Source organism: bacterium (assembly GCA_016716565.1).
Taxonomy (GTDB): domain Bacteria; phylum Bacteroidota; class Ignavibacteria; order Ignavibacteriales; family Ignavibacteriaceae; genus IGN2.
This window is the reverse complement of record JADJWC010000003.1, coordinates 57,672-115,342: the sequence shown is the minus strand read 5'-3', so window position 1 is coordinate 115,342 and position 57,671 is coordinate 57,672. Positions and strand designations below refer to the sequence as shown.

58 protein-coding genes and 2 pseudogenes (2 of these 60 cut by a window edge) are annotated in these 57,671 nt (G+C 36.0%); 27 read left to right on the top strand and 33 right to left on the bottom strand.

The features are described 5' to 3' along the window. The 7 genes from nuoF to IPM14_12615 all read right to left on the bottom strand — a co-directional run. On the bottom strand, positions 1 to 979 hold the 5' portion of the coding sequence (nuoF, locus tag IPM14_12645; protein ID MBK9098944.1) for an NADH-quinone oxidoreductase subunit NuoF. It extends 344 nt beyond the left edge of the window; the window shows 979 of its 1,323 coding nt (coding positions 1–979); the start codon lies at positions 977 to 979; the stop codon falls past the left edge of the window. After that, positions 979 to 1,461 (bottom strand): NAD(P)H-dependent oxidoreductase subunit E, encoded by a 483-nt coding sequence (locus IPM14_12640; protein MBK9098943.1) that lies wholly within the window; start codon positions 1,459 to 1,461, stop codon positions 979 to 981. Before IPM14_12640 ends, nuoF begins: the two co-directional genes overlap by 1 nt. Positions 1,462 to 1,600: 139 nt before the next feature. Continuing rightward, positions 1,601 to 2,851 (bottom strand): NADH dehydrogenase (quinone) subunit D, encoded by a 1,251-nt coding sequence (gene nuoD / locus IPM14_12635; protein ID MBK9098942.1) that lies wholly within the window; start codon positions 2,849 to 2,851, stop codon positions 1,601 to 1,603. 6 nt (positions 2,852 to 2,857) lie between these two features. Beyond that, positions 2,858 to 3,346 carry an NADH-quinone oxidoreductase subunit C gene (locus IPM14_12630; GenBank protein ID MBK9098941.1) on the bottom strand — a complete coding sequence of 163 codons (489 nt, stop codon included), beginning with the start codon at positions 3,344 to 3,346 and terminating at the stop codon, positions 2,858 to 2,860. Between the two features lie 5 nt (positions 3,347 to 3,351). Beyond that, a complete protein-coding gene (gene nuoB, locus IPM14_12625; protein MBK9098940.1) occupies positions 3,352 to 3,894 on the bottom strand; it encodes an NADH-quinone oxidoreductase subunit NuoB in 543 nt (180 codons plus the stop codon). Then, positions 3,885 to 4,253: an NADH-quinone oxidoreductase subunit A gene (gene ndhC, locus IPM14_12620; GenBank protein MBK9098939.1), complete on the bottom strand. Its 369-nt coding sequence runs from the start codon at positions 4,251 to 4,253 to the stop codon at positions 3,885 to 3,887. The genes nuoB and ndhC overlap by 10 nt, the downstream gene beginning before the upstream one ends. 95 nt (positions 4,254 to 4,348) lie before the next feature. After that, on the bottom strand, positions 4,349 to 5,965 hold the full coding sequence (locus IPM14_12615) for a glycosyltransferase family 39 protein (protein MBK9098938.1): 1,617 nt from the start codon (positions 5,963 to 5,965) through the stop codon (positions 4,349 to 4,351). A 207-nt stretch (positions 5,966 to 6,172) separates the two neighbouring features. Between IPM14_12615 and IPM14_12610 the strand changes: the two genes are divergently transcribed. The 3 genes and pseudogenes from IPM14_12610 (at position 6,173) to mdh (ending at position 9,590) form a co-directional block, all read left to right on the top strand. Continuing rightward, on the top strand, positions 6,173 to 8,053 hold the full coding sequence (locus IPM14_12610) for a hypothetical protein (GenBank protein ID MBK9098937.1): 1,881 nt from the start codon (positions 6,173 to 6,175) through the stop codon (positions 8,051 to 8,053). A gap of 51 nt (positions 8,054 to 8,104) precedes the next feature. Beyond that, positions 8,105 to 8,515, top strand: a complete 411-nt coding sequence (locus IPM14_12605; GenBank protein ID MBK9098936.1) for an ATP-binding protein — start codon at positions 8,105 to 8,107, stop codon at positions 8,513 to 8,515. 109 nt (positions 8,516 to 8,624) lie between these two features. Next, positions 8,625 to 9,590 (top strand): annotated as a pseudogene (gene mdh, locus IPM14_12600) (malate dehydrogenase). A gap of 74 nt (positions 9,591 to 9,664) precedes the next feature. Here the strand turns inward: mdh and rpmA are convergent. From rpmA to IPM14_12545, 11 genes are all read right to left on the bottom strand, one after another. Beyond that, positions 9,665 to 9,919: a 50S ribosomal protein L27 gene (gene rpmA, locus IPM14_12595; GenBank protein ID MBK9098935.1), complete on the bottom strand. Its 255-nt coding sequence runs from the start codon at positions 9,917 to 9,919 to the stop codon at positions 9,665 to 9,667. Between the two features lie 14 nt (positions 9,920 to 9,933). After that, on the bottom strand, positions 9,934 to 10,242 hold the full coding sequence (rplU, locus tag IPM14_12590) for a 50S ribosomal protein L21 (GenBank protein MBK9098934.1): 309 nt from the start codon (positions 10,240 to 10,242) through the stop codon (positions 9,934 to 9,936). Positions 10,243 to 10,336: 94 nt separating this feature from the next. After that, on the bottom strand, positions 10,337 to 11,329 hold the full coding sequence (locus IPM14_12585) for a two-component sensor histidine kinase (GenBank protein ID MBK9098933.1): 993 nt from the start codon (positions 11,327 to 11,329) through the stop codon (positions 10,337 to 10,339). 25 nt (positions 11,330 to 11,354) lie between these two features. Next, on the bottom strand, positions 11,355 to 12,044 hold the full coding sequence (locus tag IPM14_12580) for a response regulator transcription factor (protein ID MBK9098932.1): 690 nt from the start codon (positions 12,042 to 12,044) through the stop codon (positions 11,355 to 11,357). Between the two features lies 1 nt (position 12,045). Next, positions 12,046 to 13,053: a Gfo/Idh/MocA family oxidoreductase gene (locus IPM14_12575; GenBank protein MBK9098931.1), complete on the bottom strand. Its 1,008-nt coding sequence runs from the start codon at positions 13,051 to 13,053 to the stop codon at positions 12,046 to 12,048. Continuing rightward, on the bottom strand, positions 13,053 to 14,972 hold the full coding sequence (locus IPM14_12570; protein MBK9098930.1) for a 1-deoxy-D-xylulose-5-phosphate synthase: 1,920 nt from the start codon (positions 14,970 to 14,972) through the stop codon (positions 13,053 to 13,055). Before IPM14_12570 ends, IPM14_12575 begins: the two co-directional genes overlap by 1 nt. A 30-nt stretch (positions 14,973 to 15,002) precedes the next feature. After that, positions 15,003 to 15,230 (bottom strand): exodeoxyribonuclease VII small subunit, encoded by a 228-nt coding sequence (gene xseB, locus IPM14_12565; protein MBK9098929.1) that lies wholly within the window; start codon positions 15,228 to 15,230, stop codon positions 15,003 to 15,005. A gap of 6 nt (positions 15,231 to 15,236) precedes the next feature. Then, on the bottom strand, positions 15,237 to 16,418 hold the full coding sequence (locus IPM14_12560; protein ID MBK9098928.1) for an exodeoxyribonuclease VII large subunit: 1,182 nt from the start codon (positions 16,416 to 16,418) through the stop codon (positions 15,237 to 15,239). Beyond that, positions 16,419 to 17,258 (bottom strand): hypothetical protein, encoded by an 840-nt coding sequence (locus IPM14_12555; GenBank protein ID MBK9098927.1) that lies wholly within the window; start codon positions 17,256 to 17,258, stop codon positions 16,419 to 16,421. 52 nt (positions 17,259 to 17,310) lie between these two features. Further along, the gene (locus IPM14_12550; GenBank protein MBK9098926.1) at positions 17,311 to 19,836 is read right to left on the bottom strand and encodes a TonB-dependent receptor; all 2,526 of its coding nucleotides are present in this window, start codon (positions 19,834 to 19,836) and stop codon (positions 17,311 to 17,313) included. Positions 19,837 to 19,912: 76 nt separating this feature from the next. Next, the gene (locus tag IPM14_12545) at positions 19,913 to 20,737 is read right to left on the bottom strand and encodes a hypothetical protein (protein MBK9098925.1); all 825 of its coding nucleotides are present in this window, start codon (positions 20,735 to 20,737) and stop codon (positions 19,913 to 19,915) included. A 162-nt stretch (positions 20,738 to 20,899) separates the two neighbouring features. On the opposite strand from IPM14_12545, the gene IPM14_12540 reads away from it, so the two are divergent. Beyond that, complete coding sequence (locus IPM14_12540) at positions 20,900 to 21,700, top strand: class I SAM-dependent methyltransferase (protein MBK9098924.1); 801 nt, start codon at positions 20,900 to 20,902, stop codon at positions 21,698 to 21,700. 147 nt (positions 21,701 to 21,847) lie between these two features. Beyond that, positions 21,848 to 22,279 carry a nuclear transport factor 2 family protein gene (locus IPM14_12535; GenBank protein MBK9098923.1) on the top strand — a complete coding sequence of 144 codons (432 nt, stop codon included), beginning with the start codon at positions 21,848 to 21,850 and terminating at the stop codon, positions 22,277 to 22,279. A gap of 47 nt (positions 22,280 to 22,326) precedes the next feature. Here IPM14_12535 and IPM14_12530 read toward each other — a convergent pair. From IPM14_12530 to IPM14_12520, 3 genes and pseudogenes are all read right to left on the bottom strand, one after another. Then, positions 22,327 to 23,475 (bottom strand): annotated as a pseudogene (locus IPM14_12530) (PLP-dependent transferase). 94 nt (positions 23,476 to 23,569) lie between these two features. Continuing rightward, positions 23,570 to 23,950 (bottom strand): four helix bundle protein, encoded by a 381-nt coding sequence (locus IPM14_12525; GenBank protein ID MBK9098922.1) that lies wholly within the window; start codon positions 23,948 to 23,950, stop codon positions 23,570 to 23,572. 47 nt (positions 23,951 to 23,997) lie between these two features. Continuing rightward, positions 23,998 to 25,359 carry a pyridoxal-phosphate dependent enzyme gene (locus IPM14_12520; GenBank protein MBK9098921.1) on the bottom strand — a complete coding sequence of 454 codons (1,362 nt, stop codon included), beginning with the start codon at positions 25,357 to 25,359 and terminating at the stop codon, positions 23,998 to 24,000. A gap of 145 nt (positions 25,360 to 25,504) precedes the next feature. Between IPM14_12520 and IPM14_12515 the strand changes: the two genes are divergently transcribed. The 4 genes from IPM14_12515 to IPM14_12500 all read left to right on the top strand — a co-directional run bounded on the left by IPM14_12515 (position 25,505) and on the right by IPM14_12500 (position 28,896). After that, complete coding sequence (locus IPM14_12515; GenBank protein ID MBK9098920.1) at positions 25,505 to 26,272, top strand: class I SAM-dependent methyltransferase; 768 nt, start codon at positions 25,505 to 25,507, stop codon at positions 26,270 to 26,272. Between the two features lie 66 nt (positions 26,273 to 26,338). Continuing rightward, positions 26,339 to 26,797: a hypothetical protein gene (locus IPM14_12510; protein MBK9098919.1), complete on the top strand. Its 459-nt coding sequence runs from the start codon at positions 26,339 to 26,341 to the stop codon at positions 26,795 to 26,797. A gap of 15 nt (positions 26,798 to 26,812) precedes the next feature. After that, the gene (locus IPM14_12505; GenBank protein MBK9098918.1) at positions 26,813 to 27,376 is read left to right on the top strand and encodes a YdeI/OmpD-associated family protein; all 564 of its coding nucleotides are present in this window, start codon (positions 26,813 to 26,815) and stop codon (positions 27,374 to 27,376) included. Between the two features lie 233 nt (positions 27,377 to 27,609). Continuing rightward, a complete protein-coding gene (locus IPM14_12500) occupies positions 27,610 to 28,896 on the top strand; it encodes a hypothetical protein (GenBank protein ID MBK9098917.1) in 1,287 nt (428 codons plus the stop codon). Positions 28,897 to 28,983: 87 nt separating this feature from the next. On the opposite strand, the gene IPM14_12495 is transcribed toward IPM14_12500, so the two are convergent. Further along, positions 28,984 to 30,441 carry an alpha/beta fold hydrolase gene (locus IPM14_12495; protein ID MBK9098916.1) on the bottom strand — a complete coding sequence of 486 codons (1,458 nt, stop codon included), beginning with the start codon at positions 30,439 to 30,441 and terminating at the stop codon, positions 28,984 to 28,986. Positions 30,442 to 30,576: 135 nt separating this feature from the next. Between IPM14_12495 and IPM14_12490 the strand changes: the two genes are divergently transcribed. From IPM14_12490 to IPM14_12460, 7 genes are all read left to right on the top strand, one after another. Continuing rightward, a complete protein-coding gene (locus tag IPM14_12490) occupies positions 30,577 to 32,388 on the top strand; it encodes an ABC transporter ATP-binding protein (GenBank protein ID MBK9098915.1) in 1,812 nt (603 codons plus the stop codon). A gap of 17 nt (positions 32,389 to 32,405) precedes the next feature. Continuing rightward, positions 32,406 to 32,777, top strand: a complete 372-nt coding sequence (locus IPM14_12485; GenBank protein MBK9098914.1) for a cupin domain-containing protein — start codon at positions 32,406 to 32,408, stop codon at positions 32,775 to 32,777. A 131-nt stretch (positions 32,778 to 32,908) separates the two neighbouring features. Beyond that, a complete protein-coding gene (locus IPM14_12480) occupies positions 32,909 to 33,727 on the top strand; it encodes a helix-turn-helix transcriptional regulator (GenBank protein ID MBK9098913.1) in 819 nt (272 codons plus the stop codon). Positions 33,728 to 33,794: 67 nt separating this feature from the next. After that, the gene (locus IPM14_12475) at positions 33,795 to 34,202 is read left to right on the top strand and encodes a DUF1761 domain-containing protein (GenBank protein ID MBK9098912.1); all 408 of its coding nucleotides are present in this window, start codon (positions 33,795 to 33,797) and stop codon (positions 34,200 to 34,202) included. Between the two features lie 2 nt (positions 34,203 to 34,204). Continuing rightward, positions 34,205 to 34,780, top strand: a complete 576-nt coding sequence (locus tag IPM14_12470) for a DUF4287 domain-containing protein (GenBank protein MBK9098911.1) — start codon at positions 34,205 to 34,207, stop codon at positions 34,778 to 34,780. 8 nt (positions 34,781 to 34,788) lie between these two features. Beyond that, positions 34,789 to 35,739: a PD40 domain-containing protein gene (locus tag IPM14_12465; protein MBK9098910.1), complete on the top strand. Its 951-nt coding sequence runs from the start codon at positions 34,789 to 34,791 to the stop codon at positions 35,737 to 35,739. Between the two features lie 215 nt (positions 35,740 to 35,954). Then, positions 35,955 to 37,523: a DUF2029 domain-containing protein gene (locus IPM14_12460; GenBank protein ID MBK9098909.1), complete on the top strand. Its 1,569-nt coding sequence runs from the start codon at positions 35,955 to 35,957 to the stop codon at positions 37,521 to 37,523. 50 nt (positions 37,524 to 37,573) lie between these two features. Here the strand turns inward: IPM14_12460 and IPM14_12455 are convergent, their stop codons facing one another. The 8 genes from IPM14_12455 to IPM14_12420 all read right to left on the bottom strand — a co-directional run bounded on the left by IPM14_12455 (position 37,574) and on the right by IPM14_12420 (position 46,295). Then, on the bottom strand, positions 37,574 to 38,476 hold the full coding sequence (locus tag IPM14_12455) for a methionyl-tRNA formyltransferase (protein MBK9098908.1): 903 nt from the start codon (positions 38,474 to 38,476) through the stop codon (positions 37,574 to 37,576). Between the two features lie 6 nt (positions 38,477 to 38,482). Then, the gene (def, locus tag IPM14_12450) at positions 38,483 to 39,058 is read right to left on the bottom strand and encodes a peptide deformylase (protein ID MBK9098907.1); all 576 of its coding nucleotides are present in this window, start codon (positions 39,056 to 39,058) and stop codon (positions 38,483 to 38,485) included. A 109-nt stretch (positions 39,059 to 39,167) separates the two neighbouring features. Next, positions 39,168 to 40,133 (bottom strand): aminopeptidase, encoded by a 966-nt coding sequence (locus IPM14_12445; protein MBK9098906.1) that lies wholly within the window; start codon positions 40,131 to 40,133, stop codon positions 39,168 to 39,170. 20 nt (positions 40,134 to 40,153) lie between these two features. Then, a complete protein-coding gene (locus tag IPM14_12440) occupies positions 40,154 to 40,903 on the bottom strand; it encodes a hypothetical protein (GenBank protein MBK9098905.1) in 750 nt (249 codons plus the stop codon). Between the two features lie 106 nt (positions 40,904 to 41,009). Continuing rightward, a complete protein-coding gene (locus tag IPM14_12435; protein ID MBK9098904.1) occupies positions 41,010 to 42,365 on the bottom strand; it encodes an MFS transporter in 1,356 nt (451 codons plus the stop codon). Positions 42,366 to 42,443: 78 nt separating this feature from the next. After that, positions 42,444 to 43,907: an aminoacyl-histidine dipeptidase gene (locus tag IPM14_12430; protein ID MBK9098903.1), complete on the bottom strand. Its 1,464-nt coding sequence runs from the start codon at positions 43,905 to 43,907 to the stop codon at positions 42,444 to 42,446. Positions 43,908 to 43,916: 9 nt separating this feature from the next. Then, the gene (locus IPM14_12425) at positions 43,917 to 44,291 is read right to left on the bottom strand and encodes a PqqD family protein (GenBank protein MBK9098902.1); all 375 of its coding nucleotides are present in this window, start codon (positions 44,289 to 44,291) and stop codon (positions 43,917 to 43,919) included. 51 nt (positions 44,292 to 44,342) lie between these two features. Further along, a complete protein-coding gene (locus IPM14_12420; protein ID MBK9098901.1) occupies positions 44,343 to 46,295 on the bottom strand; it encodes an oligopeptide transporter, OPT family in 1,953 nt (650 codons plus the stop codon). 189 nt (positions 46,296 to 46,484) lie between these two features. Here IPM14_12420 and IPM14_12415 point away from each other — a divergent pair, with 189 nt between their 5' ends. Together IPM14_12415 and IPM14_12410 are read left to right on the top strand one after the other, a co-directional pair. Continuing rightward, positions 46,485 to 46,901: a DUF1801 domain-containing protein gene (locus IPM14_12415; protein MBK9098900.1), complete on the top strand. Its 417-nt coding sequence runs from the start codon at positions 46,485 to 46,487 to the stop codon at positions 46,899 to 46,901. Positions 46,902 to 47,308: 407 nt separating this feature from the next. After that, positions 47,309 to 47,623 carry a hypothetical protein gene (locus IPM14_12410; protein MBK9098899.1) on the top strand — a complete coding sequence of 105 codons (315 nt, stop codon included), beginning with the start codon at positions 47,309 to 47,311 and terminating at the stop codon, positions 47,621 to 47,623. Between the two features lie 50 nt (positions 47,624 to 47,673). Here the strand turns inward: IPM14_12410 and IPM14_12405 are convergent, their stop codons facing one another. Then, a complete protein-coding gene (locus IPM14_12405) occupies positions 47,674 to 48,450 on the bottom strand; it encodes a TIGR02757 family protein (GenBank protein ID MBK9098898.1) in 777 nt (258 codons plus the stop codon). Between the two features lie 90 nt (positions 48,451 to 48,540). Here IPM14_12405 and IPM14_12400 point away from each other — a divergent pair, with 90 nt between their 5' ends. The 5 genes from IPM14_12400 (at position 48,541) to IPM14_12380 (ending at position 52,462) form a co-directional block, all read left to right on the top strand. Next, the gene (locus tag IPM14_12400; protein MBK9098897.1) at positions 48,541 to 49,212 is read left to right on the top strand and encodes an ankyrin repeat domain-containing protein; all 672 of its coding nucleotides are present in this window, start codon (positions 48,541 to 48,543) and stop codon (positions 49,210 to 49,212) included. A 123-nt stretch (positions 49,213 to 49,335) separates the two neighbouring features. Next, positions 49,336 to 49,740: a hypothetical protein gene (locus tag IPM14_12395; GenBank protein MBK9098896.1), complete on the top strand. Its 405-nt coding sequence runs from the start codon at positions 49,336 to 49,338 to the stop codon at positions 49,738 to 49,740. A 33-nt stretch (positions 49,741 to 49,773) separates the two neighbouring features. Continuing rightward, on the top strand, positions 49,774 to 50,358 hold the full coding sequence (locus IPM14_12390) for a DUF1579 domain-containing protein (GenBank protein MBK9098895.1): 585 nt from the start codon (positions 49,774 to 49,776) through the stop codon (positions 50,356 to 50,358). Positions 50,359 to 50,458: 100 nt separating this feature from the next. Further along, positions 50,459 to 51,052, top strand: coding sequence for a GNAT family N-acetyltransferase (locus tag IPM14_12385; GenBank protein MBK9098894.1), 594 nt, complete (start codon positions 50,459 to 50,461; stop codon positions 51,050 to 51,052). 15 nt (positions 51,053 to 51,067) lie between these two features. Next, positions 51,068 to 52,462 (top strand): nucleotide sugar dehydrogenase, encoded by a 1,395-nt coding sequence (locus IPM14_12380; protein ID MBK9098893.1) that lies wholly within the window; start codon positions 51,068 to 51,070, stop codon positions 52,460 to 52,462. Positions 52,463 to 52,481: 19 nt separating this feature from the next. Here the strand turns inward: IPM14_12380 and IPM14_12375 are convergent, their stop codons facing one another. Together IPM14_12375 and IPM14_12370 are read right to left on the bottom strand one after the other, a co-directional pair. Next, complete coding sequence (locus tag IPM14_12375) at positions 52,482 to 53,195, bottom strand: pyridoxine 5'-phosphate synthase (GenBank protein MBK9098892.1); 714 nt, start codon at positions 53,193 to 53,195, stop codon at positions 52,482 to 52,484. Between the two features lie 9 nt (positions 53,196 to 53,204). Further along, positions 53,205 to 53,996, bottom strand: a complete 792-nt coding sequence (locus IPM14_12370) for a CPBP family intramembrane metalloprotease (GenBank protein MBK9098891.1) — start codon at positions 53,994 to 53,996, stop codon at positions 53,205 to 53,207. Between the two features lie 192 nt (positions 53,997 to 54,188). On the opposite strand from IPM14_12370, the gene groES reads away from it, so the two are divergent. From groES to IPM14_12350, 4 genes are all read left to right on the top strand, one after another. Then, positions 54,189 to 54,485, top strand: a complete 297-nt coding sequence (groES, locus tag IPM14_12365) for a co-chaperone GroES (protein MBK9098890.1) — start codon at positions 54,189 to 54,191, stop codon at positions 54,483 to 54,485. 38 nt (positions 54,486 to 54,523) lie between these two features. Next, a complete protein-coding gene (gene groL / locus IPM14_12360; GenBank protein MBK9098889.1) occupies positions 54,524 to 56,155 on the top strand; it encodes a chaperonin GroEL in 1,632 nt (543 codons plus the stop codon). Between the two features lie 148 nt (positions 56,156 to 56,303). After that, entirely contained in the window at positions 56,304 to 57,023 is a 720-nt protein-coding gene (locus IPM14_12355) for an ABC transporter ATP-binding protein (protein ID MBK9098888.1), read from the top strand. Next, positions 57,024 to 57,671, top strand: partial view of a hypothetical protein gene (locus tag IPM14_12350; GenBank protein ID MBK9098887.1) — the start only. 1,047 nt of this gene lie beyond the right edge of the window; 648 of the gene's 1,695 nt are visible here — the first part of the coding sequence; the start codon lies at positions 57,024 to 57,026; its stop codon lies off the right edge, out of view.

Below are 57,671 nucleotides of genomic sequence, written 5' to 3'. Positions count from 1 at the left end.
CGAGGTCTGTATCTTCATCCATCACAATCACTCCGCCAGTACCAATTGCAGAACCAACTTCTTTCAGCGATTCAGCATCCATTTTAACGCCTTCTAATTTATCGCCACGAATTGGAGGCATAGAGGTTCCGCCTGGAATTACACACAAAACTTTTTTATTGTTTGGAACTCCGCCAGCATAATTGTAAATGATTTCAGTAAGTAAAGTTCCGGTTGGAAGTTCATAAACACCGGGTTTGTTAACGTGTCCGCTAACACCGAATAACAGAGTTCCGGGATGTTTCGGATGACCAATTTTAGAGAACCATTCCCATCCATTTTCAATTATCTTCGGAACGTTTGCAATTGTTTCAACATTGTTGATTGTAGTTGGACAGCCCCACAAACCATTTTGTGCGGGGAATGGAGGTTTAACTCTCGGATATCCCCTCTTCCCTTCCAGCGAATTCATCAGAGAAGATTCTTCACCACAAATGTACGCGCCCGCACCTTTGTGAATGTATAAATCGCAGGTGAAGCTCGTTCCAAAAGTTTCTTTCATCTTCTCGCCGAGATAACCTTTTACGTAAGCATCATCAATTGCTTTTTGCAATAACTTTATCCACTTGTGATATTCACCTCTTATATAAACGTAAGCTGTCTTCGCACCGATCGCATAACAAGTAATTATCGCTCCTTCAATCATCTGGTGAGGATTGAATTCAAAAATTTGTCTGTCTTTGAATGAACCTGGTTCACTTTCATCGCCGTTGATGCAAAGATATTTTGGTTTATCTGTGGTCTTCGGCATGAAGCTCCATTTCAGTCCACATAAAAACGCAGCGCCGCCTCTTCCTCTCAATCCGGATTTTTTAACCTGGTCAATTATTTCATCAGGAGTTTGAGTGAATGCTTTCTTTGCAGCAACGTATCCACCGTTGGAAATGTAAACATCAACTAAGTGAAGATCTTTTATATCGGGAAGGAGAATTTTTTCCATTAGTTACTTCCCTTCAAGGATTCGAGAAGTTCCTCAACTTTTTCTTTGGAAAGATTTTCGTAATAGTCTTCATTCACAGCAATCATTGGTGCAGTTCCGCAGCTACCCATACATTCAACTTCCTCAAGAGAATATTTTTGATCTGCAGTGACACCCATATGATCGATCCCTAATTTATTTTTTACTTGATCCCAAATCTCATATCCACCACGCAACATGCAAGAAACATTTGTGCATACCTGTATGTGATGTTTCCCCATCGGTTTCTCATGATACATGGTATAAAATGTAACTACCCCTAAAACTTCTTCAGCAGTCATATCTAAAACATCAGCGACTTCTTTCATCACTTCGAAAGAAATGTAACCAATCTGTTCCTGAGCAATATAAAGAGCAGCCATAACTGCAGGCTTTTTTACAGGATATTTTTTGGTTTCCAGTTCGACTTTCTGAAGATTTTCTGGTGTAAACTTAAATTCCATTCTTGTTAAGCTCCAATTATCAAAAAACAAATAACAAATAAAAATCAAATTCGAAATTCAAATCATCATTGTATTCATAATTGAATATTGTGAATTGAATATTATTTGGAACTTGAAATTTGTTATTTGCGATTTCCACTTACTTATCTGCTTCACCCATGATTGGATCAATGCTTCCGATAATAGCAACAACATCTGATATAAGATGACCAATCACTAATTTGGGCAATGATTGAATATTATTAAAACTGGGCGAACGGATTTTACACTTCCAGGGATGACCTTCACCTTTGCTCACGAGGTAAAATCCAAGTTCTCCTTTCGAACCTTCAATTGCGTGATAAATTTCCCCCACGGGAGGATTGATTCCAAAATTAACGATCATAAAATCGTGAATGAGCTCTTCCATCTTTGTATAGATTTCATCTTTTTGCGGAAGAACCTGTTTCGGCATATCTGCGTGCACCGGACCCTGCGGCATTTTTTCAAGAACCTGCCTGACTATCTTTGCACTCTCTCTGCATTCATCGAGACGTAAGAAATATCTGGCAAGGCAATCGCCTTCAGTATAAGTCGGAATTTTAAAATCGATTTCATCATAACATAAATAAGGGACATTCCTTCTAAGATCAAATTCAACACCGCAAGCCCGAAGGTTTGGACCACAAAATGCAAGACTGATAGCATCTTCTTTCGAAATGGCTCCAACACCATCGACACGTTCAATGAAAATTTTATTTGTGTTCAAAAGCTGTTCAACTTCTGCTAAGTTTGGTTCAAACTGATCGATGAACCATTTTACTTTTGCGAGTGCTTCCGGCTGTGCATCGTTTGCAACTCCACCAATTCTGGTATAGCTGTTTGTAAACCTTGCACCGCAAAGAATATCCCATATATCAAGAATTTTTTCACGTTCGCGCAACGTCCATAAAAATACTGTCAAAGCGCCAACATCCATTGCAAAAGAACCAATCTGAACAAGATGCGAAGCAATTCTGGCAAGCTCTGCGATCATCATTCTGATGTACTGCGCTCTTTTTGGTGCTTCAATACCTGCAAGCTTTTCTACTGCCAGAACCCAAGCGACATTATTTGCCATTGGAGATATGTAATCGAGACGGTCTGTATGCGGAATGTATTCATAGTAACTCATGTTTTCAGCCATCTTCTCGTAACCCCGATGAAGATATCCGAGTTCCGGAACACAGCCAATGATTCTTTCACCATCAAGTCTTAGTAAAAGTCTAAGTACTCCATGAGTTGCAGGATGCTGCGGACCCATATTCAGAATCATTTCATTTTCAAGAGCATCTTCAAGTGTGTAATCTTCTCTTGAAGCGAGAAGCGCTTTCAAAATTTTCGGATCAGTTTCTTTTTCTAATTGTTCCATAAAAATTTATTTCTTTGGTAAAGGAAGTGAGCCGGGAATGCCCATCAAAGGAAAATCTTTTCTTAACGGATGATATTCAAACTCTTCCGGCATATACATTCTTCTTAAATCAGGATGATTAGTGAACTTGATACCGTACATATCATAAGTCTCACGCTCCTGCCAGTTTGCTGATTTCCAGATGGAGGTAACTGTATCAATCGTACAATCAGATTCATCCACATCAGCTTTAAGTCTAAGTCTGAAATTATGCTTCATCGAAAAAATATTATACACCACCGTAAATCTGTTTTTACGGGTAGCCCAATCAATTGCAGTAACATCGGAGCACCAGCTGAATTCAAGATCAGAGTCAGATTTAAGAAATGTGCAAATTTCAACGACAGACTTCTTATCAAACTTAATTGTAAGTTCATCTCTGTAATCTGTAAGCTCAAACTCAACTGAGGGAAATTTTTCTTTTAGCTTTTGAGGAATTAGTTCTTTCAGGTTCATAAAAATCAATTGTTCTGAATTACGTTTAGCTCAGGGACTTTGATACCTTTATCTTCAATGGTAATATTATGGAATTGAGATGCTTTTGTTTTTCCTATTTTATCCTGAATCATCATTAATGCATGAAGAAGATTATCCGGACGAGGCGGGCATCCTGCCAAATAAATATCAACCGGTAAAAACTGGTCAATACCCTGAACAACAGAGTAAGAACGATACATTCCGCCGGAGGAAGTGCAAGCGCCCATTGCTATAACCCATTTTGGATCGGGCATCTGATCATAAATTTTTCTGACAACGTGAGACATTTTATAAGTCACTGTCCCGGCCACAATCATAAGATCACATTGGCGTGGAGTAAAACGCATGACTTCCGAACCAAACCTTGCGATATCATATTTTGGATCGCCGACAGCCATCATTTCAATCGCACAGCAGGAAATTCCCATCGGCATCGGCCAAACTGAATTTTTTCTTGCCCAGGCAATAATTGAATTGAGCTGAGTGGTTAAAAATCCATTTTCTTTTATATAAGCTTCTAATCCCATTTGAATCCACCTTTTTTATATGCGTATAAATAACCTAGTTCAAGGACTATCAGAAATACTAACATAGAAACGAATACAGAAATTCCATACTCACCAAATAATTGCCTGAACTGAACAGCCCAGGGGTAAACAAATATTACTTCAAGATCAAAAATTATGAAGAACATTGCAACCAGATAATATTTTATCGAAATCCTTTGTCGAGTTGTTCCAACAGGCTGCATTCCGCTTTCGTAAGTAGAAGTCTTTTGACTGTTAGGTCTTTGGGGACCAATTAATGTGGATGACCACACTACTACAATCCCAAAAACCAGGGCAACACCTAAAACAAGCAGTATTGGTATGTAATCTAATATCATTTGATAATTGTAAAATAATTGAAGCTAAAATTATCCAAAATACGGGGGATTGTCAAAGTAAACTTTGCACTCTTTAAACTATTTTTTCAAGTAGATTATTTAATCACTTTGTATAACACAGATGGCGGATTATTAAAATAAACAACTACTTCAAGACCCGGATGTTTTATTTTTGGATCAATCAGGAATTGAAATTCGTTTCTCAAACCAGCTTCAGCGATTCCAAAATAAAGATAATCGACGTTATTTTCTTTTAATTTATTAATAAAATCGTCATAAGAATTTGCCATCGGCATTAACCTGAATTCCATATCAAGATAGTAGGCAACATGTGCTTTCCTTGCAGCAACAGTCTTGCCTTTCATTTCAGGTGAAACATTTGCTTGATACCACTCACCTAATGCTAAAAGTTCTGTTGGTCCCGAGTTAATATTTTCACTATTGAAAGAGTAGGAGTTGATGAATGTGATTATTACCAGTGTGAACATCAGAACATATTTTAATGGCTTAGGAATCACTGTTGCTATTTTAAATTTCTCAATAAAAAATGGCTGAACTGCTATTAACAAGTAGGATGGAATTAAAAAGATGGAGAACCTTTCACTATAAAAAACGAGTAGAAGAAGTGCAAAGAAAAATAAATTCACTATGTAATATCCAGTGTCTATTTCCCTCCACCTTTTATGCGGCTTCGAAATTAAAAGCAGAAAGAAGCCAAGTATCACAAATACGCCATTGTGCCATTCTATCAGCCGCTTCATATCTTTTACGAAATGGTCTGAGATATTTCCAATTACAGTTGAAAAAAATAAGCCCGTGTCTTTTGTTATCACTTCAGTTAAAGAATTTATATCGTTTCTTCCGCTGAACCAGAAATCATCCCAGCTCATTTTTCCTTTACCGTAAACCTCATAGGCAATGTTTTTATAATTCTCGTTATAGAAGAATGAACCTTTCTCACTCAGGCAGTAAAATCCCCATGGTGAAAATGTAACCAGAAAAACAATTCCAAAAAGCAATGCAGATTTTATCCGCCTTGTCCAATCGATCTTCCAATAATTCACAAAAAGAATAATAAAAATGAAGCTTGCCAGAAAGATTCCGTTGTATCTTGTTAGATATGATAATCCTCCGATGAATGCTGCAATTATCAAATCTCTGTAGCTCAGCTCTTTTTTTCTGAAAAAGAAATAAAGTGTTGCTGCCACAAGTGCATTGAAGAACATATCTGTTCCTGCACTGTATGAGTATTGGATAAATACAGTATTTACAGCAAGCAAAAGTGTTACAAAAAATGATACAACCGGTGTAAAGATTTTCTTCAGCAATTCGAAAGAGACATAGATAACTACGGACGCAGAAAGCACAGCAATCAAAATTCCTGCACGAAAAAAATCACCGAGAATAAAGCCAACAATTCCAAGCACCATCGGATAAAGTGGTCCTCGGAATGCATCCATCGGGATTTCACCGGCAAGAAACTTTTTTGCACTTGGTACATATCCCCAGAAAAAGTCGGTTTCAATTCCGTAGTCACCAACCTTATGAAACACAAAACTGATTACTCCTACAACAACAAAGTAAATTACAGCTATTATCAGACCGACATTCTTCTGAGAAATAAATTCTTCGAAACTACGGCGAGTTTTTTTCTTATCAGAAGATGATTCTTTATTGGATTTACTTTTCTTTGAAGATTTAGTTTTTGTCATAGGTGGTGGTCAATAGATTCCATAGAAAATAGTTACTGCAAAATATAAGTAAATTTTCTAATAGCTTAATGTTACTTTCCATTATTCAACAGTACCTTTTTGATTTTATCGCTTAACTTTAAGTACTTATTTTTAATCGAATTAAATTTCTAATAATTATTGAGAAGCGTGATAGTCAATCAAATAAAAATTTCACTGCAGATTATTATGGGAACTATTCTGCTTTTCTCACAGATGCTTTATGCCCAGGTTACTGTAGATTCTACCCTTTACTTTATCCCGGTTAGCTCATTAAATAGATTGTTTTCAAATTTTGATAAGCAATTGAACACCTATTATCTGAATACAGGATTTGATCTGTATGGTTCGTTTGGAAGGTTTGAATATAAAGTAAATCAGAATTACCGATCTACACTAATACAAAGCAGTCAGAATAATATCCGTGACGAAGAATATCTTTTTGCACTTGGGAAATACAGATTTAACAACAATTGGAAGCAAGGAATTGCTCTCAGCAGTAATATAGTTTCAGATGACAGACAGCTCGGAATTAATGAAGCAACAATCTATCATGCGATAACCTTAAGTGAGTTATCACTTTTAAGGGGATTAATTTTAACTCCTTATGGTGGATATTCTGATAATAGACAGGTGAATGAAATTGACACCGGACCAATTTATGGTTTTGAGGGAAACCTTGATTATTTCTATCCAACCGATTTTGATATAAACTCAAAATTAAGATTTGAAAATGAAGATATATCTCCAAGAAAAAATTCAATCCGTTATCTTGATTTGCTTGTAACGAGTCCTTTCAATAATGAAGTAACAAATTTTCTTGATGCAAAATACAGTGATAACCGGAAGGATTTTTATATCTCCGCCGATTCAATCACAACCGCTGAGTTTGACATAACAAATAATATCGAAAGCAGAACTGAGACCGTTTTTCTTCTGCAGGACAGAATTGACTACAGCAATTTCCTGAATTTATTTTCACTTCAGCTTGCAGGGCGGATAAACTTCAGAACAATAGATAGACAAACCAGATACAAATCTACCAGCATTCAATCTCCTTCTATTTTTGACACTCAGGTTGAAGAATTGGGAATTGCAATTGAGTCTGGTTTGTTTTACAGAACTGAATCTGCTGATATCGGAATCAGTGCAAATTATTTTGAAAGAGATGAAAAGCACATAACAAAAAACTTCGAGGGAATTAATGAAAGTTTTTTTGAGCAGAGATCGGAGCTCGAAGGAAGAAAAAACAATAATTCGTACAGAACTACCATCTCATTAATTGGGAACTATCGCTTATCTAAAAAAGATCAGATATCATTAAGTCTGTTTCACAGCAAGTTGAAATATGATACTCCGAGCAGTGCGAACGATGATGATCGTGACGAATTACTTTCAATTGGGAGATTAAGATATACAAGATACCTCTCCCCTTTTTTTCAATTCTTTTCAAATCTGGAAGGAACTCTAAGTCACCTAGTTTATTTATTTGCAAGCAGAAGTGCGAATAACAATACTAATCACGTTTTAAGATTTTCGGCCGGAGGCTATTACAAAGGTGAAAGGTTCACTTCGATGAACAACTTTGAAGTCTCAGCAAATTATACGGTTTATGATTTTCAAGATATAACATCAAACCTGAGAAGCATTTCTTTCCGACAATTTACTGCAACAGATTCCACAAGCTATCGGTTTGCCAAAAATTTTTCTTTCCTCGTTACCGGTTATGTAAAATTAACCAGCCAGGCGGAACTTGACTGGGATAATTTTGCTGAAAGACCTTTAAGATATTTACAGGAAATCTTCTTTGATCCTAAAATAGGTTTGGTCTCAAACAATTCACTTTTCGCAATAGGATTCAGATATTTTTCTCTTAATACCTACAGATACAATGAAGCTGAGCGTATCCCAGATTCAGATTTTCTTAGCATTGGCCCTCTTTTTGAAATTATGATCGGGACAAAAATGTTGTACTTAAAATTAAATACCTGGTACGAGTTCATTTCAGATAATACAAATGTGAATAGAGAACGATTCAATTTTCTTCTATCCATGAATTGGAATTTTTAACTATTCAAGGTAAATTTTCACCCAACTTAATTACTAAAATTATAAACCGTTTTGCCCGAACCATATTACCAATTAGAAATAGAAAGCGATCCGAACAACCTCATAACAGTTGAAGAGTTTGTAAATTATTTTGCGAAGGATCTTGGCTTGTCTGATGAACAGCTCTCGGTATTGCTGCTTGCAGTGACTGAAGCAACTACAAATGCTATAATTCACGCAAATAAATGTGATATTAACAAGCTCGTAAAAATTTATGCTCACATCGAAAATTCTAAACTAATCGTAAAAGTAAAAGATGAAGGCAAAGGTTTCGATCCTTCAAAACTTCCTAATCCAACTGAGCCAGAAAATCTCTTAAAAGATTCCGGACGCGGCGTATTCCTAATGAAGGTTTATATGAGTGAAGTAAAGTATAATATCACGCCTTCAGGAATGGAAACAATTCTGATTCTGAACTTATAAGCATTCACCAAATCTTTTTTCTAATCTCTCTACCAATTATCACCTATTATCTTTTTTGTTTATTTTAACTTTTGTTAATATCAACTTTATTAATTCAGGGAGTAAAAAAATGGGCAGAAAAAAAATCTCAATAATCGGAGGAGGCCAAATAGGTGGTGTTCTCGCTCAATTAATTGCGTTACGGCAACTTGGTGATGTCGTTTTATACGATATTGTTGAGGATATGCCTCAGGGAAAAACACTTGACATTGTTGAAGCATCAAGGATAGATGGCTTTGACATCTCTCTTAAAGGAACCAATGATTATAAAGATATTGATGGTTCCGATATCGTAATTGTTACTGCAGGTTTACCCCGCAAACCAGGCATGAGCAGAGATGATCTTTTGGTAACGAATGCTAAAATTATGCAAACAGTTGCGGAGAATGTTAAAAAGCATGCACCGAATTCTATAGCAATTATTATCTCAAATCCTCTCGATGCAATGGTTACACTTTATAAAAAGATAACAGGGTTTCCAGCAAGTAAAGTCATTGGACAGGCTGGAGTACTCGATTCTTCAAGATTCTCAACTTTCATTGCATGGGAACTCGGAGTATCAGTTAAAGATGTTAATGCAATGGTCCTTGGCGGTCACGGTGACACAATGGTTCCAATTGTGCGTTACGCAAACGTGAATGGAATTCCGGTGATGGAACTTCTCGAGAAAAAATATAAAGATAAAGCCAAAGCATCCGAAATTATGAATGCAATGGTAGAAAGAACAAAAATGGCTGGCGGTGAAGTTGTAAAACTTTTAAAAACAGGTTAAGCATTTTACTCACCAGCATCTGCTTCAATTGCAATGGCTGAAGCTATTATTTACGATGAAAAGCGTGTGCTTCCTGTTTGTGCTTATTTAAACGGTGAGTTTGGAGTAAAAGGATATTATGTTGGTGTTCCCGCAGTTCTTGGTAGTGCGGGAGTTGAAAAGATTATTGAATTTGATCTTAACTCTGATGAAAAAGCATTGCTTGATAATTCAGTTAATGCCGTTAAAGGACTTGTTGCTGATATGGAAAGATTAGGTTTCTAAATAAGAACATTAAAAAATCTTTAAAACTAAAAACCCTCCGATTGGAGGGTTTTTAATTAGATTTAAAAATTAATTTATGAAGCGTAAACACTGACAAACTTTCGGTTGCCTCTTTTAACTTCAAACTTAACAACACCATCTGCAACTGCAAACAAAGTATCGTCATTGCCTTTCTTTACATTAACTCCGGGATGGAATTTTGTTCCACGCTGTCTTACCAAAATATTTCCGGCAAGAACTTTCTCACCGCCAAATCTTTTAACACCAAGATACTGCGGATTACTATCTCTTCCGTTTCTTGTTGAACCTTGCCCTTTTTTATGTGCCATGACTTAATTCCCTTCTACGAAATCTTTAAAACTTCAATTTTTGTGTACTGCTGTCTGTGACCAGCTTTTTTCTTATAACTCTTTCTAATCTTTTTCTTGAAAACAATAATTTTATCATCTTTTATATGTTCCAAAACCCTGGCTGTTACTTTCGCCCCTTTAACTTCCGGTGTTCCGATCTTAACACCTTTAGAATCTCCTCCCATAAGGACAGAGCTAAAAGTCACTTCTGAATCAACCTTCTCTTTTAATCTTGGAACATAATATTTATTGTTTTCAAGAACCTTTATCTGGTCACCCAGAATATTTACAATTGCAAACATTATAAGCCTTTAATCTTTAAAATTTTTGAGGCACAAATCTATGTAAAGATGGCTTCTATGTCAATCCCTGAGTTAAACAATTTGCTTAAATAACTCATTTTTTGAGCAAAAACGAGAACTCACTCCCCTGACCAACCATACTTGTCACGGTAACTTTGGAATTATGAGCTTCAATGATATGTTTGACAATCGCTAATCCAAGTCCGGTTCCTCCTTCAGCACGAGAACGAGCTTTGTCGATACGGAAAAATCTTTCAAATATTCTGTCCAGATAATTTTCGGGAATGCCGATTCCTGTATCTCTCACAATTACTTTTGCGTGTTTTATTTCCTCTTCAACAAGAACTTCAATTTTTCCTTTTTCAGTGTATTTGACTGCATTAAGAATCAAATTGACTAAAACCTGTTTCAGTTTTTCCTTGTCACCGAATACCTCCAGATCATCTTTTGCCGGATAGAAAATCAGTGATAAGTTTTTCGATTCCGCTGCCTGTTTATTCTCTTGAACAACCTGGCTGATGAGATCGTTAATCTTGAAGTATCTAAAGCTCATTCTCATCTCACCGGATTCAATCATTGAAATGTCAATCAAATCATTTAATAAATTGCTCAACGAAATTGTATTCTGGTTCGCTTTCTGGAGAAAGTGCATATTCACATTTTTATCATTTATAGCACCGTTCAATAAAGTCTCAATGTAACCCTGTATTGCGAATATTGGAGTTCTCAATTCGTGGGAAACATTCGCAAGAAATTGCGATCTCATTTTCTGCAACCGCTGAAGATATTCTATATCGCTTTTTTCCTTCTTAAACATTTTCTTGATTGCTTTTTGTAATGACAAAAGGTTTGAGCCAAGCAGTATCTCATCTTCACTATTGTATTTATTCTTCCTGATATTATTGATGATGGTTTTTATTTCATCAAGTTCTTTGTTGCGACGTCTTCCAATGAGGTAAAGTGCCGAAACATCAATAACGATAATTGAAATAATTGATGCCGGAAGTAATGATATATCCCATGTGAGTAAAAATATAACTGCAATAAAAAGTACGTTAAAGAATAAAAACTCTCTGTAGTAAACCAGGGAGGATGATAGGTAAGAAAAGAATTTACTGGTCGAGTTTGAATCTGTATCCAACACCTTTTATTGTCTCAATTATTTCAGAATGTTTGCCAAGTTTTTCACGGACTTTTCTAATGTGGACATCAATCGTGCGATCTACAACAAATACATCATTACCCCAGATTTCTTTCAACAAAGTTTCCCTGTTCATTACTTTACCGGGATTACTTGCAAGGAAGTATAATAGCTGAAATTCTTTCCTTGGAAAAAATTTCTTCTTGTTATCAACTTTAATTATAAATTGTTCTACGTCAATTATTAGAGGACCGATTTTCAACTCTGCAATTGGTTTTGCTTTTTTGTCATCAGTAGCTGACTTTCTCAAATTTGCTTTGATACGTGATATTAATTTTTTCGGTGAGATTGGTTTCTGTATATAATCACTTGCACCGAGATCCAGCCCTTTAATTTCATCGGTTTCACCCGATTTAGCTGTAAGAAAAATTATGGGAATTTGCTGATACTCTTTGTGATCTTTAATTTGCTTTTGAAGTTCAAAACCATCCATTTCCGGCATCATAATGTCGAGTACTATTAAATCAGGTTTCTGAGTGATTTTTTTAAGCGCATCTCTACCGTTAGTACTCGTTAAAACTTCAAATTCTTCCTGCTCAAGATTATATTTCAAAAATTCAAGTATATCCGGCTCATCATCAACAAGTAAAATTCTGGTCATATTAGAATGCTATTTTAATTTCTTTATCCTTTTCGGCGGATTGATACATCGATTCAGCAATAGTCAGCATTTGAATTGCTTCATCACCGGATGAAAAGATAGGATTAAGTCCTCGAATTGCACCGATAAAACTTTTTAATTCATTCAGGTAAGATTTTTTAAATGCCTCAGTCGGTGAATCATTGTAAGTTGAGCCGAGATCAATATGCTCATCGTCATAAACTTTTATAAGTTTGAAAGGATTTGCACCTATCGATCCTTTTGTGCCGTAGACGTTCGCATAAAAAATATCTTTCTCCTCAGATAGGCTCCAGCTCGCTTCAATACTGATTGTTACCGACTTTTCGCATCTTATAAAGCTGATTGATGTATCCTCAAGTTTGCCTGAACGATGGTAGTAATTTTTTGTTGAGACTGATAATGCTTTCGGATAATCTGCTAACCACAGGGCTAAATCAATCAGATTAACACCAAGGTCAAGAATCACTCCTCCGCCGGCCTCTTCCCTTTTGTTAAACCATTTTTCGGAACTGCTCTGCTTTCTTATCCATCCACACTTAATATAAAAAGGATTTCCGATATCACCTGCATCAATAAGACTCCTTATTAACATACAATCTGGTCTATAACGCAAATTCATTCCAACCATAAGTTTTCTGTTATTCTTAATCGCACAATCAACGATTGCTTTACCCTCTTCACTGTTTCGGGCAAGTGGTTTTTCAACAAGAACATCTTTACCAGCATTCAGACAATCAATTGCCATCTGTTTGTGAAGATGAGTGGGTGTTGAAATAATAACTGCATCAACTTCATTGTTTTTGAGCAGATCGGTATAGTTAGTATATCTTTTCTTAATGTTATATTTATCTGCAACAGAATGCAATCGGTTTTTATTTATCTCCGCTACAGAAGTTACCTCTGCGTTTTTGATTTTCATCAGGTTAGGAAGATGAACCATTTGTGCAACACTTCCAAGTCCAACGACAGCAACTTTCGTTTTTTCCATTAGTAAGATACTTTCTCGGTTGACTTGGTATTTTTCAGGAATGATGTGATCTGTGATACGATGCCCATTGGGTCAATCGAAATTTGCTTATGAAGTTCAGCTTGTGTTCCGTGATCGATGAATTTATCGGGAATGCCAATGCGAAGAAAATCATTCTTATAATTTTTATCAATGAAATATTCTGAAACTGCAGAACCAAAACCACCGGGCAGATTATTCTCTTCGATAGTAACAATCTTTTCATGCTTAACGGCAACCTCGTCAAGCATTTGCTCATCAAGTGGCTTTATAAATCTCATATTAATTAGTTCAGCATTAATACCATTTTCTTTAAGTAATGCAGCGGCTTTTTGAGTATAGTTAACCATCGAACCAACAGCAAGTATTGCGATATCATCTCCATCTGTCAGCTTTTCCGCTTTGCCGATTTCAATCTTTCTAAAACCTGGTTCCAGATTTACCCCGAGGGCAGAACCTCTCGGATATCGAACAGCAACCGGACCTTCACAATGTTCAATGGCAGTGTAAACCATATTCCGTAATTCGGCTTCATCTTTCGGAGCCATTATCACCATTCCGGGAATTATTCTTAAGTAAGCTAGATCGAATGTTCCATGATGGGTTGGACCATCTGCGCCAACCAATCCTGCTCTGTCAAGAACAAAAACAACGTGTAATTTTTGAAGAGCTACATCGTGAATTATCTGATCGATCGCTCTCTGCAGAAATGTTGAATAAATAGCAATAACAGGAATTATTCCCTGCGTAGAAAGTCCCGCAGCAAATGTTACGGCATGTTCTTCTGCTATACCAACATCATAATAGTTTGATGGAATTTTTTCTTTCAGAATATCAAGTCCGGTTCCATCAGGCATAGCAGCAGTGATTCCAACTACCTTTGGATTCTTCTCGATGATTTCAACAAGAGAATTACCGAAAATTTTTGTGTAAGCAACAGGCTCATTTGCTTTTTTATGAGCTTGACCTGTCAATTTATCGAAAGGAGTTGATGCATGAAGTCTTTGAATGTGACTTTCAGCCGGTTTATATCCTTTGCCCTTTTGTGTTATTGCGTGGATCAGAATTGGACCTTTTAAATCTTTTACCTGCTCGAATATTTTAATAGTCTGGTGAAGATTGTGACCATTGACAGGACCAAAATATCTAAAGCCCAATGCTTCGAAAAGCATACCCGGAGTTATAACTGCTTTAATTCCATGCTCAAGTCTGACAGCAATTTTTCTCATTCTGTCTCCGAACTGATCAAGTTTACCTGTCAGATCCCAGATTTGTCCTTTGAATTTATTGTAGTCGGGATGAGATATCATTTCCGTAAAATAATTTGATATCTGCCAAACATTTGGAGCAATGGACATATTGTTATCATTCAACACAACGATGAGATCAGTTTTCAATACACCTGAATTATTCATTGCTTCGTATGCCATACCACCTGTCATTGCACCATCACCAATAACTGCAACAACTTTTTTATCGACTTTAGTGTGTTCTTTTGCTGTCGCCATTCCCAATGCAGCAGATATTGAAGTAGAAGCATGTCCCGCACCGAATGCATCGTACTCGCTCTCGGAGCGTTTTAAAAATCCGCTGATGCCTCCCAACTGACGAATTTTATTTAAGGCTTCTTTTCTTCCTGTTAGAATTTTATGCGGGTATGCCTGGTGACCGGTATCCCAGACAACAAGATCGTGCGGAGTATTGAATACTTTATGTATAGCTACTGTCAGTTCAACCGTACCGAGTCCGCCGCCGAAATGTCCACCGATTTCAGAAATAGTATCAACCATATATTCGCGAATATCAGTGCACAGCTGCTTCAATTGCGGTAATGAAAGCTGACGGATATCTGAGGGATAATTTACTTTTGAAAGAACCGGATATTTTTGTTCATCATTCATTTAAAGGATAATCCTCCTTGCTATACCAAATTAATCTTCTTCTGCTTCAGTTATTTTGCCAAGCTCACTTTTAAGCTCGGTAATTTTTAGCTCAGCTTCTTTTAATGTTTTCAAACATGATTTTGAAAGTTTCACTCCTTCTTCAAAAAGAGAAATTGCTTCTTCCAATTCTACATTATCTTCTTCAAGAATACGGCTTATTTCTTCAAGTCGTGAGAAATCCTGTTCAAAATTACTTTTTGCTTTTTTCTTTGTCATAAAGATTTAACGGGTCGTTATTTCCCCATCATAAAATTTCAAGTGAGCTTTATTTTCTTTATTAAAAACTGAAGCCCTTGTAACAAATTTAGAGTTCTGCTTCACTAAAACAAAACCCCGCTTCAAAACCCTCTGAACATCGTATGATTCAAGTGATTTGGCAAGCAAGGAAATTCTGTTATCGTAAATCATTAAATGCTTCCGGATGTTATGATTTATTTTTGAAACTGCAGAATCAACCTGCTGATTTTTTCGAGCGAGCATGTCCATTGGAAGTTTAAAACCATACGATCCTGAGAAAGCGGCAACATCTTCCTTTTTGTCATCGATAATTTGATCAATAGTTTGTAATGATGTTGATAAAAACTGTAAAACAAAATTCTGAATCTCACTCACATCAGGAGTTGCTAATTCCATTGCAACAGAAGGTGTTGGTGCACGAAGATCAGCAACATAATCAGCGATGGTAAAATCAACTTCGTGTCCCACACCGGAAATTATCGGGATTCTTGATTTGAAAATAGCCCTTGCTACAATTTCTTCATTGAAAGCCCATAAATCTTCAATCGAGCCTCCTCCTCGGGCAATAATTATAACATCAATATCCGGTTTTTGGTTCAATCGTTTAATGCTGTTAACAATAGATTCGGCAGCTCCGCTGCCCTGAACTCTTGCTGGAGCAATTACAATTTCAACAAGAGGAAATCTTCTTTCAGCAACGCTTATCAAATCTTTGAATGCAGCACCATCAATTGCAGTTACAATGCCAATTTTCTTCGGGAATGTTGGGATTGGTTTTTTAAATTTTTCATCAAATAATCCTTCTGCTTCAAGTTTCTTTTTTAATTTTTCGAAAGCTTCCTGCAATTCACCAAGACCTGCTGGTTTCATTGAACGAATATCAAGCTGATAACTTCCTCTTGGAGGATAAACTGTAAGACGACCGCTCACAATTATTTTCATTCCATCCTGCGGCGTGAAGAAGACATATTGATTAAATCCTTTCCACATCGTGCAATTGATTACTGCATCTGCATCTTTTAAACTGAAATACCAATGACCAGAAATATGCGCTTTGAAGTTTGAGATTTCACCGATCACAGAAACCTGCTCAAAATTTTCTTCAAGAGTTCTCCGAATCTCTTTTGTTAATTCTGATACAGTTAATATTTGAATTTGGTTGACCAATTATTCACCTGGATTAAATTGATTTTCAATATTTGTTTTTGCATCAAGCTCATTATAATCAAGCTCTGAGCCAAGAACACTGTGAGGTATTAAAAATATTACAAACATCAGGATTGAAGCGAATACATTCCATCGTTTTGGATTTTTGAATTTATAAATTGCAATAAGTGCAAACAGCCATCCGATAAAACCAACAAGAATTTTATTATCAGTTAGATCGTGTCCAAAAGGAAATCCTGTCCAGAATTCACCGAACGCATATTTCTGAACAATCGGTCCAAAAATGAATCCGCCAATAATTACAAAAATAAAAGTGAAGATGGTTAATGGTTTAAACTTTTTTCCTTCATTAAAATATTCAAGTCCGGTTCTTGTGGAAAGCAGCATCGCCCCAAAAATAAAAATGATGTGAGGAATTAAAAATCCAGCAGGAACATCACCTTTAAACCTGATAATGACTTCTCCTTTTTCAGGAATTACAATTGATTCTTTATTCTTCTGCAAGATGACGTGATATATTAATTTTCCTGCAGGTGGTTGATGCGGAAGATAGCCCACTAATTTTCCATTCTGTCTGATCATTTCAACTTTCGTCCAGTCATCGTTCGTTTTATATCTTTTCCAGACAAGAAATCCGTTAATATTTTCTTCTTTGATCCCAATATCAATTTGATGATCGCCTTCACCTCCATGACTTCTGTCCAGCTTATAATTAACAATTTCATTCCCGATTTCCGCTTCACCGGTAATTGGATATGTAGGACCCGTCATTCTTTGATAAACTGCAGTCAGAACAGTAAGAACAAATGCGATCAGCCAGAGTAAGATGGATTTTTTCATTGAGGATGAATGAGAGTATAATTATGATTTTTTTCTATATGAAAAATAAGAATTAAAACCTTACACTGAAACCAAGTGTTGGAATAATTGGTAACATAGTTGTGGTTTCTCTACCGAGTGTGAGATTTTCTTCAACAAAGTAATCATAACCGATCACATTTGAACGGTTATAAAGGTTAACAACATCGAGATAGATAGTCCAGTCAAGATCCCACCAACTTGCAAATGCATTGATTCGAAAATCCAAACGATGATATTCGGGTTTTCGGGAGTTTAGCTTTCTGTCGGCAAAATCAACATCAAAAATAACAGGATTCTCGCCTTCGTTATTAATTTCTCTTGTTGCGATGATAGGTGTTTCAGGCGTTCCATCAAGATCCTGATCAACAACAATGATTCTTGGCTTTACACCAGCAGGCTGACTAATGGGAAAACCAGAACCGTATTGCCATCTTACTCCAAGCTCCAGCCAGCTATTAAGCTGATAATTTAGTACGACATTAACGGTATGTCTTTGATCAAAATTAAATGGGTATTTGATACCACTTTCATACCTGTTTGCAAAGGCCAATGCATACGAAACCCAGCCTGAAAATCTGCTCTCATAAAAAGTATTTTTCTTAGAAAGGAAAAACTCAAAACCATAAGCTTCACCAAAGGAAGAGTTTACCGGAATCTGCGTCAACGAATCTCCGCTAAATGTTGCAGGTAAAGTCCAGCCGGAAGCAAACCTTGGATCTTTTCCGGGAATTGGTTCTGTATAAAATCTGTCTCCCTGAAGTTTTTTAGGTCTGTAAAGATTATCAAAATCTTTGTAATAGCCTTCAACTCTTGCACTCCACTCACCGCTCAGCCATCTTTCAATTCCGAGCACATAGTGCGTTGCTCTTTCTGCAACAAGGCTTTCAGTGTATTTGTCCGAAAGGTCATAAAGTGTTCCCTGGTCAAAGAATTTTTCGTATCCGGGTGATTGATAATATAATCCCCAAACAGCACGAAGAGTCGTCAACTCATTAAAAGCATAGGACATTGAAATTCTCGGAGCTAAATATGTTTTTTCAAGAATGTTATAATAATCTAATCTTAGACTTGGCTGAAAAGTCAGCTTCTCTGAAAGTCTGAAATTATCCTGAACATATGCTCTGTAACGATTGTAATACTGCACATCTTTAATATCGTCAAGTGCAGATCTGAACTGTGGATTTGAATTTAATACTGCTTCAAGCTGTTCATCGAGATCAAAAGTAAAATTAACTGTGGTCTTCATAAAATCTGCACCAACACCTGCTTCAATGATATGATCTTTCAGAATATAAGTGAATTTATCATCGATTGAATATTTCTCATAGATAAAATCGCCGCCGAAAGAAAATCTTAACAGATACGGAGCTAAAGTATCAGGAATTGTACTTTCAAATGCGTTTCGATTAAGAGAAGGATCAAGAATTTGTGAATCGAAATCTGTTGTTCCATTGTTTTTGTACCAAGAGACTACGACTTTGTTTAATGTATTTTGATTTGGAGCGAAATGCCATGCAGCAGAAACAAGATCATTATTTGTTATGTTATATACACCTACACTATCGGGAGTTTCTCTTTCTTCTCCGCTCATTACATTAACCGCATCCCGCGACAAAATTCCATTGAATAAAAACTTATGACCATTGTAAGGACCAATAACAAGTTTTCCCTGCAAATCGTAAAAGTTGGGAAAGCTGGTATTATCGTCAACTAGTCCCGCACTTTTTACAAACGGCTCAATTATAAGATCGTAATAAGTTCGCCTTGTATTGAAAAGCCAGCTGCCTCTCAAGTTGAAAGGATTTCTTCCTTCCAGCACAAGATTAGCATCAACGATTGAGATGTTCACATTACCTGCAAGTGATTTTGTCGTGGTTCCCTCTTTGTTTGTTACATCAAGTACTGCAGAAAGTCTGTCGCCATATTTTGCAGGGAATCCTCCGGAAATCAGATTTACATTATCAACTGCATCCGGATTGAACATACTAACTACTCCATAAAGTCTGTATGGATTGAATACTTCCACATCATCAAGAATTATAAGATTCTGATCAGGACCACTTCCTCTGACAATTAACTGAGATGAAAAATCATTTGGGGCAAGAACACCCGGAAGTGATTGAAGTGTTCTGAAAACATCTTCTGCTGCACCGGGTAAAGTTTTTGCGTCTCGCGGATTTAAATCGATCAAGCTTGTTCTTGTATCTCTTTGATCCTGGACTTGAAAATCCGTGACTTCAACGCTCTGTAATTCAATTGCTTTTGCGGATAATTCAACGTTTAATTCTGTTATTTTGTTTGACCCTATTTCAACATCAAATGTTTTGGAATCAAAGCCAATAACACTATAGCGTACTTCATATGTACCGACAGGGATTCCTGTAATCTCATATGAACCGTCAAGTTTGGTTGCTGTTCCAAAATTTGTATCGATAATAATAATATTCACAAACGGAATAGCCGATGAGCCATCAGTAACTTTTCCTTTGAGTTTTCCTGTCTGTGCGACAGTAAATCCACTAGAAAGAATTAAGAGTATGTAAATAAATGTTTTCAATGTGTGATAATTAATGATTCTGATATCAATTAACTATAACAAAAATCGGTGTGAAATAATTCCAGAATAAAAGTTATCAATCAGGGTAGAAAGAGAAGAAAGCAGAATAAAGACCGATATAAAATTCCTGAAAGTTGGTACCTGAATTGTGTAAAGCAAAGTTATACCTGTAACGAGCATAAAACGTGAAAGTCTCCTCGATGGTAAACAAACCAAGTGAAATCTCAGGACTTATTCCCTGGTTAATATTGAAGTTCGAGTAAAATGATATTCCCGGTGAAATGTATTCAATTGTGGAGACTTCAAACAAACGTTTGTAACCGGTGCGAAGATAACTTGGATCTTCAGCATTAAAGACATAAGTGTATTCCAATGATAAATATCCTGCGGGATAGTTTAGGCTTTTTGATCTGAAAGATAGTACAGGTATTTCTTTTGTTAGACTGAAATAACTTGATTCCCCATCATAAACATATCCCGGATACGGTAAAAGGAAAATTGCGGAACCGAATAAGCAAAGTGTAAAAAGGTCCGAGCCTTCTTTTATCTGAGGTTCATAAGGAAGATCGAAATCAAATTTCTCACTTTGATAAATTCTACTGTCTTCTGTTTCAGAAATAATAATAAAATTTATTAACTGATCCTCAAATGACAGATTACTGATATCAATATCCGCTTTATGCATATCAGTTAATTCATTTGAAACGACAAACTCGTATTCATCTTCCAAAATCACTTTTGATTTACACACATCGCTAGTATAAAATGACAATTTGAATGTATACGGCAATTCTCTTGTGCAGTACGCATCGATTAAATAAACTTCTATGGAATCAGTTTGACAGAAATGTTTCGCTGAAAAAATTAAGATTGTCAGGAACAGTATTACTTTAATATTCATTCTTTGATAAAAGTGAAATTATTTCTAGTTCAAATTTATGAAAAATGACCTTCATTATAGTGTAATTAAGACTGACTTGTTGGTATCTACGAACAATGAATGATGTTTATATTATTTTTGTATTCGATAATCAATTGGGAAATTATTCAATCGTACAGAGGGATGAACAAAACCAATATTACAACTCTGCTCAGAAAGCTTCGGCTGATGCATCAAAGTGATTACTTGAATTTCATTTTTCAGAAATTTAAGAACCGTAAAATCAATCAAACATTTAAAGAAAAAAATCCGGATGTGGTCCTTCCTCCTGACTATATGATTTATGAATCATTCCAGATGAATTATGATAATTACTACAATGATAGTCTCGACACAGCAAAATGGCTGATAGATTATTTTGAAAAGCATATCGAGCTGAAAAATGTTAAAATACTTGAATGGGGATGCGGACCTGCAAGAATTATTCGTCATCTTCCAAATCTGCTAGATAAAAGTTGTGAAATTTATGGCTCAGACTATAACTCAAATACAATTGAGTGGTGCAAAAAATATATTCCGGGAATTCATTTTTTGAGAAATAAACTAGAGCCGCTTTTAGAATTTCAAAGCAATTTTTTTGAAGTGATTTATGCAACTTCTGTCTTCACACATTTATCGGAAGAAATGCACCATGCTTGGATGAATGAATTAAAAAGAGTCTGCAAACCAAACGGAATAATTTTCCTGACTACGCACGGAGAAAATTGTAAACCCAAACTGACAAGTGAAGAGCTAAAAATATTTGAAGCCGGAAAACTGGTCGTGAGAGGAAATGTAAAAGAAGGTCACAGAACATTCGCTGCTTACCAGCCGCCGGTATTTATGAAATCACTTTTCAAAGATTTTGAAATACTCGAGCACGAAACTCGCGAACCAGAAGGAAATTATATCCCGCAGGATATCTGGATTGTGAGAAAGAAATAAGTTCAAAAATTTATTTGAGGGCTTATTCAACATCTTTTATGAGATCTACTTCAATAGCTTTCCCGCAGTAATTTTGCGAGATATTTTATTGTTATTATTACGGGAATTAATTAGTTGTATTCAATTTTCATTACAAACTTTATATTTATGAAAAAAATCGCCATAGTTATATTATTTACTTCTCTGGTATTATTAAGTAACAGCCAAGATCTTCTTCCAGAAAAAACTATTGTCGCAGCCTTTGACGCTATTGCACGGTTGGATATTGATAGACTAAAGAGTTACTGCACAGACGATATCATAATAATCGAAAACGGACCAATTTGGAATATGGATTCACTTATACAAAGACTCTTACCTCGAAGATCAGACACGAGCTTTAAAAGAATTAACAAGATTGATTTTCTACAAACGGAAGTAGAGGGTAATACCGCTTGGACGTACTATATAAACCAAGCTTCCGGAATTTCAAATAACAAACTATTCAAGGTGAAATGGATTGAAAGCGCAGTTCTAATCAGCCAGAACGGAAATTGGAAAATAAAGTTGCTTCATTCAACCGTTCTCGAGCGAAAATGAAAACTGCATAAGATACAGTCTTTCTAAAGCTGCATTGCATTGGTCTACTACAATTCGTGGACGTTACCCAGTGCCTTTTCAACATCAGCAATCAAATCTTCTACATCTTCAATTCCAACTGAAAAGCGTACGAGTGCATCTGTAAATCCGTACCTTTCTCTATCTTCTTTCGGAACTGCTGCGTGTGTCATTGAAGCAGGATGACAAATTAAACTTTCAACTCCGCCGAGACTTTCAGCTAATGTAAAAATCTTAACATTGTTTAAAACTTTCTTCGCTTTTTCGATAGTACCAAAATCTGCTGAAACCATTCCTCCGAATCCTCGCATTTGTTTTTTTGCAAGTTCGTGCTGAGGATGATCTTTTAATCCGGGATAAATTACTTTTTTTGCTGCACCGGATTTCGAAAGAAATTCGGCAAAAGCTTTTGCATTCTCTTCATGCTGTTTCATTCGCACTGCAAGTGTTTTTGTTGAACGAAGAACCAGCCAGCAATCAAAAGGAGATGGAACTCCGCCAGCAGCATTTTGAATGTATCTCAGTCTCTAGTGATATTTTTCATTACTTGTTACGAGAATTCCACCAACCATATCACTGTGCCCATTCAAATATTTTGTTGTTGAATGCATAACTATGTCGATTCCCAATTCCAACGGATTCTGAAAGTATGGGCTCATAAATGTATTATCACAGACAGTGATAAGGTTGTTCTTTCTTGCAATTTCAGAAACAGCTCTTAAGTCAGTCAAAATTAACATAGGATTGGTAGGGGTTTCAACGAAAATCATCTTCGTGTTTTTTCTTATTGCACTTTCGATGTTGTTTGTATCACTTGTGTCAACCCAGGAATATTCTAATCCGTAGTTAGTTAGATTGAGTTCATAAAGTCTGTAAGTTCCACCATAAACATTGCTCGATACAATTATATGATCACCAGCTTTAACAAGACTCATCAATGCGTGAGTTGCAGCAAGTCCGGATGCAAAAGCAATTCCATATTTTCCTTTTTCGAGTGTTGCAATATTTTTTTCTAATGCTTTCCTGGTAAGGTTGTGTGTTCTTCCATATTCATAACCCCTACTTTTTCCAAGCTCGTGCTGAGCATAAGTCGATGTTAAATAAAGCGGTGTAATTACAGCACCGGTTGTTGGATCAGGAATTTGTCCCGCATGAATTGCGTCTGTCGAGAAACCCATAATTTTAATCTTTCAGTTTATTACGTAATATTTTTCAAGTCGAATAATGAATATCAAACAAGGAATCTAGAATTTCGAAGTATTCCAAAATCAATCACTTTTTTGAATTGTTCTTCTTTGCAGTTTCAATACTTTTTACAAAGATTAAAATAAGCTCGTTACATTCTACTATTCCTTTTTCAACTAAGTCCATCTTTCTGGTCAATGACACTCTTTTAATAATTTTCAACGCAACTAAAGTTTCTCTCAACTCTTTAAGAAGAACTTTCAATTTATGGATGAAATCATTTCTTGATTCAGCACTCTGCGCTTCTCCATAGTGTAATGCAGGAGATGTTCCAGATCTCAATAATTGTCCTTCGATATGATTTCCTGCTCTTGTGTTATTCAGGCTTTCTGAAATTTCGATTATCATTACAGCAAAATCAATTAACCGTGCTTCAAGATCAAATTTCCTGTTTTTATTTTCATTCATCATTCCACATTCCTTGATCAATATTCGATATTCAAAAAAGGGGCTGTTCAGGTGTTTAAATTGATTAAATCATATCTCGTAATAATATCAGTCACCAATCCAAAATCACTTACTAAAACTGCTGGATGTTCTTTGAACAATTTTTTTAATTCAGCGAGTTCTGTTTTAGCTTCAAGAACCGGGAAACTTTCTTCCATTACATCTTTAATCAAAGAATTATACAACATCGGATCCTCAACAAGCTTTGAAAGCAATCGCCCTTCCCTGATTGCACCGATTGATTGTTTTCCTTTCATAACAGGAATATGCGTGTAACCTGTTTTAGTTATCAGCTCTAGAACATCTTTTACTTTATCGTCTTCTTTAATTGATACTATCTCTTCGATACCAAGAGATTTTTTTCTATCTGAAATATCACGTAAAGTTCTGACTTCTGTATCCAGCATCCTGTTCAGCTTCAGCCAATCTTCGTTATGAACCTTTGAAAGATATCTTTCCCCAGTATCACAAACTATGAAAACCACAACATCATCTTTCGATAGTCCTTTTGAAATTTCCAGTGCGACATGAACAATCGTTCCTGTACTTCCTCCACAAAAAATTCCTTCTTCTTTAGTCAATTTTCTTGCCGCGGTGAATGATTCTTTATCGCTTATGTTAAATATTCTATCGATGTACTGGAAGTGAACATTCTCAGGTAGGCAATCCTGACCAATTCCTTCAACCAAATAAGGAGTTCCTTTAATAATTTCTCCGGTCTCTTTATAATGCTTGAATATAGAGCCAAGCGGATCGGCACCGATTACTTGTATGTTCGGATTTTTTTCTTTCAGAAATCTTCCCGTTCCACTTATCGTTCCGCCAGTTCCGATGCTTGAAACAAAATGAGTGATTTTGCCATCCGTCTGCTGCCAGATTTCAGGTCCGGTGGTTTTGTAATGAATTTGAGGATTTGATGGATTGGAATACTGATAAGCAAAAAATGAATTCGGAATTTCTGTTGAAAGTCGTTTTGCAACGTTCACGTAATATTCCGGGTCATCAGGATCCACAAGATTCGAAACGACAATCACTTCCGCGCCGAGTGCTTTCAGATAATTTATTTTTTCTGCACTCACTTTTGATGTAACAACGAAAATACATCTGTAACCTTTTACTGCTGCCGTAATTGCCAGACCAATTCCTGTGTTACCGCTTGTTGCTTCGATAATTGTTCCACCAGGCTGCAAGACACCTCTTTGCTCAGCATCAATAATCATATTGTAACCGATGCGGTCTTTTACACTTCCGCCCGGATTTGCTGATTCAAGCTTTGCAAAAATTTGCGGCTTCAATCCCCTGTTGATTTTGTTGAGCCTGATAAGCGGTGTGTTGCCTATTTGCTCAATGATGCTGTTTTTGTATTCCAATGGTTATAATTACTTTTTGTTTGTAAAAAATTGTTCAATAATAAGGATTTGAAAGGAATGATGAAAGAAATTTTTAAAGACAATATTAGTGAAAAGTCATTCAATGTTTTTTTACTTTATATCTAAATTATCAGGATTTAAGAATATGAACTCCAAACAATGGTACGAAGAACTCTTTGAAAATTACGGAAGGACTTACGACAAAGAGTCTTTCACGCAAGGAACAATCGGTGAATGCGATTTCCTCGAACAGGAACTGAATTTTAACAAATCTTTGAAAATTCTTGATGTCGGATGCGGAACAGGCAGACACTCAATTGAATTATCGAAAAGAGGTTACTCAGTAACCGGAATTGATCTTTCAGACTCACAGCTAGCAGTTGCCCGAGAGAAAGCGGCAAAGGAAAATCTTAAAATTAATTTTCAAAAACAGGACGCAAGGAATTTACCCTTCAATAAAGAGTTTGATGCTGCTATAATGCTCTGTGAAGGCGGCTTTGCATTAATGGAAACGGACGAAATGAATTTTGAAATATTAAAGAGCGTGACAAAATCTCTTAGAGAAAAATCAAAGTTTATTTTTACAACTTTAAATGGCTTGTTTCCTCTTTATCATTCTGTGGAAAAGTTTTGTGCGGCAAATTCCATTGGTGATAATGCAACTTATCGAAGCAACACTTTCGATCTGATGACATTCCGTGAACATAACATAACCAGAATAGTTGACGATGATGGAAACAAGAAAACTCTTGAATGCAATGAAAGATTTTATGTGCCGAGCGAAATAACCTGGCTGCTCAAATCTCTTGGTTATAAACAAATCGATGTTTTCGGTGCAAAGCTAGGTGCGTTTTCCCGTAACGATAAATTAACAACCGAAGATTTTGAAATGCTTATTATTGCAGAAAAATAATTATTTTTTTGCCGGATTATCCAATTTCTTCTAAACTAAGTAATTCAATAATTAGTGGAGAGCTTTATGAAATTTATTTTAGCACTACTTTTGTTTTTGTTTGTCAAATATTCTTCATTCACACAAACAATTAATACCAACTACGATTCCACCCTTGCACAAAAATTTGATGCAGATGACTACGGCATGAAAAGTTATGTATTTGCAATACTTAAAACCGGTTCAAACACAACAACCGATAAGGCAGTAATAGACAGCTGCTTCAGAGGACATCTAGCTAACATCCGCAGACTTGTAAAAGAAGGAAAAATGATCGTAGCCGGACCTCTTGGAAAAAATGAAAATTCCTATCGTGGAATTTTTATTTTTGACGTGAAGACAATTGAAGAAGCAGAAGAGCTTGTGCAGACTGACCCTGCAATCAACTCCGGACTGCTCGATGTGGATTTGTACAATTGGTATGGATCAGCTGCCCTGCCCGTTTACCTGGAAACTTCGGACAAGATTTGGAAATTAAATCCATAATTAAAATATAAAAGGATGGAGATTTCAAGAACATTATCAGTTAAAACCCGTAGCGAGTGGCGTAACTGGCTTAAGAAAAATTATAAAAAAGAAAAAGAAATCTGGTTGATTTTTCCTAACAAAGCGTCGGGCAAACCAAAAATATCTTATGAAGATGCTGTTGAAGAAGCTTTGTGTTTCGGATGGATTGATAGTACGGCAAAGAAATTCGAGAAAGATAGTCACGTTCAAAGATTCACACCAAGGAATCCAAAAAGCAGTTATTCACAATTAAATAAAGAGCGTTTAAAAAGATTACTCAAGAAGAAAAAAGTTATCGCTGAAGTCCGTAAAGCACTTGGTGATCTGGAAAATGAAAAGTTTATTTTCCCGATGGATATCATTGATGAGATCATGAAGAACAAAGAAGCCTGGAATAACTATCTGAAATTTTCAGATGCATATAAACGAATAAGAATCGCTTTTATTGATGGTGCAAGAAAGAGACCTGAAGTTTTCAAACAGAGACTAAATTACTTCATTAAAATGACTGAAAAGAATAAACAGTACGGAATTCAGGGAATAGAAAAGTATTTGTGAGTCAGAATTAATTTATCCGTTTGGTATTGTTTACTTAATTACATATTTTTTTCATCAGACCAATAAAACAATTTATTAAGTTCTGTTCTTTTAGTCCTCATAATGGAAATAGACATTCCTCTCAGCTAAATAATAGATTGTTATCTTTATCGCGAACAGACAAAGTTGGATTAAAAATTTAAGTAAAAATTAATTTGTTCTAAAAGTTACTAACTATGGGAGGTTGAAAGCGTATGGCTAATATCGATTTTAGCAAGCTTCGAAAACTGGAAGAAGGAAAAGGCAAAAGCATTCTTTTCATTACTTCCATTCTGGTTACCGGTGTAATTATAATCTGTTTTTATGCTCTTGCACGCGGTTCTGAAAATTTCCTATCAATTTTAAGTCTCTCCGCAATAATAGCTTTGACTAGTGCAATAGTTGGTGCATTCATTGGATTTATATTTGGCATTCCCCGCACACCCGCAATAAAAGATTCTGAAAACATTGGAGCAAATACTAACCTCGAAGAAATTTCGGACTGGATTACTAAAATTATAGTTGGCGTAAGTCTTGTACAATTAAACCAGTTGAGCGGCGGAATTGTTGAAATAGGCAATACACTTTCCCGTGGAATGGGTAATCATCCCAGTTCATTTGTTTTTTCAGTATCAACTATGATATTTTACTTTGTAGGAGGATTCTTCCTCGGATATTTATGGAGCAGAATTTACTTACCAAAAATTTTGCTTACTTCAATGGAGGAAGGATATCGCCGCAAGATAAAAGAAAAAGAAGATGAATTGATGGAAACACAAACACTATTAAATGATCAGAATACAAAGACAAATATCAGAAAAGAAGTTGAAGCGTTATTGCTGCAATCAGATCCAAAAAACTATAAAGATTTTAAGAGTGAAAATTTCTCAAAAAGTAATCTTCAAACGTTGATCGATAACATAATCAAAATTTTTGATAAGAAAGATGTTAATCTACTTTTTGGACAAATCATTATCGCCCTCTACAACATTCGTGACTATGACTTAATTAACGAACTGGCCGATCAATACAAAAATGATATTGATATCAGCTATGGAACCTGGACAGATATTGCACTGGCAAACATGAACCTATACAATACAAACAGGAACAAAGAATTTTACAAACGAATGAATGAAGCAATTGCCAATACACGTAAAATATTATCAGACTACGGAGTAACTTATGCAATCGAATTATATTTTGAACTTATAGATTTATCATACGCTAACAGTGTGAATGATGAAAAACTTAAATCGAGAGTAGAAGATAATATCCATTCAATTTTGGATGAATTGAAGATGAAAGCAGATGTTGCTGCATTCGAAGCGATAAACTATATGAATAAGAATGAAGGAATTCCGAAGTGGATGGATTATAACAGGATGCTGAGAGAAAGCTTTAAAGAAGATTATTTAGAAATTGAAAACAAGAGTAAAAAATATCAGGAGTCCAACCCTAACCAGACAAAATATTACCAAAATAAAGCCAGTACTGAATAAGCCTGAGCAAATTTATTAAGGGGAAGGATGGTATTAATCCATCCTTCTGAATATAATTTTATAAAAACGAGAATAGACAATTCTCTTTTAGTCAACTTTTTTCATCTCTTGATTAATCCAATCGGCGATAATTTTCATTGCATCTTCAGAAAAAGTTTCTTCGATGTTTCCATATTCAATCGGAGCACCGGTTTTACTTTTCTGAAAAAGGTGATTCAATCCTGGCATCTCCACAATTTTATAATTTTTATTGCCACCTTCCTTCAAAGCTTGTTCAATTGCAGAAAGATTTTCTTTCGAAGGTACTTGTAAATCTTTTTCACCATTAATTGCTAGAACAGGACATTTTACTTCTTTCAATGTTGGATAAGGATCATAATTAATAAAATATCTGAACCATGGTCCAAGCATGATTTTAATCTGACCATCAATAAACATTTCTTTGTCTCCTGCATCCTCTTTTTCCTTTTCAGACAACAGATCATATGCCGCGGTCAGTATTGATGTCAAACTTGCTTTCAGTTCTTCATCACTTTTTTCTGAGAGAATTTCGTTGTAAATCTTTCGGTAGACTTTCAGGTCTCTCTGAATGAATTCTTCACTCTCGCCGTTAGCTTTCATTATTAATTCAGTTTGAAGCATTAGAATTGAATCGCCGCGTAGACCTGGTCCAGCCATGAGAACAATAAAGTCAACATCTTCTGATTGAACTGCAGCCATTGGTGCGATTAGCCCTCCTTCACTATGACCAGCAATTCCGATTTTATCTATTTCATTTTTTGTTTTTAGAAAAGCCACTGCAGCTAAAGCATCTTGAGCAAAATCTTCACTCGTTGCGCTCCTGAAATCACCGGTTGATTCACCAATGCCTCTGTCATCGTATCTTAAAACTGCTATTCCACGACGAGTTAAATAATCAGCAAGAACTAAAAAAGGTTTGTGTCCGAGTAGTTCTTCATCACGATTCTGTGGTCCTGAACCACTCACAAGAATTACAGCAGTGAATGGTCCAACTCCTTCCGGCTGAGTTAATGTTCCGGCAAGTGTATTACCTGTTTCTGGATTGATAAATTTCACTTCTTCACTATTATAAGGAAAAGGTTCTTTAGGTTCTTGCGGCCGTTTTGGCTGTTCGACTTTTTCTGATTTTTTTAATTCAAGAGGTAAAGACATTCCTGCCTGGTTCCATACTCCCGAAATCATCATACTATCAGAAATATATTTCCCTTCATAGTATCCATTAATTAGTCGAATAATAAATTTTATCGAATCATCTTTTACGATGACCTCATTAACAGCTATACCATAAGCACCCTGATCAGGACTATCTAACGTTGCGGTCAAATTTCCAGATACATTTTTCGAAACATTAAAAATAACTTTCAATTTTGCTGATGAGATTTTGAGTATACCGCCCCAGCTTCCTTCCGGCTCAAATTGTTCCTGCTGAACAAATTCTTTTTTACTAGTTGAATTATCGAATGTAAAACTTAAGTTAAGAGAAGTGATAATAAGAACTATTAATACAATAATAGAAGTTTTCATAAAATTCCTTTTAAAATAAATTTTCACAATAAATTTAAAGGAAAGTAACTATATCTGTGTTAGTTATTGTGACAGGCGGTCTGTGATTTTAGCCTCTCGGAATAGAAAAATTAATTCATATCTTTGCAGCCATTAATGAGGTTATTGCTTTCATATCTTAAAAATTACTGGAGACTGGTATTGTTCGCATTATTACTTGCAGCAATAAACCAGATCTTTTCCATGCTTGATCCGTGGATATTCAGGATTGTAATCGATGAGTACGCCACGAAGTATGATCATTATACCACCGAACAGTTTATCAAAGGAGTTGTTTTACTTCTGGCTGCCGCAGTTGGAGTTGCTTTCGTTTCAAGGGTAGCAAAGAATTTTCAGGATTACTATGTAAACGTTATCACACAAAAGCTTGGCGCTAAAATATATACGGATGGAATCCGCCATTCGCTTCTTCTTCCCTTCTCTGAATTTGAGGATCAACGTAGCGGGACAACACTTGGTATTCTGCAAAAAGTCAGAACTGATACCGAAAAGTTAATTTCTGCTTCAGTAAATATTTTGTTTACCACACTTGTTGGAGTAGTGTTCGTTACTATTTATGCAATAAGTGTATCCTGGGTTATTGCACCGATATTTTTCTCCTCGATACCGATAATTGGACTAGTCAGTTCAATCCTTGGAAAAAAAATAAAAAAAATACAAAAGGTGATTGTAACTGAAACCACTTCACTTGCAGGCTCAACAACTGAATCATTAAGAAATATTGAGCTTGTAAAAAGTCTTGGACTCGGTCAGCAGGAAATCAACAGACTGAATTCAAGCACAGATAAAATTCTTGCACTTGAGTTAAAAAAAGTACGCTACATCCGGACACTAAGTTTTCTACAGGGAACAACTGTAAACTTTATTCGGACCACGATTCTTTTTGTAATGCTCTACCTGATTTTCACCCAGCACATTACTGTCGGAGAATTTTTCTCGTTGTTCATTTATTCTTTCTTTATTTTCGGTCCGCTTCAGAGCCTTGGAGATATAATAAACATTTATCGCGAAGCAGAGGTATCGTTAAATAATTTTTCTGATTTAATTTCAAAACCGATCGAAAGTAAACCTGCCAAACCAGTAAAGCTTGGAATGGTAAATTCATTATCTTTTGAGAATGTGGCATTCAAGCATCAATCAGCAAACCGTCATGCATTAAACGGAATTTCATTTAAAGTAGGAGAAGGTGAAACTGTTGCGTTTGTGGGTCCTTCCGGAGCTGGAAAGACAACATTAGTCAAATTGCTGGTAGGACTTTATTCTCCTCAGCAGGGAAAAATTTTGTTCAACAACATCCCATCTGACCAGATTGATTTTGATGAGTTGAGAGAAAAAATCGGATTTGTAACTCAGGATACTCAACTGTTCTCAGGAACAATAAAAGAAAATTTGTTATTCGTTAATCCTGATGCGACGGATGAAGAATGCCTTGAAGTGTTGAACAAGTCAGCAGCTCAATCTCTTTTGGAAAGAGCTGAGAACGGACTCGATACTAAAATCGGGGAAAGTGGAATAAAAGTAAGCGGCGGAGAAAAGCAAAGACTTTCGATCGCAAGAGCTCTTCTTCGCAAGCCCAGTCTGCTCGTTTTTGATGAAGCAACTTCTGCACTCGACTCGCTGACAGAAGAAGAAATAAGTAAAACAATTCGAAATGTTTCTTTGAGAAAAGATCTGATTACGATAATGATCGCTCACAGGCTTTCGACGGTTATGCATGCAGACCGTATTTATGTTTTGGAACGCGGAAACATTGTGGAATCAGGAAAACATGAACAACTTCTCGAACTAAAAGGACTGTATTACGCAATGTGGAGACAACAGATTGGTGAACGAGAGTTAGTTTCTAATGAAGTAACTAAGCCGGAAGCATATCCTCCTTTAATTGAAAAGAAAGTTTCCGAAAACTAAAAATTCTGAGGCATGAAATGTCAAACCAATATCCATACACTACAAAACTTGATATCAAATACAAACACTTTGAGCTGATTGACATTCCTCAAATAGCGAAAGAAACAAAAGATAAATGGTTCAACCAGACTTTAACAGAAGTGAATGGAAGCGTTGTAAGAGTTGGAATTGTTGAAGGTGAATATCATTGGCACAAGCATGAAAACGATGATGAATTCTTTTTTGTTCTTGAGGGAAAATTATTTGTTGATCTTGAAGACAGAACGATTGATTTAAATCCGGGACAGGGTGTAACTGTAACTAAAAATGTAACTCACCGTACACGTGCTCCACAAAAAACTGTAATACTGATGGTTGAGAATAAAGGAATTGTTCCTACAGGCGATTAACTCATCCCAATTTTTACCGGAGTCTGATTTGCACATTATTATTTTTTTCTCTTGAAATTTGCTTTTAATACTTGCTGTTTGTTAATATTTATTCGCAATTAATTTTTTTTAACAATAACAATTTCAACTGCATGGTTTTTCAAATTCACACTCCGGTTTACCCATTAAACCTTTTCATTGAGAATTTTATTTATTACAGAGATTTTAACCCGATTCATTCACTAGACAGATTTCTACCGGATGGAAATATCAATATCGTTTTTGATCTGACCGATTACCCAAAATATATCTATGACAATGATACATTAAAGGAAATACAGGCTTGCAGGAATGTTTGGTTTTCCGGAATAAGGAATAACTACATCACAATCCCTTCCGGTAAAGACAGCGAAATGTTTATTGTCAATTTAAAGAAAGGCAGAGCATTCCCTTTTGTTCAGATGCCGTTAAACGAATTGACAGACAGCGTAGTTGACGCTGAACTCGTTCTGACAAATGAAATATTGAACCTGCGAGAAAATATTTTAGCGGCAAATGATATTTCACAAAAATTTGCCATTGTTGAAAAACATTTGATGAAACTTTACAAAAGCAAGCTCGATGTTATTCCCGTCATTGATTTTGCAGTTAACAGGATTTTGAATTCTCCCGATCAGAAAACAATAAAAAATATTTGTGATAATATCGGTTACTCACAAAAACATTTCATTAAAATATTCAAAGAGAAAGTTGGTCTGACTCCCAAATCATTTTTAAAAGTAATTCGTTTTCAGAAAGCCGTATTAGAGATCGAATCAAGAAAAAACATTAACTGGCAGGACATTGCTTTCGAAAGCGGCTATTATGATCAGGCACATTTCATTCATGACTTCAAAAACTTTTCAGGATTTACACCAAACGATTACCTGCTTAACAAAAACGATCAGCTTAATTACGTTCCAATCGGTTAGGTAAAATTTTTACAATACTCATTTTTCAGCATCAATTATTTTTGCAGGAAAATCTGAAGGAGTCTCTATGGAAAATATTTATATAAATCATTTTGCAGTTATCATTTGTGCAATAGCTAATCTTGCGATCGGAGCAATTTGGTATTCACCGGCATTATTCTACAATGCATGGAAATCTGAGAACAAATTTTCAGATGAAGATTTGAAGAAAGTTAATCCTGCAAAAACATACTCACTGACATTTATATTTTCACTGATAATCAGCTACAACCTTGCTTTCTTTCTTGGTGATGCAAAAACCGATATGGTATGGGGTGCAACTGCAGGTTTTCTTGCAGGGTTCGGATTTTCAGCATTAATTTTTACGATCATTGCACTCTTTGAAATGCGATCGTGGAAATACATTTTTATAAACGGCGGATTTATCGTTGTCTATTTTACTTTAATAGGATTTATACTCGGAGCGTGGAGGTAATCATGGCAAAGACATCAGGTGAATATGAACTGGAATTCATTCAAACTGCAAAAGAGAAAACAGGAAAAACTATTGAGCAGTGGTTAACCTTAGTAAAGCCAAAAGGTTTTACGAAGCAAATGGAAATTCTTAACTGGCTGAAGAAGGAACATAAACTAAACCATATGCAGGCAGCATTTGTAGCTGGAATCTACCTGAATAATGGAAAACCGGTCTATCAGAATGAAGATAATCTGCTTGAAAATCAATTTGCAAAAGCTGATGGAATGAGGAATTTATTCGATTTTGTTTCAACATCCATATTGAAAGAATTTCCTGATGCAAAATTGATTGCAAAAAAAACTTATGTATCATTCACTGCGACACGAGAGTTTGCCGCAATAAATATTAAACCTGCTGAACTCCGGCTTGGATTTGATTTGGGCGATCAAAAATTTAATAACGAAATACAAAAATCAAAACTAACCGGTCCAATGCCAAGAATTTCTCATATGGTTATCATAACTCAAAAAGAACAGTTAAAAAAAAATATTTTGGAATATTTGAAACAATCGTATAACAGATCTCACAAAAAATGAAAGTGCGTATGAAAATATTTTTTGCAGTCGTTATTGGACTTGTAATATTATCCTGTCAAAAGAAAGAAGAAACAAAAAAGGAATACCTTATAGCATACAATGTATTCGCACCGGACAGTATTCATCCTAATAATTACGAAGTCATGATCATGAAGATGGATGGCAGCGAAAAGAAAAATCTTACAAATCATAAAGATGTTGCCTGGACATATTACGCATACAATGACAGATTATTTTTTATAAGCGATAGGGATACTGCTTACAGAAATTATTTTTTATACGAAATGAATCCAGATGGAGAAAATATCCGCAAAGTCTCAAACCTTCAGCTTGAAGACAGCTGGATGGGCGGAAGAAATGGTGGCAAAGAACTTATTGTTGCTGGAAGAATTGGAAAGTCAGTCAGATGCCAGTTATTCATCGTTAACACAAAAACCGGTAGCTACAATCAAATTACAAATGACACTTCAGCAATATATCGCGATCCTTGTTTTTCACCGGATGGAAAGCAAATTGTTTTCGCCTATCAGAAAAATAAACGCGACAGATCAGCTCACGAAGAATTATATATAATGAATGATGATGGTTCTGAGTTAAAACAACTCACAACTTATCCTGCTGAAAATCCTTCTGTAAAAGATTTTGGTTACAAAGCCGGTCCACCGCGATGGCACCCCACGGAAAATTATATCACATATATTTCCAAACAGGATGGAAAGCATAATATTTTTGCAGTAACTCCCGATGGCAGCAAACAATGGAAACTTACTGACAGTAAAGAAAATGAAGGTTGGCACGACTGGAGTCCAGACGGTAAGTGGTTAGTTTATGACAGTGCGAATGTTGATGAATCTCAATATCACATAATGCTGATGAACTGGGAAACAAAAGTAGTTAAACAATTAACTGATACAACTTATCAGTATAACCAAGCACCGGTTTTTGTTGAGATTAATTGATTTCGTGATCTAATCCGATTAAAATATCCTTGGTAATATTCACCACGTTTATTTGTTAATTGTAAAATAATTTCAAATATTAACCCGAGGCTACATTTCAAATTTCTTCTTTACTGATTTACAGTATTAGACAGCACATCAGTAATCCTGATTTTAATTTAGGTAATCAAAGCCTTCAAAGATTTAGTTGAAAGAACTTTATTGAGGAATGCAATATGAAAGAGAATCAGCAAGCCGTTAACAGTTCACATCTGCAAAATGCTGCCTCGTATTTAGGAATTGAGCGTTTGATTATTTCTGTGATATTCAATTTAGTTATTGGCCTTGCTGTTTTTGTCGGTTTAAATGCAACAGGTCTGCCAATGATTGTTGTACTACTTATTGCAGGTCTGTTTGTTTTATCTGGCATGTTGTTGCTGACAAAGCGATTGCCAGCTGAGTTAATCGGATTAAGGAAGCGAAAACCTTTACTGTGTACATCGTGGCTTTTAATATCCCTCACTAGTATTGTGTTTATTACAAGACTTTCATTTTTTATGATTGACCCATCTCAAATTCAGTACTCACTATTTCCCGGAGATAAATGGATGGTTGAGCACTGTTGCCTTACAGCTTACAGTGAAGGTGAGCGTATTGCATCAACAGATGAAAAAAATATTTACTTACCCGAATTGTATTTTGGAGAAGGGTTTATTAAAGATAAAAGTTTTAGACAAAAACTCGATGGATTTAACGTAGATCAATATCACTACCCTCCACCTTTCCTTTTACTTCCATTTATGGCGAAAGCTGTTGTAGGAGGAGATTTCTTAGACTTACGTATGCTCTGGTTTTCCCTTAGTGTTTTATCACTACTGGCTGCTATTGGTTTTATTATTTATCGCCTTGAAGCAGAAGGACGTATGCGAATGATTGGAATGACTCCACTCATCTTGTGTTCTTTACCAGTACTTGCTGGACTTCAGATGTCCAACGTACAGATTATTATTATCGCTATATCCATTATTGCGATGACTTTCTTCCCCATCAATAAACCAATTGGTGGTATGTTATTAGCAATGAGTTCAGTTGCAAAAATTTTCCCGGGAATTTTATTTGTTTATTTAATTGTGAGTAAAAAATTTCGTGAAGCAGGCTGGGTTGTCGGATTTGTAATTCTTCTAACGGTAATAACTTTTTTTGTTTTTGGTTTTAATTCATTCAAAGCATTTATTGAGTACGAGATTCCACGAATTTCAAGTGGAGAAGCATTCAGCAATGGACCTTTTTCAAGAGCTTTTGCTGTTGCTAGAAATCTGTCACCATTCGGTCTTCCTCTTAAACTAGGCTGGTTAGGCGTACCAGGAATGACATTAGAGATTGGAAGAATTGTTTCATCAATCCATCTTTTGATGGTTTTAATTTTAGCAATCTGGTCGGGAAGACAAAAACCTCGATCTAATACTGAAGCAATTTCAGTTTGGATTTCACTGATAGCACTTGGCAGCTTGGTCAGTCCTTTTGCACCTGCAAATTATGTCCTTGTATCTCTTGTCATACTGGTTTGTCTTAATCGTGAAGTTTTCAGTGTCTGGATGGTTATTTTAATCTTGCTGCTAATCGGCGCACCATTCTTTATCTCACGTGAGGCTCCATTTTTAATTCAGACATTGTCATTTTTGCCATCTCAAATATTTGCAATCTTTATACCTGCATTAATACTTTATCGGGCTGGATTAAGAACTACAGGTGAGCAGAAAGTAAGATTAAAATCTTCCATTGCACCTGAAGTATCGACAGAATAATAATTTAAAAATAGGGTGGTATGAAAATAATAAAGTGTTAAAAAATTATTCTAAAAACTAAACCCTCTCAAAAATTCTTCAGCGCTCATTCTCTTTCTTCCTTCCTGCTGGAGTTCGAGTATTTTCAATGCATTTTTTTTGCAGCCGATTATCAATTCTTTTTTGGATTGTTCAATTTGAAATGGTTTGAGATCGTTTCTTTCAACAACTTCAGTTTTGTAAACCTTTATAACTTTTTCGTCATAAATAAAAAAAGCTGCAGGATAAGGAGATAATCCTCTTACTAGATTATGAATTTCTTGTGCAGATTTGTTCCAATTAAGCAAACAAATTTCTTTTGTAATTTTCGGAGCCGGAGAAGCAACGGAATCGTCCTGAACTTTCAATTCATACTTTCCGCTTTCGATAAGGTTAACTGTCTCAAGAACCATATTTGCACCAAGCTCACTCATTCTATCGTGCAAAGTTCCGAAGTCATCGTCCGGATAAATCTTTATTTTTTCCTGTAAATAAATATTTCCCGTATCTACTTTCTCGGCAAGTTTGAATGTAGTTAATCCTGTTTCAGTTTCGCCATCTATTAAAGCCCACTGGATTGGTGCTGCACCTCGATATTTAGGAAGATACGAACCATGCAGATTGAATGAACCAAACTTCGGAATTTCAAAAATTTCTTTCGGTAAAATTCTGAATGCAACAACAACAAAAAGATCCGGCTGAAGTGATTTCATTTGATTAATGAATTCTTCATTTCCTTTTAACTTTTCTGGTTGATAAACAGGAATGTTATTATTAACTGCAAATTGTTTAATAGGAGTGAATGAAACTTTCTGTCCTCTTCCTCTAATTTTGTCAGGTTGAGTAATTACTGCTAAAATTTTGTGTTTGCTTTCAAGTAGAGTTTTGAGTGATGGTAGTGAAAATTCCGGAGTGCCCATGAATATGATATTCATATCAACTTACTTTATCAGATAGTCTGTGGATTCACTAATCGGGTAATCAAAATCCAGCTTCCTTTTTTTTATTCGTTCAAGATGTTTTTTGTAACGTTTCTTTAAATCGTCATTAAAATAATCAATAAACAAAACTCCCTGGAGATGATCATACTCGTGCTGGATTACTCGTGCAAATAGTTCGTCAGCTTCGATAGTGTGTTCTTTCATATTTACATCATAAAAAGAAACGAAAACACTTTTTGGTCGCATTAATTCTTCGCGAATTTCCGGAATACTTAAACATCCTTCTTCGATTGAATTGGTTTCTTCAGATTTCGATACTATCCGAGGATTAATCATCGCAATGGGTTTGTATTTTTCATAACCCTCCACGGGAGAAACATCAACAACAAAAATTTGTTTGTTCAAACCAATCTGGTTTGCCGCGAGTCCAACACCATTGGCATTCCTCATCGTTTCGAACATATCGGCTATGATACCAATTGTTTTATCATCGATATCGGTTACTAATGCTGTTTTCTTTCTTAATATTTTATCACCGCAAAGCGTGATTGGAAGTAAGGACATTTTTCGTTTCATTTTAATTAAAATATTCACCTTAAAATTAAAGATTGAATTGTGAATAAGAAAGGAATGAATAAAAAACCCCGAATATATTCGGGGCAAATAATCAATGATTTGTTTTTAATCAGACTAACAATTTCCCATCTTTCATCAACAGCTTTCCATCCATCCAAACTGTTGGTTTTTTCACAACTCCATCAAGATGAATCGGAACATTTACGCTTCCACCCATCGAAACATTATTTCCAAGCGCAATGTGAATCGTTCCCATAACTTTTTCGTCTTCCAGCAGAATGCCGCTTAGTTTTGCCGAGTCGTTTGTACCGATTCCAAACTCAGCGATATTTCTTGCATCTTTTCCAACAGCATCTAGCATTTTAGTTAGTTTTTTTGCAATTGCTCCTCCTGTTATCTTTGTTGCATAACCATGTTCGACTTCGATTCTGATATTCGTTTTTTTGATCAATCCTAATCCAGCAAAGGAACCATCTGTAACGAAAACACCATTTGAAGTTCCTTCAACTGGCGCTAAAAAAGCTTCGCCTGTTGGAAGATTTCCGCTTTCACCTTTTGCATGAAACAATCCTTTGCTTGCATATCCTTTTCTTCCCTTGATGCTGAAAGAAATATCTGTTCCGGCAGGTGCTGTAACCCGGATTTCACTCCCCGTTTCCAAAAGTTGAGTTAGTTTGACAGTTCTTTTTGAAATGGATTTATAATCCGCATTCATTCCGCGGATCATTACATCTTTAGTGATTCCCGGAAATGTTGCAATGCGCACTCCCTTTGCAGATGCTGCTCTTCTTGCGTCTGTATGTGTTAATGACTTTGCAGTCGGACAAAAAACCACATCAAACTTTTGCATCATTTCAGCAACTTCAGGAGATGGTTCTTCTCCATTTATTTTTCCTGACTTCATTTCAACGAGTAATGCAAAGTAACCCAACCTGATTGCATTTTCATAAAGCGATAGACCTATCTCTCTTTTAAGTTCATCAGTTATAACAAGAATCTTTTCATTCTTTTTTGCGCCCATACAATCACGTATTACAATCTGGGATGCAGTATCGAGTTTAGTAAGTTTTTTCATATTAACCCCATTTGAATTATTTAAAGAAGCGGAAAACCAATATTGAGTTGAATCACAGCAGAGAAACCGCCTGATTCGATGAATTTATTTTTATAATTTAAATCCAGGAAAGAGTCGCCGTTTTCGTTATACAAATTATCAATTACAATATGGTTATAACCCGCAAGTCCTTCAACGCTAATATAATCTTTGATTATTGCAACAATGATTCCTGTTCCCACTGAATAGCCTATAACACCGGAATCGCTTTTATATTTTTTTACATCTGATTCGCCTGGAAGATCGGTAGTTTGTGTAAGAGTAGCATTGTTAAAATTAAGTGAACCATCGAGAATTTTCCAGCTTACTACTTTTGTAAATTCCCAGCCAACATCAAAACCCAATGACCAGCTTTTTAAAGTCAAGTCCATTGTGTGATTGTCGGTATTGGTACTGCCTCCAACAGTTGCTTTATTTTTTTCACTCAGATACTGATAAAATCCTTTCGCAGTAACTATGATTTTGTTCTCAAAAGTTGCGCGGAAAAAATTTAGCCCTAATCTGTAGCCATCTGCAGAAGAAAATTCATCAAGGGGTGAATGAACGAACTCGAGAGAATTCCAGTATTCGATGTAATCATTTAATCCTGCAGGATTGTAATTTTGATAAGAATATCCTCCATAGCCTCCAACAAAACCAAGGCAACCAAACCCAAATGTTTGTGCATTGATGATGTGAAATGAATTGAATAACAGCAGCAGAAAAAATATTTTCTTAAAATAATTAAGCATAGCTAAGTAATAAAACCTTTAATTCAACTTACAGAATAGTGACCAATTATTACAGTCATTAAGCAAAAAATATTCGGCATTTAAAATTACCTTCAAACAGATAATACTATTTCTTCTCTCCCAAACCTGTTTTTGAAGTGATAGTTTCCAAACCATGCGCACCCGGACCTGTTTCTGTTTTCCACAACATAAATGAAAAGAACAAACCCAGTGATGCAAGTGCTGTGAATACCCACATTCCCGGAGCGTATCCATCGGGATTTTCTGGTCCGGCAGAGAATGCGTCATTAAGAAAACCAATAAGCCAGGGAATTACCGCCATTCCTACCTGCTGGCAAAGCGTCATTAACGAATATCCTGAACCTAATCTTTTCTGTTCAACTATATATGCAACAGAAGGCCACATAACTGCCGGTATCATCGAAAATGAAATTCCAAGAAGTACCATTACTATCAGCAAAGTGAGTGGAATATTGCCGCTGCCAATGAGTGGAACAGTTACTGAAATTAATTCACCTGGCGGCATGTATGTGACTACCAAAAAAAGCGGGAACAAAATTATTGTACCAACAATCATAAATAGGGATCTTTTTCCAACTCGATCAACCCAAAGACCAAAAAGTGGTGTAGCAATCATAGCAGAAAGTGGCAACAGACTATTCAATATTCCAGCAGCATCTCTTTCTAATCCGTGTGCTTGTTGAAAATAATAAATTGCAAATGCGCGGAACGGAAAAACCGTTGAATAGAAAACAACACATAGTGCAACAATATACCAGTATGATTTGCTGAATGAATACAATCCTTTCATTTCGAACTTATCTGTTTCGCCCGCAGAACCTAAATTATATCTTCTTTCGGCAGAACTTTCCATTGCCCAATAGAGAATCGCACCAGCAACCGATATTCCTGCTATTGCGGTCGCCAACCAAAGCGGGTCCTGCCAATTTTCATAAAACGGACGAGCCCATCCGGGAGATAAATCAGCTGACCAGGAACCAAGTCTGGCAATTGTAAGATTCAAACCAAAGGCAAGACTTAATGTTTTTCCTTTGAACCATTTTGCGAGTGCTGTAGTAACTGCAACTATCAATGGCTCCGCGCCAATACCAAGGATAAATCTTCCAGCCATCATAATATAAAATTCACTCGTAGCAGCAGTAATTAAAGCAGCAAGTAAGCAGATAAGTGCAAAAACCAGGATTGATTTCTTCGTTCCAAATTTGTCAATAATGAATCCACCGATCAATAAAACTATTATTGCAGCTATACTATACACAGTATACAGAAGACCGAGCTGCTGATCAGTGAAATTCAGTTGAGATGAAAGCAAATCAAATACAGGTGCGATGCTGTCATAGATATAATAATTGCCGAACATCGCAAGACTTACGAAAACTAAAACTGACCAGCGGTAAATCGGAGTTGGCTCTTTTATCTGATTGGCTGAGATTGATTCCATTTTAAACTCATTTTGAAGAGGAGATGATTTGAAAAAAATCAGGAGCAAACCGGATTGCTCACTCCTGATTTTGACGAATTAATTTTTTGACGGAATATTTTTCAATACATTCACAAGCTGGTTGTAAAACTCAGGCACAGTTGAGATTTGCAGTTTCTCATCCGGTGAGTGAACGCCGAACATTGTTGGTCCGAATGAAATCATATCCATCTCAGGATATTTCTCTCCAATGATTCCGCATTCGAGTCCAGCATGTATTGCAGTCACGTGTGGTTCTTTGCCGTACATTTGATTAAAAGTAGACTTGAATACTTTTAAAATATCTGAATTAATATCAGGTTTCCATCCGGGATAACCATCGCCATAAGAAATTTCAGCTCCAGCAAGTACAAAGATTGAAGTAACCATATTTGTTATGTCAACATTTTCCGATGCAACAGAACTTCTCTGACTGGTCACAAAATTAATGTGCTTACCAACAGTTTCAACAACTGCAAGATTGTTTGAAGTTTCAACCAGACCAGGAATATCATTCGACATTTTCACAACACCGTGTGGTATAGCGTAAATAGCATTAACCAATCGTTTTTGAGTTTTGTCATCCATAAATTTTTCAGGCATAGCATGTTTTTCTGCATCAACATGTAAATCAGCATCAACTGCTGCAAATTCTGCTTTAACTTTATCATTGAACTTTGAAACAAATTTCTTTAACGATTTTTCATCTTTCTTTGGAACTGCAACAACAGCAAATGCCTCTCTTGGAATTGCATTGTGTTTGTTTCCACCGTTGATTGATGCAAGTTTCAAAGTGTTCTCAGCAGAATATTCAAAGATCAATCTATTTAAAATTTTAACGGCGTTTCCTCTCCCGACGTGTATTTCAAGACCGGAGTGTCCGCCCTTTAATCCAGCTACTTTCAATTCAAACGAAGAATAATTCTTCGGCGCTTTTTCCCATTTTGCTTTAATTTTAGCTGCAGTATTTTTTCCGCCAGAACAACCGATGAATATTGTTCCCAATTCTTCGGAATCCATATTGATAAGAATGTCAGCTTTCATCCAGCCTTTCTTTAAGCTCGATGCACCTGTTAATCCTGTTTCTTCATCAAGAGTGAATAAAGCTTCAAGCGGACCATGCTGAATATCTTTTGATTCGAGAACTGCTAATGCTGCGGCAACTCCAATTCCGTTATCAGCACCGAGCGTTGTGCCTTTTGCTTTTACCCAATCACCATCAATGTATGGCTGAATTGGATCGTTATCAAAATCGTGCTCAACACCTCTGTTCGATTCACAAACCATATCAATGTGTCCCTGAAGCGCAACTGTCATTAAATTTTCTTTACCAGGTGTTGCAGGTTTTCGGATGAGAATATTTCCGAACTTATCTTTTTCAGTCTGAAGACCGAGTCGATTTCCAACTGAAAGTACATATTCAGCAATCTTCTCTTCTTTTTTTGAAGGACGAGGATATTTACAAATCTCTTCAAAGTGGTGCCATACTAATTTTGGTTCAAGATGACCCAATACATTTCCCATGGTTTTCTCCTATCTGTTTATTTCGTTAAAGGATATTAATTTTTGTTCATAAAGTTGAAATATAAATTTAGAAACTCTTTCTTCCGGCTGGATAAGCTCTTCACCAAATTTCTCCGAAACAATTTTAATTATTTCCTGCACATTCTTTTTACCATCCAAATTCATCCAGACTGCTGAGCCAAATTTCTCTAATTTAATTCTAAAATCAGCTGATTTAATTCTCGGAACAATTAACTTTTTTGCAAATTCATTTTTAAATTTTGGAACGATTACTGTTACCTGCTTTTCTTTATCTACTTCCTCTGAAAAGAGTTTAAACGGAGTTAGATCAAGAGTGTTACTGTTCTTTAAGATTTTTTTTCGTTCTTTGAAAGATAGCTCCATACTAAAAATACAAGGAGCGCTCCTTCCGGAACGCTCCATTTTATAAAATAATTACATCGAAATCTGCGGTGGTGCAGGATCATCCGGCTTGCCGGCATTCTTCAATGGAATGTTGACAAGCAGCCATCCGATAAATGCAAATACAATCAAGCTGATAATGAATGATGGCTCTGCAAATATTGCAAAGAGCGATACTTCCCAGAATGCAAAACCAGCAAAAAGTAATCCTATCAAAGCTTCACCTGCAATTAAACCTGCGGCGAGTAATATTCCTGTATTCTCAACCCGAGATTTCTGCGCATCATTGAATTTTCTTTTCTCATTATACTTTTCAACGATTCCTTTTATCATACCACCTGTGAAAATTGCGAATGTCGTTCCTAGAGGAAGATACATTCCAACACTCACCAGCATCGGACTTTTTACATTCATCATTATGAATCCAACACCCATCAGCATTCCAACAAAGATAAGAATCCAATCCATCTGGCCAGCTACAATTCCTTTTGAAAGAATTGCCATTAAACTTGCCTGAGGTGCAGGTAAAGCATCTCCACCAAATCCAGTTCCTCCCGACTTAATATCACCTTCGTGCAAAATTAAAAGCGGGATAAACATAACTGCTGCAGAAACAACAACACCGATGATATCTCCAACCTGCATTTTCCAGGGAGTTCCTCCGAGGATATGTCCAGCTTTTAAATCCTGAAGCATTTCGCCTGCAACTGCGGCGGCAACACAAACAACTGCAGCTACCCCAAGCACAGCGGCAACTCCAGGTTCACCTTTCATTCCGAGAGCAACCATCAGAATTGCAGCAACAACAAGTGTCGATAATGTTAATCCACTGATAGGATTATTACTCGAACCAATAATTCCAACCAGATATCCAGAAACAGCTGCGAAGAAAAATCCTGCTATTATCATAACAACAGTTGCAACAAATGCAGCAAAAATATCTTGAGCGAAATAATTATAAATAAAAAATGTGGCAACTGCGGTACCAAGTATTCCAATCATAACCCAATTGAAGCTTATATCCTTTTCGGTTCTAATTTCAACGTGTTCACCTGTGGCTGCTTTCTTTACATCACTGATTGATCTTGCAATACCTGCCATCAAACTTTTTCTCATTCTCCATAGTGTAAATGCGGCACCGACTAACATTCCGCCGATTGCAATTGGTCTTACATAATCTTTCCAAACTTGAACCATTGTGGATGCCCAATCAAAATCTGCGGGGGTTTCAGTGTTAAAATATTTAAAGAATGCAATTGTAGGTGCAAGCAATCCCCAGGCTAAAACACCACCACTAAAGTTAAGCGAAGCAAGTCTTGGACCGATAATGTAACCAACACCGATATATGCAGGACTAACATCAGGCGAACGGAAAAACACATGACCTTTTCCAATATTTATCATTGATGTCCACGAAGTAGCAAAAAGCTTGAATTGACCAAGCATCTGAATCAATGCACCGATTCCCATCGCTCCAAATAGAAACTTCGAACCGCCAGTGCCGTGTCTTCCTGCCTTGTGAATTTCAGCAGCAGCAACCGATTCAGGAAATGGAAGTTCTACATCTTCAACCATTACTCTTCTTAACAATGCTACAAACATAATTCCGAGGATACCACCGGCTATCATAATCGCAACGGAGATTAAGAAGTTCTCAGTTGTGAAGAATGGAATCCAGATTCCACCAATGAAGAATGCAGGTAAAGTAAAAATCGCACCTGCAGCAATCGACTCACCAATCGAACCAACAGTTCGAGTAAAATTTTCTTCAAGAATGGATCCTTTCATAATCTTTATCAGAACCATTCCAATTACTGCTGCGGGATAAGTTGCAGCAATCGTCATTCCCGCTTTTAATCCGAGGTACGCGTTTGCAGCACCAAGGACTACAGCTAATATCAAACCAATAATTAAAGCACGGATGGTAAATTCAGCCATTGAGGTTTCAGGGGAGACGAAGGGAACAAATCGTTTAGTCTCGGCCATAAGATACTCCTTAACTACGTGGAAGAAATAGTTATTTGTCCGTAAAAACGGATTTTTGTTTCAAAATGAATGAGCAAATATAAACAGCTTTTAATAGCTCATCAACAAGTTTAATGAGTATTTTTTCAGGATTATTGATTATTTTCAATCGAAAATCATTTTAGAAAATGCATATACGAAAGGATTACTATGGCAGAGCTGAAAACTAAACCAACTAAAGTCAGTGCAAAAAAATTTTTAGACTCAATTAAGGATGAACGGAAGCGAGACGACAGCTTTGTAGTTATGGAGATGATGAAAAAGATAACGAAGGAGGAACCCAAAATGTGGGGTCCAAGTATCGTGGGCTTCGGTAAATATCACTACAAATATGAAAGCGGACTTGAAGGTGACATGTGTATTACAGGATTTTCTCCAAGAAAAAACGCTTTAACAATCTATATACTCCCTGGATTCTTAAAATATGATCCTCTAATGAAAAAACTTGGGAAATATAAAACTGGGGTTTCTTGCCTTTACATAAAAAAACTTGAAGATGTTGATATGAAAGTTTTGGAAAAATTAATCAAGAGCTCTTTCAAATACGTGAAGGAAAAGTACTCTTGATTTACGATTTCAGAAGTCTAGTTTTCTTATCCCCATATGGCATATCGCACAATCATATTTCACAGGGGTCAACTTCACCTAATTAAAAAGAAGTGATGGTCATCTAATTATCCATTGAATTAGTTTAAAAATGAATTACATTTCATTAGAAGTATTGTAGATTTTAGAAAAAGTAATTATAAATTTTTCTCGTAAGATAAATACTTAATAGATGGAGAAATTTAATTATGAATTTTCGCTTTTAGTCTTACCTTTATATTTGTAGTATAAGCATACTACTAATAATTCCTGAATGCGGCGAAGAAAATAACTATCCAGACAATGGTTGTACTGAAATTGGATGTTCTGATGGTTTCGCATTAATTATTAAACCTGCTGACTCACTATTTCAGGAGGGAATTTATGATGTGAGTTTATTTAATGAAGGTATCGGAACTAGTTCTTGTTTTTTCAGAGTAAGTAATGATTCAACTGAATGTGCTTCGGGTCATTGTGTAATTGAAGAGAACTGTAATGCTGGTTATATGGTAGGATCCTCGTATCCAGATAGAGTGGGTATTTCGTATCCAATTATTACAGGACCTATCTCTGTTACTATCAAGAGAGATGATGTGACAATATTTACAACCAATTTTAATCCGGAATATGAGTTCATTCAACCAAACGGACCTGGCTGCCCACCAATTTGTGAAGTTGGTCATAAAATCATTATCGTAGATTAGTGATTTTCTGATTAATATCCTTTCCTGTTAAATAGTCTGATTTTCTCGGATTAAAAGTCCAGTTTTTTCATCCCAATATGGCATAACGCGAAATCATATTTCACAGGATCATTTGGATCAAACTTTTTTAGATTTTGAGTTATCTCTTCAGCCATTTTCCAGCTCACGTTTTTTCTATTCGTCAATTTTAAATGTTTACAAATTTTCGCAATGTGAGTATCAACTGGAATAACAAGTTTTGAAGTTGGAATTGCGTCCCACAATCCAAAATCCAGTTCATCTTTTCTAACCATCCAGCGGAGAAAAAGATTTATTCGTTTGCACGCACTTCCCTTTTCAGGTAAAGGAAACATAAATACAATTCCCCTGCTTAGTTTCTTGAATTCCTTCTCAGCTTTAACTAGAAAATAATTATTGAAATTAGTTATCGTGTTCCTGAGGTTTTCTTCTTCTGAATTGTATCCTGATAAAAATAATTTCTTCAGCGAACCGAACTCATTGTAAGCAGTATTTAGTAACTGAAAAAGTTGAATGATATCTTTTAAAGTGTAAAATCTGTGAACGAGTGAGATTTCTTTTTGAATTTTAGCCACATTCAAATTCTGAATGAAAGGGAAAGGTTTACTTTCTGAAATTTGCAGAAACTTTTGTAATGAGTTATTTATTTGTTTTACATTCCCGTAAGCAAATACAGAAGCAATGAATGATATGACTTCAATATCCTTTTCATCTTTAAATAAATGAGGAAATTGAAGCGGGTCAGGTTCGATTTTTGTTTTATCAAAGTTTTTGTAGTGGTAATCGAGTTTATATTTTAGTTCAAGCATCTGATTTCGACAGAGTAAATTCCAAGAAATTGTTTATGAGAATATAACCTATTAGTTTTCAAATTAAATCGAATAAATTTTATACTTAATATGAAATTTGCAAAAATCTATAACTTAATCTTCTTATTAAATAGCAATCTTTTATTCCCACAGCAATTCAACCAACTTGCTGATGCAGTTATTGAAAAAGACATAGTAAAAATTGAACAGCTTCTTCAATCCGGAGTTGATATCAACATTCAGGATCAGACTTCGGGTACAACCGTTTTAATGATAGCAAGCAGCTACTACTACTATGATGATATTGTTGAGTATTTAATTCGAGAAGGTGCAAAACTTGATCTGCAGGATAGCGAAGGAAAAACTGCACTGCTTTGGGCTGCAAGTAATTCTCTTCCAAATGCAAAAATATTAGTTGCAAATGGTGCCAAAGTTAATATTGCTGCGAATGATGGAATGACTCCATTTCTTCAGGCAACACTTGGTGTTTCATCTGGAAAAGTCACAATTGAAATGTGCGATCTTCTCAGGAAAAAAGGAGCAAATATTAATGCTGCTCTGACAAAAAAAAGTGCAAACGGTTGGACTGCACTTCATTATGCAGCAATTAATGGTGATGCTGAACTTGTAAAATATTTAATTAAATACGGTGCCAATGTTAACAAGTCAACTGGTGAAGGATCGACGCCACTATATCTTGCAAAGTTGGGAAATCATGATGATGTAATTAGCGTCCTAAAAAAAGCTGGTGCTAAGGAATAATTATTTGCTTCATAAGAAAAATTACAATTCATATATTTGCACCCAATATTGTAAAACAAAACAGAGGAAGAAGTGAATCAAATTAAGTTATTATCTATGTTTTTGCTACTACTTTTTGTCTCTATGGCGAAAGCTCAAAGTAACGGTCCGGGTTTAGGTATAATCGTTGGAGAGCCAACTGGAATCAGCTTTAAATATTGGACCGGCAGCACAACAGCATTTGATGCAGCGCTTGCATGGTCATTCATTGACGAAGGTGCATTTCATATTCATGGAGATTATCTATTTCATAATATGCGATTAATATCTGTTCCGGAAGGAAAGTTACCATTCTATTATGGAATTGGTGCTAGAATTAAAACAGCAAATGATACAAAGCTTGGCGTTCGTGTTCCACTTGGACTGGCTTATCTTTTTCAGAATGCGCCAGTAGATATCTTTCTGGAAATTGTGCCAATACTTGATCTTACTCCAAAAACTGATTTTGGTATAAATGCCGCACTTGGCGCAAGATATTTTTTCAATTAATAAAAAAATCATATTAACAATTTAGGAGGCTGTATGTTCAATGTTTCTCGAATATTTTTTATTCTTCTATTTTTAATACTTCCTTCAGCTATTCTCTTTTCACGGGATGGTACGGATCAATCTGCAGAAATGAAAATGTGGATGGATTATATGACTCCCGGTCCGATGCACGAAATGCTTGCAAAAAGTGCTGGAGATTGGAAAACAACTTCAAAGTTCTGGATGGATCCGGCCGGTGAACCAATGATAACAGAAGGAAACGGCAAAACAGAAATGATACTTGGTGGTAGATACCAAAAAATGACCCACAACTCCACAATGATGGGAATGCAGACTGAAGGAATTAGTATTACGGGATATGATAATGCGACTCAGGAATTTACAACAATTTGGATTGATAATGTTGGAACAGGAACTGCCATAGCAAAAGGTAAATACGATGAGAGTACAAATTCCATTGTACTTTATGGCACCATGGTCGATCCAATGAGCAAACAGGAAATGAAATTCAGAGAAATACTAAAGTTTTTAGATGATGATCATCATTTGCTTGAGATGTTTATAGTTTACAACAACGAAGAATTTAAATCAATGGAGATTGAATTTGTAAGACAATAGAATGTATAACCTTTGTTAAAAGCCAGGCAAAAAATGTCTGGCTTTTTTAGTATAAAATAGTAATGATTAGATTTGTAGTTGTAATTTATAATACACTGTTATGAATAAGGCCCCTCAAATAAAAATCAAATCACGTTTTAACTTTTTTCCCGTTACAAAAGAAAATTGGAAAGATTTTGAAAAGCTATTCGGTGAAAAAGGTGCTTGTGCCGGATGCTGGTGTATGAGCTGGTTGTTGACAAAAAAAGATTTTGATGCGAATAAAGGAACTGGTAATAAAAAGAAGATGAAGAAACTTGTTGACAACAACACTAAACCAGGAATATTGGCTTATTTTAACGATGAACCGGTGGGCTGGTGTGCAGTTGCACCTAGAGAAAATTATATCCGGATGGAAAATTCAAGAGTACTTCAAAGAATTGATGATAAACCTGTTTGGTCTGTCGTTTGTTTTTTCATTCATAAAGATTATCGAAGACAAGGTTTGAGCGTTGAACTGTTGAATGCAGTAAAAGCATTTGTCAAAATGAAAAAAGGAAAAATTATTGAAGGCTATCCTGTTGAACCAAGTTCCGGAAAGACTGCGGATGTATTTGCCTGGACTGGATTAGCCTCAGCATTCAGGAAAGCCGGATTTAAAGAGATTATCAGAAGGTCAGATACAAGGCCTATAATGAGATTTACTATCAAATAATTTATTGGAGTTTTAATGGCTGAAAAAAAATTCGAAAAAAATCTGCTGTGCATCGGAGCAGGATATGTTGGCGGACCGACAATGGCAATGATTGCACATAAATGTCCGCAGTACAAAGTAACGGTTGTGGATGTTATGCCTGAAAAGATTGCAGCCTGGCAGACAGATGACTTACCAATTTATGAACCGGGTTTATTGGAGTTAGTAAAATCTTGTCGTGGTAAAAATCTGTTCTTCTCCACAGATGTTGAAAAAGGAATTAAAGAATCTGAAATAATTTTTATTTCTGTGAATACACCGACAAAAACATTTGGCGAAGGCGCAGGTAAAAGTGCCGATCTGCAATACTGGGAAAAAACTGCAAGAGATATTTTAAGAGTTTCCGAGTCGGATAAGATTATTGTTGAAAGATCCACTCTCCCTGTAAAGACCGCAATTGCAATGGAAAGAATTCTGAGCCTGAATGACAAAGGATTAAAATTTGAAGTTGTATCTAACCCTGAATTCCTTGCTGAAGGAACTGCAATTAAGGATCTTGAAAAACCTGACAGAGTTTTAATAGGTTCAAAGGAAACTGAAAGCGGGTTAAAAGCCCGAAATGAAATTGTTGAAATTTATGCAAACTGGATTCCACGCAATCATCTTGTTACCAGCAACCAGATGAGTTCAGAACTTTCCAAACTTGTTGCAAATTCATTTTTAGCGCAAAGAATATCCTCCATTAATTCAATTTCGGCTTTGTGTGAAAAAGTAGATGCGGATGTAAGAGAAGTAGCTAAAGCAATAGGTATGGATAGCAGAATTGGTGATAAATTTTTAAATGCAAGCGTTGGTTTTGGAGGTTCGTGCTTTAAGAAAGATATTTTAAACCTTGTCTATCTATGTGAAACTTTTGGATTAAATGAAGTTGCCGAATATTGGGAAAATATTGTGAAGATGAATGATTATCAGACTAACCGCTTCGTGATGACAATTATGAAAGCAATGTTCAATACAATAACAAACAAAAGAATTGCATTGTTCGGTTATGCATTTAAAGCCAATACAAGTGATACAAGAGAAACAGCAGCTCTTTATGTTACTAGAAAATTAATGTCAGAAAAGGCGAAGGTCGTAATTTCAGATCCCAAAGCAATTAAAAATGCGAAAATTGATTTGAAGGAATATGGAAGTAATATTGAATACCAGGAAGATCCATATCTTGCAGCCAAAGGTGCTCATGCAATTGCACTTATTACTGAATGGGATTTATATAAGAATTTAGACTACGAGAAGATTTATCACGAAATGGAAAAGCCTGCATTTATTTTTGACGGAAGAAATATTCTCGATCACGAAAAACTTTTTAAGATAGGTTTCGAAGTCCATTTGATTGGGAAACCGCCGTTGGTTCACTTCAAAGAAGATTAAATATTGAGGCTCATTGACTTTATTCGTTGATGAGCCTTATCATTTCTTTAACTGCCTGATCAATACCCACGTAAACTGCCCTGGCGATTATGGAGTGACCAATACTTACCTCATCAATGTCTTCAAGCTCTCTGAAGATTTTGATGTTTTGATAATTTAAACCATGACCGGCATTTACTCCGAGTCCAAGTTTCCGCGCGTGCTTTGCTGCACCTCTTATTCTTTCAAGCTCATCAAACTGTTCTTCTTCAGTCAAAGCATTTGCAAAAACACCTGTGTGAATTTCAATGTAATCAGCACCTAATTCAGCTGAAGTTGTAATGTGCATGATATCTGGTTCAACAAATAATGAAACATCAACATCGAAATTATGTAATTCCTCTATGGTCGATTTAATGAGAGAAGCATTATCGATAACATTTAAACCACCTTCCGTTGTGAGTTCTTGTCTTTTCTCCGGTACCAGTGTTGCTAATTCAGGTCCAACATCGCAAGCTATCTTGATTATTTCAGGAACGGCTGCCATTTCAAAATCAAGTTTCGTAGTTACAAGTTCTCTCAGCAATCTCACATCACGTTCATTTACATGTCTTCGGTCTTCTCTGAGGTGAAATACGATTCCATCCACACCAGCTTGCTCAGCCATTAGTGCTGCTGTTATCGGGTCGGGTTGAGTTTCCCCTCTTGCATTTCTAATCGTTGCAACGTGATCAATGTTTAATGCGAATCTCATATAAGCTCCCTAAAAAATATTAATTATGATGTTGAATAATGAATCTAAGCCAATCCCATAGTCATTCGTTCGATATCGTAATGTTGAAATTAAATCTATAGTAAACATAACGCCTGCATGTGTAATTACACAACAATAAAATGAGTTCGTACGGAATGCGAGCATTCCTAACGCTATTCCTCCGGCAATTGCTCCAAAAGTTTCCAGTACTGGTTTTCCATTATGCAAAATTACAAAAGGAATCATTTGAATCAGCACAGAGTAATAACCAAATTTTTCCTTTAATCCGAAAAGCATAAAACCTCGCCAGATAAATTCCCAGCCAAACATATACAAGAACATTCCAGCTTCGTAAATATAAAAATCGCTCCAGCTATCTTTCGTTGATTGAAGGTGTGGATATTTAGATGCAAAGTCCGGAGTAGCTGAAATAAACCAGATCATCGAAATCATCACTCCGAGAAATATTGTCGAAAAGATTAGCCCTGCTTTATAATCACCCGGTTGTAATCCGTAATCCTTCAGATCTTCTTTAATAATGAACTTGATTATCAGTATTGAAAGAATAAACAAGGTTACAAAATCACTTACGAACCAGTATAGGTATTCATATAAATAAACATCGGAATCATTCTGGTAAAGAGGAAATAAATTGATTCGGAAAAAATTTCGAGAGGCATAATACCAGGAAATAGTTTGAAGCACCGCAACTGATAGAAAAATAACCATGACTTTTCTATCCATCTTCCGGAAGATTTCTATCAATTCTTTGTATTCAGTATTGAATTCACATATTTTCAAAATGGTCTTATAAAATGCACTAAATGAAGTTGACACAAATATAAATCACACTTGAGTAAAATCACAGAAAAATTGTTAATATTGCAGAAAATCAAAGCTTCCAAAGCTTGACAAAATTCAACAAGAGTATTATTTTAGCACTCGCTTTTTTAGAGTGCTAATAAATCAATTAAACAAATAAGGAGTAAAAAAATGAGTAAACTAAAACTCAATCCACTTGCTGATAGAGTTATTGTTAAGCCAGCAGAAGCTGAAGAGAAAACTAAAGGCGGAATTATCCTTCCTGATACCGCAAAAGAAAAACCAGTTGAAGGAACTGTGGTTGCAGCCGGACCAGGTAAAGTTGCTGACAACGGTGAGGTCGTAAAGATGACAGTTAAAGTTGGGGATAAAGTTCTTTATGGTAAATACAGTGGAACCGAAGTTACAATTGACGGCGAAGAATATCTCATTATGCGTGAGAGTGACATCTTCGCAATTGTTCCTTAAGTAATTAAAAATTTGAAAACAATAAAGGGTAAATAACTATGGCAAAATTAATCGAATATAACACTGACGCAAGAAGCGGTTTGAAAGCTGGTGTAGATAAGCTGGCTGATGCCGTAAAGGTTACACTTGGTCCAAAGGGACGCAATGTAATCCTTGAAAAAAAATTCGGTGCACCAACAGTTACAAAAGATGGTGTAACTGTAGCAAAAGAAATTGAACTTGAAAATAATATTGAGAACATGGGCGCGCAGATGGTTCGTGAAGTTGCATCCAAAACCAGTGATGTCGCTGGTGATGGAACAACAACTGCAACCGTTCTCGCCCAAGCAATTTACAGAGAAGGTTTGAAGAATGTCACCGCAGGTGCAAACCCGATGGATTTGAAAAGAGGAATTGACATCGCTGTAACTAAAGTTGTTGATTATCTAAAATCAATTAGTAAAGATGTTGAAGGAAGAAATGAGATCGCTCAGGTAGGTGCAATTTCTGCAAATAATGATAAATCAATCGGAGATTTAATTGCTGATGCAATGGAAAAAGTAGGAAAAGATGGCGTTATTACAGTGGAAGAAGCAAAAGGAACCGAAACATCATTGGAAGTTGTAGAAGGTATGCAGTTTGATCGCGGATATCTTTCACCTTACTTTGTTACAGATGCTGAATCAATGGAGGCTAAACTTGAAGATCCAATGATCCTCATCCACGATAAGAAAATTTCAGCAATGAAAGATCTTCTTCCAGTACTCGAAAAAGTTGCTCAGCAAGGAAAAGCTCTTTTAATTATTGCTGAAGATCTCGAAGGTGAAGCATTGGCAACTTTAGTCGTCAACAAAATTCGTGGCACTTTGAAGGTTGCTGCTGTTAAAGCACCAGGATTTGGTGATAGAAGAAAAGCTATGCTTGAAGATATTGCTACTCTGACTAACGGAACTGTTATCTCGGAAGAAAGAGGCTTCAAATTGGAGAATGCTACTCTTTCTTATCTCGGAACTGCAAAGAAAGTTGTAATCGATAAAGATAATACAACTATTGTTGAAGGTGCTGGCAAGACCGAAGACATCAAGAAGAGAATAAATGAAATCAAAGCTCAGATTGATAAAACTACTTCTGACTATGACAAAGAAAAACTTCAGGAAAGATTAGCAAAGCTTTCAGGTGGTGTTGCTGTACTGAAGATCGGTGCTTCCACAGAAGTTGAAATGAAGGAAAAGAAAGCTCGCGTTGAAGATGCTTTACACGCAACCCGTGCTGCTGTCGAAGAAGGTATCGTTGCTGGCGGTGGCGTTGCTTTAGTAAGAGCAATCAATGTTCTTGATAAAGTTCAAGGTGAAAATATTGATCAGACAACAGGAGTAAAAATCATTCAGAAAGCTTTGGAAGAGCCGTTGAAGCAGATAGTAAACAACGCTGGTCTCGAAGGTTCAGTAGTTTTACAGAAAGTTAAAGAAGGTAAGGATGATTACGGCTTCAATGCTCAGACTGAAAAATATGAGAACCTGATTAAAGCGGGCGTCATCGATCCAACCAAAGTTACTAGAACTGCACTTGAAAATGCTGCTTCAGTTTCTTCGTTATTGATAACTACCGAAGCTGTCATTTATGAAAAGAAAGAGAAAGAACCACCAATGCCTCCAATGCCTCACGGCGGCGGTATGGGTGATATGTATTAATTCACTCTTTATAGAAAATCTTCAAAGGCGGAATTATTTCCGCCTTTGCTTTTTTAAAGCCTTTCTTGGTCTGAGTTTTGTTGAAATCCAGTGCGTTTCGACTGAAAAAGTTCAATAAATATGAAAAATAAGGACGATTGTTAACCAAATGCTCAAATTAACCAACCTCACTAAAAAGTTCGGGAATTTCACGGCGGTAAATAATATCAACCTCGAAATAAATGCAGGTGATTTTTTCGGATTTCTTGGTCAAAATGGAGCCGGCAAAACAACAACGATTAAAATGATCACCGGACTCTATGCTCCATCAGAAGGAACCGTGCATATCGGTGGTTTTGATATTCAAAAAAATAATATTGAAGCTAAAAAATTAATCGGCTACATACCTGACCAACCTTTTCTTTATGAAAAATTAACCGGAAAAGAATTTCTCTTTTTCTGTGGTGGACTCTATAAAATTGAAAAAAACAAATTGAGAAATAAAATTGATGAGACAATCGACCAGTTAAAGATTGAGCAATGGATTGATAAGCGAACTGAAGAATATTCACAGGGAATGAAACAGCGGATAGCGATTGCTTCAGCATTGCTTCACGATCCACAGCTGCTTGTTGTTGATGAACCGATGGTTGGATTGGATCCGCAAAGTGCATTAGTTGTTAAAAATGTACTGAAAGAAAAATCATCACAGGGAGTAGCGATATTTATGTCCACTCATAGTTTAAATGTGGCTGAAGAAGTCTGTTCTAGAATTGGAATTATCAAAGATGGTCAAATGATATTTGAAGATAAAAAAGAAGTCGTTGAAAAAATAAAAGGAACAGATCATCAAAATCTTGAATCACTCTTTTTACATCTTACAAAATAAATGGCTGTGCTTTTTCACATATTGAAATTCAAACTGCTCACATTTCTCAAATTTGAAAATCAGTTAACTGTTAAATCGATAGCTAAAAATCTGACAGCTTCACTAGTATATATAGTTTTTGCTGTTGGTATTTTCTATTTCACACAAAATATAATCACATATCTTTTAGAAGAAGTGAAAATCGGAATCTTCCTGCTGCACCGGTTTATTTTTGTAGTGCTGTTCATTTTCTTTATGACAGTAAACATAGGGAATATAGTAGTATCATATTCCACATTCTTTAAATCAAAGGAAGTCGGTTTCCTATTGACTAAACCTGTTTCATTCCTGAAAATATTTTTCATCAAATTCTTTGATAACTTCTTCTACAGTTCCTCTACTCTCTTGCTGATGGTCTCATCTGCTTTGGCAGGTTACGCTGCATACTTCGAACTCCCGTGGTTCTTTTTACCTTTTTCTGTAGTAGTATTGATATTACCATTTATGTTTATTGCCGGAACACTTGGTGCGATAATCCTTTTAGTTATTATGAGATTTGCCGCAGTATTTGGAATTAAAAAAGTCTTGAGTACACTGGCTGTTTTTTATGTTTCTGCAGTCATCCTGTTCTACATCTACAGCAGTCCTGTGCAACTTGTGAAAAAAGTC

What these genes read in the sequence shown, in the direction of transcription:
- nuoD (MBK9098942.1), bottom strand. Translation starts at nt 2,851, where the DNA reads ATGGAACAATTAGAAAAAGAAACTGATCCGAAAATTTTGAAAGCGCTT.
- rpmA (MBK9098935.1), bottom strand. Translation starts at nt 9,919, where the DNA reads ATGGCACATAAAAAAGGGCAAGGTTCAACAAGAAACGGAAGAGATAGT.
- IPM14_12510 (MBK9098919.1), top strand. Translation starts at nt 26,339, where the DNA reads ATGAAATTTATTTTAGCACTACTTTTGTTTTTGTTTGTCAAATATTCT.
- IPM14_12395 (MBK9098896.1), top strand. Translation starts at nt 49,336, where the DNA reads ATGGCGAAAGCTCAAAGTAACGGTCCGGGTTTAGGTATAATCGTTGGA.
- IPM14_12425 (MBK9098902.1), bottom strand. Translation starts at nt 44,291, where the DNA reads ATGGAGCTATCTTTCAAAGAACGAAAAAAAATCTTAAAGAACAGTAAC.
- IPM14_12615 (MBK9098938.1), bottom strand. Translation starts at nt 5,965, where the DNA reads ATGACAAAAACTAAATCTTCAAAGAAAAGTAAATCCAATAAAGAATCA.
- IPM14_12525 (MBK9098922.1), bottom strand. Translation starts at nt 23,950, where the DNA reads ATGAATGAAAATAAAAACAGGAAATTTGATCTTGAAGCACGGTTAATT.
- IPM14_12455 (MBK9098908.1), bottom strand. Translation starts at nt 38,476, where the DNA reads ATGAATATCATATTCATGGGCACTCCGGAATTTTCACTACCATCACTC.
- IPM14_12545 (MBK9098925.1), bottom strand. Translation starts at nt 20,737, where the DNA reads ATGAATATTAAAGTAATACTGTTCCTGACAATCTTAATTTTTTCAGCG.
- xseB (MBK9098929.1), bottom strand. Translation starts at nt 15,230, where the DNA reads ATGACAAAGAAAAAAGCAAAAAGTAATTTTGAACAGGATTTCTCACGA.
- IPM14_12460 (MBK9098909.1), top strand. Translation starts at nt 35,955, where the DNA reads ATGAAAGAGAATCAGCAAGCCGTTAACAGTTCACATCTGCAAAATGCT.
- groES (MBK9098890.1), top strand. Translation starts at nt 54,189, where the DNA reads ATGAGTAAACTAAAACTCAATCCACTTGCTGATAGAGTTATTGTTAAG.
- IPM14_12470 (MBK9098911.1), top strand. Translation starts at nt 34,205, where the DNA reads ATGGCAAAGACATCAGGTGAATATGAACTGGAATTCATTCAAACTGCA.
- IPM14_12445 (MBK9098906.1), bottom strand. Translation starts at nt 40,133, where the DNA reads ATGAAAAAACTTACTAAACTCGATACTGCATCCCAGATTGTAATACGT.
- IPM14_12490 (MBK9098915.1), top strand. Translation starts at nt 30,577, where the DNA reads ATGAGGTTATTGCTTTCATATCTTAAAAATTACTGGAGACTGGTATTG.
- IPM14_12535 (MBK9098923.1), top strand. Translation starts at nt 21,848, where the DNA reads ATGAAAAAAATCGCCATAGTTATATTATTTACTTCTCTGGTATTATTA.
- groL (MBK9098889.1), top strand. Translation starts at nt 54,524, where the DNA reads ATGGCAAAATTAATCGAATATAACACTGACGCAAGAAGCGGTTTGAAA.
- IPM14_12390 (MBK9098895.1), top strand. Translation starts at nt 49,774, where the DNA reads ATGTTCAATGTTTCTCGAATATTTTTTATTCTTCTATTTTTAATACTT.
- IPM14_12430 (MBK9098903.1), bottom strand. Translation starts at nt 43,907, where the DNA reads ATGGGAAATGTATTGGGTCATCTTGAACCAAAATTAGTATGGCACCAC.
- IPM14_12385 (MBK9098894.1), top strand. Translation starts at nt 50,459, where the DNA reads ATGAATAAGGCCCCTCAAATAAAAATCAAATCACGTTTTAACTTTTTT.
- IPM14_12515 (MBK9098920.1), top strand. Translation starts at nt 25,505, where the DNA reads ATGAACTCCAAACAATGGTACGAAGAACTCTTTGAAAATTACGGAAGG.
- rplU (MBK9098934.1), bottom strand. Translation starts at nt 10,242, where the DNA reads ATGTTTGCAATTGTAAATATTCTGGGTGACCAGATAAAGGTTCTTGAA.
- IPM14_12580 (MBK9098932.1), bottom strand. Translation starts at nt 12,044, where the DNA reads ATGACCAGAATTTTACTTGTTGATGATGAGCCGGATATACTTGAATTT.
- IPM14_12480 (MBK9098913.1), top strand. Translation starts at nt 32,909, where the DNA reads ATGGTTTTTCAAATTCACACTCCGGTTTACCCATTAAACCTTTTCATT.
- IPM14_12375 (MBK9098892.1), bottom strand. Translation starts at nt 53,195, where the DNA reads ATGAGATTCGCATTAAACATTGATCACGTTGCAACGATTAGAAATGCA.
- IPM14_12485 (MBK9098914.1), top strand. Translation starts at nt 32,406, where the DNA reads ATGTCAAACCAATATCCATACACTACAAAACTTGATATCAAATACAAA.
- IPM14_12610 (MBK9098937.1), top strand. Translation starts at nt 6,173, where the DNA reads ATGGGAACTATTCTGCTTTTCTCACAGATGCTTTATGCCCAGGTTACT.
- def (MBK9098907.1), bottom strand. Translation starts at nt 39,058, where the DNA reads ATGAAACGAAAAATGTCCTTACTTCCAATCACGCTTTGCGGTGATAAA.
- IPM14_12355 (MBK9098888.1), top strand. Translation starts at nt 56,304, where the DNA reads ATGCTCAAATTAACCAACCTCACTAAAAAGTTCGGGAATTTCACGGCG.
- IPM14_12415 (MBK9098900.1), top strand. Translation starts at nt 46,485, where the DNA reads ATGGCAGAGCTGAAAACTAAACCAACTAAAGTCAGTGCAAAAAAATTT.
- IPM14_12555 (MBK9098927.1), bottom strand. Translation starts at nt 17,258, where the DNA reads ATGAAAAAATCCATCTTACTCTGGCTGATCGCATTTGTTCTTACTGTT.
- IPM14_12630 (MBK9098941.1), bottom strand. Translation starts at nt 3,346, where the DNA reads ATGAACCTGAAAGAACTAATTCCTCAAAAGCTAAAAGAAAAATTTCCC.
- IPM14_12570 (MBK9098930.1), bottom strand. Translation starts at nt 14,972, where the DNA reads ATGAATGATGAACAAAAATATCCGGTTCTTTCAAAAGTAAATTATCCC.
- IPM14_12420 (MBK9098901.1), bottom strand. Translation starts at nt 46,295, where the DNA reads ATGGCCGAGACTAAACGATTTGTTCCCTTCGTCTCCCCTGAAACCTCA.
- IPM14_12400 (MBK9098897.1), top strand. Translation starts at nt 48,541, where the DNA reads ATGAAATTTGCAAAAATCTATAACTTAATCTTCTTATTAAATAGCAAT.
- ndhC (MBK9098939.1), bottom strand. Translation starts at nt 4,253, where the DNA reads ATGATATTAGATTACATACCAATACTGCTTGTTTTAGGTGTTGCCCTG.
- IPM14_12640 (MBK9098943.1), bottom strand. Translation starts at nt 1,461, where the DNA reads ATGGAATTTAAGTTTACACCAGAAAATCTTCAGAAAGTCGAACTGGAA.
- IPM14_12495 (MBK9098916.1), bottom strand. Translation starts at nt 30,441, where the DNA reads ATGAAAACTTCTATTATTGTATTAATAGTTCTTATTATCACTTCTCTT.
- IPM14_12505 (MBK9098918.1), top strand. Translation starts at nt 26,813, where the DNA reads ATGGAGATTTCAAGAACATTATCAGTTAAAACCCGTAGCGAGTGGCGT.
- IPM14_12440 (MBK9098905.1), bottom strand. Translation starts at nt 40,903, where the DNA reads ATGCTTAATTATTTTAAGAAAATATTTTTTCTGCTGCTGTTATTCAAT.
- IPM14_12380 (MBK9098893.1), top strand. Translation starts at nt 51,068, where the DNA reads ATGGCTGAAAAAAAATTCGAAAAAAATCTGCTGTGCATCGGAGCAGGA.
- IPM14_12540 (MBK9098924.1), top strand. Translation starts at nt 20,900, where the DNA reads ATGAACAAAACCAATATTACAACTCTGCTCAGAAAGCTTCGGCTGATG.
- IPM14_12500 (MBK9098917.1), top strand. Translation starts at nt 27,610, where the DNA reads ATGGCTAATATCGATTTTAGCAAGCTTCGAAAACTGGAAGAAGGAAAA.
- IPM14_12475 (MBK9098912.1), top strand. Translation starts at nt 33,795, where the DNA reads ATGGAAAATATTTATATAAATCATTTTGCAGTTATCATTTGTGCAATA.
- IPM14_12435 (MBK9098904.1), bottom strand. Translation starts at nt 42,365, where the DNA reads ATGGAATCAATCTCAGCCAATCAGATAAAAGAGCCAACTCCGATTTAC.
- IPM14_12465 (MBK9098910.1), top strand. Translation starts at nt 34,789, where the DNA reads ATGAAAATATTTTTTGCAGTCGTTATTGGACTTGTAATATTATCCTGT.
- IPM14_12575 (MBK9098931.1), bottom strand. Translation starts at nt 13,053, where the DNA reads ATGGAAAAAACGAAAGTTGCTGTCGTTGGACTTGGAAGTGTTGCACAA.
- nuoB (MBK9098940.1), bottom strand. Translation starts at nt 3,894, where the DNA reads ATGGGATTAGAAGCTTATATAAAAGAAAATGGATTTTTAACCACTCAG.
- IPM14_12405 (MBK9098898.1), bottom strand. Translation starts at nt 48,450, where the DNA reads ATGCTTGAACTAAAATATAAACTCGATTACCACTACAAAAACTTTGAT.